This is a genomic window from Pseudomonas sp. E45-MNA-CIBAN-0222 (assembly GCF_040310405.1).
Taxonomy (GTDB): Bacteria; Pseudomonadota; Gammaproteobacteria; order Pseudomonadales; family Pseudomonadaceae; genus Stutzerimonas; species Stutzerimonas stutzeri_AC.
In genome coordinates this window covers 171,702-227,084 of sequence record NZ_JBEOPU010000004.1, presented here as the reverse complement: position 1 = coordinate 227,084, position 55,383 = coordinate 171,702, and the positions used below count along the sequence as shown (strand labels likewise).

Annotated in this window: 52 protein-coding genes, 1 tRNA gene and 1 pseudogene (2 of these 54 running past the window's edge); 25 read left to right on the top strand and 29 right to left on the bottom strand. The window is 65.0% G+C overall.

Annotated elements, in window-relative coordinates:
- From selA to AAEZ08_RS08190, 4 genes are all read left to right on the top strand, one after another.
- A protein-coding gene (gene selA / locus AAEZ08_RS08205) for an L-seryl-tRNA(Sec) selenium transferase (protein ID WP_500124065.1) crosses the window boundary here: on the top strand, positions 1-992 show its 3' portion. 418 nt of this gene lie to the left of the window's left edge; 992 of the gene's 1,410 nt are visible here — the last part of the coding sequence; its start codon lies off the left edge, out of view; the stop codon is at positions 990-992.
- Positions 989-2,905 carry a selenocysteine-specific translation elongation factor gene (gene selB, locus AAEZ08_RS08200; RefSeq protein WP_500124064.1) on the top strand — a complete coding sequence of 639 codons (1,917 nt, stop codon included), beginning with the start codon at positions 989-991 and terminating at the stop codon, positions 2,903-2,905. The genes selA and selB overlap by 4 nt, the downstream gene beginning before the upstream one ends.
- 39 nt (positions 2,906-2,944) lie before the next feature.
- Positions 2,945-3,040 (top strand) — tRNA-Sec (locus AAEZ08_RS08195).
- A 121-nt stretch (positions 3,041-3,161) separates the two neighbouring features.
- Positions 3,162-3,479 (top strand): hypothetical protein, encoded by a 318-nt coding sequence (locus tag AAEZ08_RS08190; protein ID WP_036991784.1) that lies wholly within the window; start codon positions 3,162-3,164, stop codon positions 3,477-3,479.
- 215 nt (positions 3,480-3,694) lie between these two features.
- Here AAEZ08_RS08190 and AAEZ08_RS08185 read toward each other — a convergent pair whose 3' ends face one another.
- Both AAEZ08_RS08185 and AAEZ08_RS08180 read right to left on the bottom strand, forming a co-directional pair.
- Complete coding sequence (locus tag AAEZ08_RS08185) at positions 3,695-4,159, bottom strand: glycine cleavage system protein H (RefSeq protein WP_500124062.1); 465 nt, start codon at positions 4,157-4,159, stop codon at positions 3,695-3,697.
- Entirely contained in the window at positions 4,156-4,530 is a 375-nt protein-coding gene (locus tag AAEZ08_RS08180; protein ID WP_003284098.1) for a DsrE family protein, read from the bottom strand. Before AAEZ08_RS08180 ends, AAEZ08_RS08185 begins: the two co-directional genes overlap by 4 nt.
- Before the next feature lie 154 nt (positions 4,531-4,684).
- Here AAEZ08_RS08180 and cfaB point away from each other — a divergent pair, with 154 nt between their 5' ends.
- Positions 4,685-5,866 carry a C17 cyclopropane fatty acid synthase CfaB gene (gene cfaB / locus AAEZ08_RS08175; protein ID WP_500124061.1) on the top strand — a complete coding sequence of 394 codons (1,182 nt, stop codon included), beginning with the start codon at positions 4,685-4,687 and terminating at the stop codon, positions 5,864-5,866.
- A gap of 214 nt (positions 5,867-6,080) precedes the next feature.
- Here cfaB and AAEZ08_RS08170 read toward each other — a convergent pair whose 3' ends face one another.
- The 3 genes from AAEZ08_RS08170 to AAEZ08_RS08160 all read right to left on the bottom strand — a co-directional run bounded on the left by AAEZ08_RS08170 (position 6,081) and on the right by AAEZ08_RS08160 (position 9,938).
- On the bottom strand, positions 6,081-6,932 hold the full coding sequence (locus AAEZ08_RS08170) for a universal stress protein (protein ID WP_181067391.1): 852 nt from the start codon (positions 6,930-6,932) through the stop codon (positions 6,081-6,083).
- Positions 6,933-6,946: 14 nt separating this feature from the next.
- Entirely contained in the window at positions 6,947-8,434 is a 1,488-nt protein-coding gene (locus AAEZ08_RS08165; RefSeq protein ID WP_500124060.1) for a SulP family inorganic anion transporter, read from the bottom strand.
- A gap of 289 nt (positions 8,435-8,723) precedes the next feature.
- On the bottom strand, positions 8,724-9,938 hold the full coding sequence (locus tag AAEZ08_RS08160; protein ID WP_500124059.1) for a cyclic di-GMP phosphodiesterase: 1,215 nt from the start codon (positions 9,936-9,938) through the stop codon (positions 8,724-8,726).
- Positions 9,939-10,144: 206 nt separating this feature from the next.
- Here AAEZ08_RS08160 and AAEZ08_RS08155 point away from each other — a divergent pair, with 206 nt between their 5' ends.
- Both AAEZ08_RS08155 and AAEZ08_RS08150 read left to right on the top strand, forming a co-directional pair.
- A complete protein-coding gene (locus AAEZ08_RS08155) occupies positions 10,145-11,908 on the top strand; it encodes a sensor histidine kinase (protein ID WP_500124058.1) in 1,764 nt (587 codons plus the stop codon).
- Between the two features lie 31 nt (positions 11,909-11,939).
- Positions 11,940-13,283: a sigma-54-dependent transcriptional regulator gene (locus AAEZ08_RS08150; RefSeq protein WP_500124057.1), complete on the top strand. Its 1,344-nt coding sequence runs from the start codon at positions 11,940-11,942 to the stop codon at positions 13,281-13,283.
- Between the two features lie 298 nt (positions 13,284-13,581).
- Here AAEZ08_RS08150 and AAEZ08_RS08145 read toward each other — a convergent pair whose 3' ends face one another.
- From AAEZ08_RS08145 to AAEZ08_RS08135, 3 genes are all read right to left on the bottom strand, one after another.
- Positions 13,582-14,823, bottom strand: coding sequence for an RNA polymerase sigma factor (locus tag AAEZ08_RS08145; RefSeq protein WP_500124056.1), 1,242 nt, complete (start codon positions 14,821-14,823; stop codon positions 13,582-13,584).
- Positions 14,824-14,825: 2 nt separating this feature from the next.
- On the bottom strand, positions 14,826-15,182 hold the full coding sequence (locus tag AAEZ08_RS08140; protein WP_500124054.1) for a YciI family protein: 357 nt from the start codon (positions 15,180-15,182) through the stop codon (positions 14,826-14,828).
- An 88-nt stretch (positions 15,183-15,270) separates the two neighbouring features.
- Complete coding sequence (locus AAEZ08_RS08135) at positions 15,271-15,729, bottom strand: YybH family protein (RefSeq protein WP_500124053.1); 459 nt, start codon at positions 15,727-15,729, stop codon at positions 15,271-15,273.
- A 288-nt stretch (positions 15,730-16,017) separates the two neighbouring features.
- On the opposite strand from AAEZ08_RS08135, the gene AAEZ08_RS08130 reads away from it, so the two are divergent.
- From AAEZ08_RS08130 to AAEZ08_RS08120, 3 genes are read left to right on the top strand one after another with little or no spacing between them, the layout of a single operon-like run.
- Positions 16,018-18,249 (top strand): TonB-dependent receptor, encoded by a 2,232-nt coding sequence (locus AAEZ08_RS08130; protein WP_500124052.1) that lies wholly within the window; start codon positions 16,018-16,020, stop codon positions 18,247-18,249.
- Positions 18,249-19,376, top strand: a complete 1,128-nt coding sequence (locus tag AAEZ08_RS08125; RefSeq protein WP_500124051.1) for a PepSY-associated TM helix domain-containing protein — start codon at positions 18,249-18,251, stop codon at positions 19,374-19,376. Before AAEZ08_RS08130 ends, AAEZ08_RS08125 begins: the two co-directional genes overlap by 1 nt.
- Positions 19,373-19,594: a hypothetical protein gene (locus tag AAEZ08_RS08120; RefSeq protein WP_500124050.1), complete on the top strand. Its 222-nt coding sequence runs from the start codon at positions 19,373-19,375 to the stop codon at positions 19,592-19,594. The genes AAEZ08_RS08125 and AAEZ08_RS08120 overlap by 4 nt, the downstream gene beginning before the upstream one ends.
- Here the strand turns inward: AAEZ08_RS08120 and AAEZ08_RS08115 are convergent.
- Positions 19,557-22,346, bottom strand: a complete 2,790-nt coding sequence (locus AAEZ08_RS08115; protein WP_500124049.1) for a response regulator — start codon at positions 22,344-22,346, stop codon at positions 19,557-19,559. The genes AAEZ08_RS08120 and AAEZ08_RS08115 overlap by 38 nt on opposite strands.
- Entirely contained in the window at positions 22,343-23,500 is a 1,158-nt protein-coding gene (locus AAEZ08_RS08110; protein ID WP_500124048.1) for an acyl-CoA dehydrogenase family protein, read from the bottom strand. The genes AAEZ08_RS08115 and AAEZ08_RS08110 overlap by 4 nt, the downstream gene beginning before the upstream one ends.
- Positions 23,501-23,652: 152 nt before the next feature.
- On the opposite strand from AAEZ08_RS08110, the gene AAEZ08_RS08105 reads away from it, so the two are divergent.
- Entirely contained in the window at positions 23,653-24,816 is a 1,164-nt protein-coding gene (locus AAEZ08_RS08105) for a lactonase family protein (protein ID WP_500124047.1), read from the top strand.
- A 115-nt stretch (positions 24,817-24,931) separates the two neighbouring features.
- Here AAEZ08_RS08105 and AAEZ08_RS08100 read toward each other — a convergent pair whose 3' ends face one another.
- Positions 24,932-25,147 (bottom strand): hypothetical protein, encoded by a 216-nt coding sequence (locus tag AAEZ08_RS08100; RefSeq protein WP_084902900.1) that lies wholly within the window; start codon positions 25,145-25,147, stop codon positions 24,932-24,934.
- 188 nt (positions 25,148-25,335) lie between these two features.
- On the opposite strand from AAEZ08_RS08100, the gene AAEZ08_RS08095 reads away from it, so the two are divergent.
- Together AAEZ08_RS08095 and AAEZ08_RS08090 are read left to right on the top strand one after the other, a co-directional pair.
- The gene (locus tag AAEZ08_RS08095; protein ID WP_500124045.1) at positions 25,336-26,757 is read left to right on the top strand and encodes an iron-containing redox enzyme family protein; all 1,422 of its coding nucleotides are present in this window, start codon (positions 25,336-25,338) and stop codon (positions 26,755-26,757) included.
- A 23-nt stretch (positions 26,758-26,780) separates the two neighbouring features.
- On the top strand, positions 26,781-27,728 hold the full coding sequence (locus AAEZ08_RS08090) for a methyltransferase (protein ID WP_200596639.1): 948 nt from the start codon (positions 26,781-26,783) through the stop codon (positions 27,726-27,728).
- Positions 27,729-27,845: 117 nt separating this feature from the next.
- Here AAEZ08_RS08090 and AAEZ08_RS08085 read toward each other — a convergent pair whose 3' ends face one another.
- The 4 genes from AAEZ08_RS08085 to AAEZ08_RS08070 all read right to left on the bottom strand — a co-directional run bounded on the left by AAEZ08_RS08085 (position 27,846) and on the right by AAEZ08_RS08070 (position 31,676).
- The gene (locus tag AAEZ08_RS08085) at positions 27,846-28,778 is read right to left on the bottom strand and encodes an AEC family transporter (RefSeq protein WP_500124044.1); all 933 of its coding nucleotides are present in this window, start codon (positions 28,776-28,778) and stop codon (positions 27,846-27,848) included.
- A 130-nt stretch (positions 28,779-28,908) separates the two neighbouring features.
- Positions 28,909-29,427: a transcriptional regulator gene (locus AAEZ08_RS08080; RefSeq protein WP_200596644.1), complete on the bottom strand. Its 519-nt coding sequence runs from the start codon at positions 29,425-29,427 to the stop codon at positions 28,909-28,911.
- A 66-nt stretch (positions 29,428-29,493) separates the two neighbouring features.
- Entirely contained in the window at positions 29,494-30,666 is a 1,173-nt protein-coding gene (locus AAEZ08_RS08075; protein ID WP_003284130.1) for a zinc-dependent alcohol dehydrogenase, read from the bottom strand.
- 149 nt (positions 30,667-30,815) lie between these two features.
- Positions 30,816-31,676 (bottom strand): SDR family oxidoreductase, encoded by an 861-nt coding sequence (locus tag AAEZ08_RS08070; RefSeq protein ID WP_500124042.1) that lies wholly within the window; start codon positions 31,674-31,676, stop codon positions 30,816-30,818.
- A 135-nt stretch (positions 31,677-31,811) separates the two neighbouring features.
- On the opposite strand from AAEZ08_RS08070, the gene AAEZ08_RS08065 reads away from it, so the two are divergent.
- The 3 genes from AAEZ08_RS08065 to AAEZ08_RS08055 all read left to right on the top strand — a co-directional run bounded on the left by AAEZ08_RS08065 (position 31,812) and on the right by AAEZ08_RS08055 (position 36,288).
- On the top strand, positions 31,812-32,732 hold the full coding sequence (locus AAEZ08_RS08065; RefSeq protein ID WP_003284133.1) for a hydrogen peroxide-inducible genes activator: 921 nt from the start codon (positions 31,812-31,814) through the stop codon (positions 32,730-32,732).
- A 4-nt stretch (positions 32,733-32,736) separates the two neighbouring features.
- Positions 32,737-34,809, top strand: coding sequence for an ATP-dependent DNA helicase RecG (gene recG, locus AAEZ08_RS08060; protein WP_058063356.1), 2,073 nt, complete (start codon positions 32,737-32,739; stop codon positions 34,807-34,809).
- A 75-nt stretch (positions 34,810-34,884) separates the two neighbouring features.
- The gene (locus AAEZ08_RS08055) at positions 34,885-36,288 is read left to right on the top strand and encodes an aminoacyl-tRNA deacylase and HDOD domain-containing protein (protein WP_500124041.1); all 1,404 of its coding nucleotides are present in this window, start codon (positions 34,885-34,887) and stop codon (positions 36,286-36,288) included.
- Between the two features lie 60 nt (positions 36,289-36,348).
- Here AAEZ08_RS08055 and AAEZ08_RS08050 read toward each other — a convergent pair whose 3' ends face one another.
- The 9 genes from AAEZ08_RS08050 to gspE all read right to left on the bottom strand — a co-directional run bounded on the left by AAEZ08_RS08050 (position 36,349) and on the right by gspE (position 44,011).
- Positions 36,349-36,864, bottom strand: coding sequence for a type II secretion system protein M (locus tag AAEZ08_RS08050; protein WP_003284136.1), 516 nt, complete (start codon positions 36,862-36,864; stop codon positions 36,349-36,351).
- Positions 36,864-37,997 (bottom strand): type II secretion system protein GspL, encoded by a 1,134-nt coding sequence (gene gspL, locus AAEZ08_RS08045; protein ID WP_500124040.1) that lies wholly within the window; start codon positions 37,995-37,997, stop codon positions 36,864-36,866. The genes AAEZ08_RS08050 and gspL overlap by 1 nt, the downstream gene beginning before the upstream one ends.
- A gap of 3 nt (positions 37,998-38,000) precedes the next feature.
- Positions 38,001-38,990 (bottom strand): type II secretion system minor pseudopilin GspK, encoded by a 990-nt coding sequence (gene gspK, locus AAEZ08_RS08040; RefSeq protein WP_003284139.1) that lies wholly within the window; start codon positions 38,988-38,990, stop codon positions 38,001-38,003.
- The gene (gene gspJ / locus AAEZ08_RS08035; RefSeq protein WP_500124038.1) at positions 38,987-39,700 is read right to left on the bottom strand and encodes a type II secretion system minor pseudopilin GspJ; all 714 of its coding nucleotides are present in this window, start codon (positions 39,698-39,700) and stop codon (positions 38,987-38,989) included. The genes gspK and gspJ overlap by 4 nt, the downstream gene beginning before the upstream one ends.
- Positions 39,697-40,116 carry a type II secretion system minor pseudopilin GspI gene (gspI, locus tag AAEZ08_RS08030; protein WP_500124036.1) on the bottom strand — a complete coding sequence of 140 codons (420 nt, stop codon included), beginning with the start codon at positions 40,114-40,116 and terminating at the stop codon, positions 39,697-39,699. The genes gspJ and gspI overlap by 4 nt, the downstream gene beginning before the upstream one ends.
- Positions 40,113-40,682: a type II secretion system minor pseudopilin GspH gene (gene gspH, locus AAEZ08_RS08025; RefSeq protein ID WP_500124034.1), complete on the bottom strand. Its 570-nt coding sequence runs from the start codon at positions 40,680-40,682 to the stop codon at positions 40,113-40,115. Before gspH ends, gspI begins: the two co-directional genes overlap by 4 nt.
- Positions 40,683-40,685: 3 nt before the next feature.
- Positions 40,686-41,120, bottom strand: a complete 435-nt coding sequence (gene gspG, locus AAEZ08_RS08020; RefSeq protein ID WP_003284145.1) for a type II secretion system major pseudopilin GspG — start codon at positions 41,118-41,120, stop codon at positions 40,686-40,688.
- Positions 41,121-41,125: 5 nt separating this feature from the next.
- Entirely contained in the window at positions 41,126-42,340 is a 1,215-nt protein-coding gene (gene xcpS / locus AAEZ08_RS08015; protein WP_058063350.1) for a GspF family T2SS innner membrane protein variant XcpS, read from the bottom strand.
- A gap of 156 nt (positions 42,341-42,496) precedes the next feature.
- The gene (gene gspE, locus AAEZ08_RS08010; protein ID WP_399867778.1) at positions 42,497-44,011 is read right to left on the bottom strand and encodes a type II secretion system ATPase GspE; all 1,515 of its coding nucleotides are present in this window, start codon (positions 44,009-44,011) and stop codon (positions 42,497-42,499) included.
- Between the two features lie 522 nt (positions 44,012-44,533).
- Between gspE and AAEZ08_RS08005 the strand changes: the two genes are divergently transcribed.
- From AAEZ08_RS08005 to AAEZ08_RS07995, 3 genes are read left to right on the top strand one after another with little or no spacing between them, the layout of a single operon-like run.
- On the top strand, positions 44,534-45,655 hold the full coding sequence (locus AAEZ08_RS08005) for a Re/Si-specific NAD(P)(+) transhydrogenase subunit alpha (protein ID WP_003284149.1): 1,122 nt from the start codon (positions 44,534-44,536) through the stop codon (positions 45,653-45,655).
- A 13-nt stretch (positions 45,656-45,668) separates the two neighbouring features.
- A complete protein-coding gene (locus AAEZ08_RS08000) occupies positions 45,669-45,986 on the top strand; it encodes an NAD(P) transhydrogenase subunit alpha part 2 (RefSeq protein WP_003284152.1) in 318 nt (105 codons plus the stop codon).
- Positions 45,987-45,989: 3 nt separating this feature from the next.
- Positions 45,990-47,426, top strand: coding sequence for an NAD(P)(+) transhydrogenase (Re/Si-specific) subunit beta (locus AAEZ08_RS07995; protein ID WP_058063347.1), 1,437 nt, complete (start codon positions 45,990-45,992; stop codon positions 47,424-47,426).
- A 181-nt stretch (positions 47,427-47,607) separates the two neighbouring features.
- Here AAEZ08_RS07995 and mdaB read toward each other — a convergent pair whose 3' ends face one another.
- On the bottom strand, positions 47,608-48,198 hold the full coding sequence (gene mdaB / locus AAEZ08_RS07990; protein ID WP_500124033.1) for an NADPH:quinone oxidoreductase MdaB: 591 nt from the start codon (positions 48,196-48,198) through the stop codon (positions 47,608-47,610).
- 119 nt (positions 48,199-48,317) lie between these two features.
- Complete coding sequence (locus AAEZ08_RS07985) at positions 48,318-49,307, bottom strand: bile acid:sodium symporter family protein (RefSeq protein ID WP_500124032.1); 990 nt, start codon at positions 49,305-49,307, stop codon at positions 48,318-48,320.
- A gap of 87 nt (positions 49,308-49,394) precedes the next feature.
- Between AAEZ08_RS07985 and AAEZ08_RS07980 the strand changes: the two genes are divergently transcribed.
- The 6 genes from AAEZ08_RS07980 (at position 49,395) to AAEZ08_RS07955 (ending at position 53,723) form a co-directional block, all read left to right on the top strand.
- Positions 49,395-50,195, top strand: coding sequence for an AraC family transcriptional regulator (locus AAEZ08_RS07980; protein WP_500124031.1), 801 nt, complete (start codon positions 49,395-49,397; stop codon positions 50,193-50,195).
- 165 nt (positions 50,196-50,360) lie between these two features.
- On the top strand, positions 50,361-50,570 hold the full coding sequence (locus tag AAEZ08_RS07975; RefSeq protein ID WP_003284160.1) for a DUF1127 domain-containing protein: 210 nt from the start codon (positions 50,361-50,363) through the stop codon (positions 50,568-50,570).
- 110 nt (positions 50,571-50,680) lie between these two features.
- Positions 50,681-50,998 (top strand): DUF2388 domain-containing protein, encoded by a 318-nt coding sequence (locus AAEZ08_RS07970; protein ID WP_003284162.1) that lies wholly within the window; start codon positions 50,681-50,683, stop codon positions 50,996-50,998.
- Positions 50,999-51,110: 112 nt separating this feature from the next.
- On the top strand, positions 51,111-51,407 hold the full coding sequence (locus AAEZ08_RS07965) for a DUF2388 domain-containing protein (RefSeq protein WP_003284163.1): 297 nt from the start codon (positions 51,111-51,113) through the stop codon (positions 51,405-51,407).
- A 43-nt stretch (positions 51,408-51,450) separates the two neighbouring features.
- On the top strand, positions 51,451-51,771 hold the full coding sequence (locus tag AAEZ08_RS07960) for a DUF2388 domain-containing protein (RefSeq protein WP_500124097.1): 321 nt from the start codon (positions 51,451-51,453) through the stop codon (positions 51,769-51,771).
- Positions 51,768-53,723 carry a DUF7844 domain-containing protein gene (locus AAEZ08_RS07955; protein WP_500124030.1) on the top strand — a complete coding sequence of 652 codons (1,956 nt, stop codon included), beginning with the start codon at positions 51,768-51,770 and terminating at the stop codon, positions 53,721-53,723. Before AAEZ08_RS07960 ends, AAEZ08_RS07955 begins: the two co-directional genes overlap by 4 nt.
- Before the next feature lie 251 nt (positions 53,724-53,974).
- On the opposite strand, the gene AAEZ08_RS07950 is transcribed toward AAEZ08_RS07955, so the two are convergent.
- From AAEZ08_RS07950 to AAEZ08_RS07940, 3 genes and pseudogenes are all read right to left on the bottom strand, one after another.
- Entirely contained in the window at positions 53,975-54,865 is an 891-nt protein-coding gene (locus AAEZ08_RS07950; protein WP_500124029.1) for a hypothetical protein, read from the bottom strand.
- Between the two features lie 238 nt (positions 54,866-55,103).
- Positions 55,104-55,289, bottom strand: a pseudogene (locus tag AAEZ08_RS07945) (hypothetical protein); the annotation flags it as partial.
- Positions 55,286-55,383 carry the end of a hypothetical protein gene (locus tag AAEZ08_RS07940; protein WP_500124028.1) on the bottom strand. Its footprint extends 841 nt past the window's final position, so the window shows 98 of its 939 coding nt (coding positions 842-939); the start codon falls outside the window, past its right edge; its stop codon occupies positions 55,286-55,288. The gene AAEZ08_RS07940 and the pseudogene AAEZ08_RS07945, both read right to left, overlap by 4 nt.

Genomic DNA, 55,383 nt, shown 5'->3' with positions numbered 1-55,383 from the left:
CCGAGGCGGTCACCGTGGTCAACAACAACGCCGCCGCCGTGCTGCTGGCCTTGAACAGCCTCGGCGCGCGCAAGGAAGGCATCATTTCCCGTGGCGAGCTGATCGAGATCGGCGGCGCCTTCCGCATCCCGGACATCATGGCCCGCGCCGGCGTGAAGCTGCATGAAGTCGGCACCACCAACCGCACCCACGCCAAGGACTACGAAGCGGCGATCAACCCGCGCTCGGGTCTGCTGATGCGCGTGCACACCAGCAACTACAGCGTGCAGGGCTTCACCGCCAGCGTCGCTACCGCCGAACTGGCGCGCATCGCCCATGCCCACGATCTGCCGTTGTTGGAAGATCTCGGCAGCGGCAGCCTGCTCGACCTCTCGCGCTGGGGCCTGCCCAAGGAGCCGACGGTGCAGGAAGCGCTGCGCGACGGCGCCGATATCGTCACCTTCAGCGGCGACAAGCTGCTCGGCGGCCCGCAGGCCGGGCTGATCGTCGGCAGCAAGGCGCTGATTCAGAAGATCAAGAAGAACCCGCTCAAGCGCGCCCTGCGCGTCGACAAGCTGACCCTTGCCGCGCTGGAAGCGGTGCTCAACCTCTATCGCGACCCCGACCGCCTCGCCGAACGCCTCACCAGCCTGCGCCTGCTCAGCCGCCCGCAGGCCGACATTCGTACCCAGGCTGAACGCATCGCCCCGGCGCTGACCGCCGTGCTCGGTGAAACCTGGCAAGTCGCAGTAGCCGATGCCCTGGGCATGATCGGCAGCGGCGCGCAGCCGGTGGCACGCCTGCCCAGTGCCGCCCTGTGCATCCGCCCGCAGCAACCCAAGCGTCTGCGCGGCCGCAGCCTGCGGCAGCTGGAAGAAGCCCTGCGCTGCCTGCCGATTCCGGTGCTCGGGCGCATCGATGACGACGCCCTCTGGCTCGACCTGCGCCAGCTCGACGACGAACCGGCATTCCTCCAGCAATTACCGCACCTGCAAGAGGAGCTGGCCCGTTGATCGTCGGTACCGCCGGCCATATCGACCATGGCAAGACCGCACTGCTGCAAGCCCTCACCGGGCAACAGGGCGACCGCCGCCGCGAAGAGCGCGAACGCGGCATCACAATCGACCTCGGCTACGTCTACGCCGACCTCGGTGAAGGCAGCCTCACCGGCTTTATCGACGTGCCGGGCCATGAACGCTTTGTGCGCAACATGCTGGCCGGCGCCAGCGGCATCGACTGCGTACTGCTGGTGGTGGCTGCCGATGACGGCGTGATGCCGCAGACCCGAGAACACCTGGCCATCGTCGAACTGCTTGGCATCCGCCGCGCTCTGGTAGCGCTGACCAAGATCGACCGCGTCGGGCCGGCGCGCATCGCCGAAGTTGAGCAGCAGATCGAGGCCCTGCTGGCCGCCGGGCCGTTGGCCGGCGCGCCGATCTTTCCGGTCTCCAGCATCCGCGGCGATGGCATCGACGCCCTGCGCACCGCGCTGATCGAAGAAGCCGCACGCACCGCAGCCCGCAGCGACAGCGGCCACTTCCGCCTGGCCATCGACCGCGCCTTCAGCGTCACTGGCGCCGGCGTGGTGGTCACCGGCACCGCCTTTGCCGGGCGCGTGCGGATCGGCGACGAACTGCTGCTCGGCCCCACCGGCAAACGCGTGCGCGTCCGTGGTCTCCACGCGCAGAACCGTGAAGCGGGCGAAGCCCATGCCGGCCAGCGGGTGGCACTGAATCTTGCCGGCGAGCGGCTGGCCGTCGAGCAAATCCATCGCGGCGATTGGCTGCTGCACCCATTGCTGCACGCACCAACCCAACGCATCGATATCGACGTCCAACTGCTGCCCGGCGAAGCCCACGAGCTCAAGCACTGGACGCCGGTGCACGTACACCTCGGCGCCCAGGACGTCACCGCCCGCGTCGCCCTGCTCGAAGGCACGAGCCTGGCGCCGGGCGAACGCGCCTTCGCCCAACTACTGCTGAATGCACCGAGCCACGCCGTGCACGGCGACCGTATCGTCCTTCGCGATCAGTCCGCCCAGCGCACCCTTGGCGGTGGTCGTGTGCTCGACCCCTATGCACCGCCACGTAACCGCCGCCGCGCCGCACGGCTGGAACAACTTCGCGCCCTCGACCAGCCGAGCCTGGAGAAGGCATTGCCGCCGCTGCTCGCCAGCGCCACCAACGGCATTGACCCGCATAGCCTGGAACGCCAATTCAACCGCCCGCGCGAAGGCTGGCAGCTGCCGCAAGGCGTACTGGAAGTCGGCACGCGATTGGGGCCACGGCTGTTCGACCAGGCCCGCTGGAACGAACTCGAAGCCACCCTGCTCGCCGCCCTGCAGCGTTTTCACGAAGAACAACCCGACGAACTCGGCCCCGACCGCGACCGCCTGCGCCGCTATGCCCTGACGCAACTGGAACGGCCGGTGTTCATCGCCCTGCTGGAACAGGCACTGGCCGCCGGCCACATCGAAACCAGCGGCCCCTGGCTGCACCGCCCCGATCATCGGGTACGCCTGAGCGATACGGAAGAAAGTTTGAAGGAACGCCTGTGGCCTCTGCTCGAAGCCGGCCAGTTCGACCCACCCTGGGTCCGCGACCTGGCCCGCGACCTCGGCGTCGATGAAACGCAGATGCGCAACTTGCTACGCAAGCTCGCCCGCCTCGGCCTGCTGCAACAGGTGGTGAAAGATTTGTTCTACCCCGAGTTCACCATTCGCCAACTCGCGGGGCATGTACTACAACTGGAAGCACAAAGCGGCGTGATCCGCGCCGCCGCTTTCCGCGACCGTATCCAGCTCGGCCGCAAACGCAGCATCCAGCTGCTCGAACACTTCGACCGCATTGGCTTCACCCGCCGCTTCGGCAACGAACGCAAAGTCCGCCAAGACAGCGCGTTGGCGATCCAGTCAGGCCTGGGGTAGGCTGGTCGCCGCTTCCTTTCTCACATCAAGACCAGATAAGGAAGGCAATCGCACCCGGTGGTGCGGCCGGGCTTCAAACCCGGTTGGGGGCGGCAGCCGCTCCCGGGTGAGTTCGACTCTCACTGCCTTCCGCCATCTACCCCTCGCCACCACCCTGCGACAGCCCGCCTCACTTCGCAATATCAAAAAGCCATCGCGCTCCAGCGCGAAGCGCGTCACAATCGCGGCTTTTCTTTCCAGGGATAGGAGAGGTGTCTTGGGTAACCCGCCAGATGAGCGTCGGGCGTTTCATGCGCTGCGTGACCACATCGAGTGTCTGCTAGCTGAAGGTGCATCCCTCGTGGGACGTGAGCCTGTTCGGCTGAGCTTTCAGGGACGGACGCTGACGGTGCAGCACGGGATGTTGGTCAACGAGAATGGCCATCAGGATCTGATCGAGACGCTGGCCGAGCTGGAGTGGAAGAACAAGCGTACGCGCGATATGGCGATCGATATCTGTATCCGGCAGCTGGACCATGCGATCAAGGCGAGTTGCGACAAGGTTCTCGAGGGGTCGACGCCGGATAAGTCTTGAGTGCGGTGCGGTGCAATCGCCAGGTGATCGATTGGTGTTGGCTCGGTGGGCTGAAGCCCACCCTACGTTGCATGGCCATGCGATCAGGGCGTTGCGACAAGGTTCTCGAGGATTCAACGCCGATAAGTCTTGAGCCCGGCGCGGTGCAATCGCTAGGGCTTTATCGATTGGTGTCGGCTTGGTGGGCTAAAGCCCACTCTACGTAGCGCCGGCGCCTATTTCCATTGCAACGCCTGCACATGGGCGTTGGCGGGGTCGAAGTTGTCGAGCCGCATGCGTTCGGCGATGGCCGCCGCTGCGGCCTCACCCAGCGGGAACTCTTCGCGCACGGCGGCCCAGTCCGCTGGCTGCAGGCGAACCATCCAGCCCTCCCCGTAGCAATCCTGGTTGATCAGCGCCGGGCGCTTGAGTAGCGCTTCGTTCACCTCCAGCAATTCTCCACTGACCGGGCTGCGTGCCGACGAGGCGGCCTTGGCGAACTCGACCACGCCGAAGCTGCGCTCGCGCTCGATGCGTGCGCCGACGCGCTTGGGCGTGAAAGCGAATATCTGGCCGTACAGGGCGCAACCGTAGGCGGTCAGGCCGATGGTCAGGCTGCCGTCGGCCTCCTCGCGCAGCCACAGGCTGTGCTCCGGGGCGTAGCGCAGCGGGTCGGGAAATTCCAGGCCGTGCACATTCATAGGGTCAGCACCCGTTCGTATTCGAGGATCATCTGCGCCAGTTCGCCGCCGCTGGAAATTTCATCCAGCTCGGCGATCAGCGTGGCGGGGTCAAGCTGCACCCCGGGCTGGCGGCACATCAGCAATCGTGCGCCGGCCTGCTTGGCGTTGCGGATAAAGTGCAGCAGCGGCTCGCCGCCCTCCATCGCGCGTAGCGATTCGGCCACCTCGCGACGCGCCAGCTGCGTGCCCTCGCCGGTGAGGTAAAGGGTTACCTCGGCATCCATACAAGCCAGCAGCGTGGCGATATGGAAAGGCGCGGCGCAGCGTGCCGGGGTGCTGGGGCCGCCGGCGACCAAAACGAGCACGCGTTGTGGACGGTTCTGCTGCATAAATCCTCGATCGGAAAAGTCATTCGGCGAGTTAAGCCGTCAAGCGCACGTTCGCAGGCGTTCGAACCATAGCGCGAAACTATCATCACCATAGCCTACCGTTTACGAATTGATGGTCTAGGATTTTCTGCGTGCACTGAAAAGGAGATCGAGCATGTTGGCAACATTGCTACCGGCCCTTAAAGAACTCGCCCTGCCGCTAAAGCTGCAGTTGTGGGATGGCAACGAGATCGACATCGGCCCTGCCCCTTGCGTCACGTTGGTGATCAAGGACCCCAATCTGGTCACTCGGCTGGCGCAACCGAGCCTGGATATGCTCGGCGCCGCCTATGTCGAGGGGCAGATCGACCTGCTCGGGCCGGTGGGCGAAGTTATCCGTATCGGCGATGTCATTAGCCGGGCGTTGGGCAAGGACCATTTCGCAGCGCCTGCGCGGGAGGCGCACGACAAGGCTACCGATGCCGAGGCGATCGCCTACCACTATGACCTTTCCAACGACTTCTATCGGCTCTGGTTGGACCGGGAGATGGTCTATTCCTGTGCCTATTTCGAAACCGGTGAGGAGGACATCGACCAGGCGCAGCAAGCCAAGCTGCGCCTGATCTGTCGCAAGCTGCGGCTCAAGCCAGGCGAGCGGTTGCTGGATGTGGGCTGCGGCTGGGGTGGGCTGGCGCGTTTCGCGGCGCGGGAATTCGGCGCGCAGGTGTTCGGCATCACCCTGAGCCGCGAGCAGCTGGCGCTGGCCCGCGAGCGCATTGCCGCCGAGGACCTACAAGGCAAGGTGCAGCTTGAGCTGATGGATTACCGCGACCTGCCGGCCGATGGCGGTTTCGACAAGGTGGTGAGCGTCGGCATGTTCGAGCATGTCGGGCACGCCAACCTGCCGCTGTACTGTCAGCAACTGTACGGTGCGGTTCGTCCAGGCGGGCTGGTGCTCAATCACGGCATCACTTCGCGCCACCTCGATGGACGGCCGGTCAGCCACGGGGCTGGTGCTTTCATCGACCGCTATGTATTCCCCCACGGCGAGCTGCCGCATCTGGTGAACATCAGCAGCTGCATCAGCGAGACGGGACTGGAAATCGTCGATGTGGAAAGCCTGCGCCTGCATTACGCGCGCACGCTGCAGCTGTGGAGCGAACGCCTGGAAGCACATATGCAGGAGGCGAAACAGCTGGTGCCCGAACGGGCGCTGCGGATCTGGCGGATGTATCTGGCGGGCTGCGCGTACGGTTTTCGCCGCGACTGGATCGACCTGCATCAGATTCTCGCCAGCAAGCCGCTACCGGACGGCTCCCATGAGCTGCCCTGGACGCGGGCCGATCTGTATCAGTAAGCATACGCAGCCGGCCGGAGTTAGCCGGCTGCGTCGCCAGGCGGATGCCTTGTTAGCGCAATCGATGTACTACGGGTTGGCCGGATCGAAGTTCAGCCGCCCTGCAGTGATCGCTCCGCCACATGAAGCGCAGTAAACCGTAGCCACCCCCCTCGATTTGCTTGAGCACCAGCCGACGCCTGCAACGCGCAGCGCCCGGCAAGGCGCTCATGGCTCAGCGCAGTAAAAGCAGCGGCGTGCGGGTGGTGCGGATCATGCTAGTGGTGGTGCTGCCGACGAAGAACTGGCGAATCCGCGAGTGGCCGTATGCGCCCATTACCAGCAGGTCAATACCGTGCTCGGTCTGATAGGCGTGCAGGGTCGGCTCTACGTCACCGGCGCGGATGGCGATTTCGACGCTGAACCCGGCAGCGGTCAGCACGTCACGGGCGCTTTCCAGCTGGGCACGGTTGTCCGCGGTGTCGGCTGCGACCATGACCAGATGGATCGGCATGCCCTTGAACAGCGGACTGCCGGCAAGCATTTCAACACCCTTGCGGCTGGTGGCGCTGCCGTCGAAGGCGAGCATCACGCTTTGCGGTTCGCTGAAGTCGCCGGGGGCGACCAAAATCGGCCGCTGCATGGTGCGGATGACGTTTTCCAGCTGGCTGCCGATGTGCTGGATGGCATCGCCACTGTCCTCGCCCTGACGACCAATGACCAGCAGGCGCGTTTCGTCCTGCAGGTCGCGCAGTGACTCGACCAGATCACCGTGGCGCTGGCGGCAATCGGGCAGGGTAACGCCGGCGGCTATTGCTCGCTGGCGCGCGGCGTCGAGCATCATGCGGCCTTCTTCGAGCGCCAGCTTGGCGCGCTTTTCGTCCAGTGTGGCCAGTTCCTGCAGGAGGAACTCACGGCTGCCCAGGCCGATGATGCCGCTCAGATCGCCGGACGCCGGATACTGCTGGCGATCGAGCACATGCAGCAGCGTCAGGGGTGCATCCAGGCGCTTGCTGGCCCAGGCCGAATAGTCGCAAACCGCCGCTGCCTGCGGTGATCCGTCGATACAAGCCATTACGTGGGTCATTGTTGTTCTCCTGGTCAGTGGCTCATGAGCTTGTCGATGGCCTCGGGTTTGTCATGCACACCGAAGCGGTCGACGATGGTGGCGCTGGCTTCGTTCAGGCCCAGCACTTCCACCTCGGTGCCTTCGCGGCGGAACTTGATGACCACCTTGTCCAGCGCCGCCACAGCGGTGATATCCCAGAAATGTGCGCGGGACAGGTCGATGGTGACCTTGCCGAGCGCTTCCTTGAAATCGAACGCACCGGTGAATTTGTCCGATGAGCTGAAGAATACCTGCCCGATCACCTTGTAGGTGCGCTGATTGCCGGCGGCATCCAACTCCGAACCGATGTGCAGGTAGTGGCCGACCTTGTTGGCAAAGAACATCGCCGCCAGCAGCACACCCGCCAGAACACCGTAGGCCAGGTTGTGGGTGAAGACCACCACCACCACGGTGACGACCATGACGATGTTGGTGGAAAGCGGATAGCGCTTGAGGTTGCGCAGCGAATCCCAGCTGAAGGTGCCGATCGACACCATGATCATCACCGCCACCAGCGCGGCCATGGGGATCTGCCCGACCCAATCGCTCAAGAACACCACCATCAGCAGCAGCACCACGCCGGCGATCAGCGTGGACAAACGGGTGCGGCCGCCGGATTTCACGTTGATTACCGACTGGCCGATCATCGCGCAGCCGGCCATGCCGCCGAACAGACCGGAGACGATGTTGGAAACACCCTGCCCTTTGCATTCGCGGTTCTTGTCACTGGAGGTGTCGGTGAGGTCGTCGACGATGGTTGCGGTCATCAGCGACTCCAGCAGGCCCACCACGGCCAGCGCGGCGGAGTACGGGAAGATGATTGCCAGCGTCTCGAAGGTCAGCGGCACTTCCGGCCAGAGGAACACCGGCAGCGTGTCCGGCAGGTCGCCCATGTCGGCGACGGTGCGGATGTCCAGGCCGAAGTACATGGCCACCGCCGTCATCGAGAGTATGCACACCAGCGGCGACGGGATGACCTTGCCGACCTTCGGCACATAAGGGAACAGGTAGATGATGCCCAGGCCCGCGGCGGTCATGGCGTAGACGTGCCAGGTGACGTCCGTCAGCTCCGGCAACTGCGCCATGAAGATCAGAATCGCCAGCGCGTTGACGAAACCGGTGACCACCGAGCGCGAGACGAAGCGCATCAGCGAGCCGAGACGTAGGTAGCCGGCGCCGATCTGCAGCACACCGCACAGCAGCGTTGCCGCCAGCAGGTACTGCAGGCCGTGCTCGCGTACCAGCGTCACCATCAGCAGCGCCATGGCGCCGGTGGCAGCAGAAATCATCCCCGGGCGGCCGCCGACAAAGGCGATCACCACGGCGATACAGAAAGAGGCATACAGGCCGACCCGCGGATCGACCCCAGCGATGATGGAGAAGGCGATGGCTTCGGGAATCAGTGCCAGCGCGACGACGAGGCCGGACAGCACGTCGCCACGGACGTTGGAGAACCAGTTTTGTTTGATCGATTGCAGCATCGGACTATCCAGGGCAAAAGCACCACCATGCAGACCACGGGCGGCCGGCAGCGATACAAGGCGAGTTTTTGGTGATTGATTCGGCTGTCAGTCGACGAAACGCACGGACAGCAGCGTACGACCGCCCCATGACAGGCCGTCGCAATTTGACGCGAGGGGGCGAAGCGCTATGGCGGACTAAGCAGCCAGGTCATGGGTAATACGTGCTCTTTTTCTGGGCGACTCGCCGGGCGAATCGCATTCGGGGGCGGCATTCTAGTCGTAACGCAGCATTTTTACGACCGCCAATCTAGCTCCAGAGGCCATCGAGGTTGCTGAAGCCCCAGGCGGCGGGGTCTTCGCGGCCGACGATGCGGTCGCTGCATTGCGGGCTGGAGAGATCCAGCTCGACCGGCACGATCGTCGCGCGGGCACGGGTGGAATAGAACAGTTTCAGGCGCGGCGCCGTCAGCTGCTGCGCATTGTGTTCGATGACCACACCAAGCCGCCCCGACTGCAGCCGTACCAGCGAGCCCAGCGGGTAGATGCCCACCGTGCGCACGAACGCATGCAGGATCTGGGTATCGAAATGGCCCTGCCACTGCGCCATGCGCGCCAGCGAGCCCGAAGCATCCCAGGCCGTTTTGTATGGGCGATCCGAGGTGATGGCGTCATACACGTCGCAGATCGCGCCCATGCGCGCCAGCCGGCTGATCTGCTCGCCGGCCAGCCGATGCGGATAGCCGGTGCCGTCCATCTTCTCGTGATGATGCAGGCAGACATCCAGCACCGCGTCGGACACGGACGCTCCCGCACCGAGCAGGATCGCGTGACCACGCTCGGGGTGGCTGCGCATGACGGCGTACTCGTCATCGCTGAGCTTGCCCGGCTTGTTCAGCACATCCAGCGGCATGGCCATCTTGCCGATGTCATGCAACAACCCGGCAAAGCCGGCTTCCTGGACTTCCTGTTCGCTCAGGCCCAGCTGCCGGCCCAGCGCAACCATCAGCGCGCAGACGGCCACCGAATGCATGTAGGTGTACTCGTCCTTGGTCTTCAGCCGCGCCAAGCTGAGCAATGCCGAGCCATTGCGCGCCAGGGAGGCGGAAATCTGCTCCACCAGTGGCAGGCACTGCTGCGGGTCGATGGCCTTGCCCAGCCGCGCCTCGTTGAACAGCGAGGTCACTTGCTGCTTTGAGCGCTTGAGCACCTGGGCGGCGCGCTGCATTTCTTCCTGAACGCTGCATTGCTGGGCCGATGGCGCGGCCGGCCGCGCCACTACCGGCACGGCTTCTGGGACCGGCTGCACGGTCTCGGCCGCCGGCGGCGTTGCCGTTTCGATATCGACGCCCTTGCCCACGTCGATCCACACCGCCTTTATTCCGCTGCCGCGCAACGCCTGCAGGTCGGCCGGATCGGTCAGCAGAAACTTGCTGCGCCAAAAGGAGTGATCGAACCAGCTGCCGTCCAGTGCATGGACGTACATGCCAAAGCGGAGTTGGCTGACAAGAATTTTTCTAAGCAAGGCGGACCTCGACTGGATGGAGCGGGCGTGGACGCTCCGTAATAGCGATCCCTGCTGAAGCTGAAGTAACTCCCCACAGTATACAAATGATGGCATATTGCCTCTACAGAGCCAGATCAAGACTTTGGTGCTACGTCGCGTCTCGGCAATGCGCCATCTGCACCGACTATCGCTTACCATCGGCGCGTCCCGTCGCGAGCGCCGTCATGCCTGCACTGTCCAACCGCCAGCGTGTAACCCTGATCGTGGCGCTGATTCTCATCGGCCTGCTGCTGAGCATGTATTGGGCCGGGCGTCTGGCCGAGCAGCGCGCCTGGGCCGAGCGCAGTCAAGAATCCCAGGGGCAACTTGAACTCTATGCCCAGGCGATCCATACCCAGGTCGAACGCTTCCGCTCGGTGCCGGCATTGCTGGCGCTGGATAGCGACATCCAGGGGCTGCTTGCCAACCCGGGCAACCGTGCCTTGCGCCGCGAACTGAACCAGCGCCTGGAACAGCAGAATCATGCGGCCGGCTCCTCGGTGCTGTACCTGCTCGACCGCAACGGCGAAACCATCGCCGCCAGCAACTGGCGCGACTGGAGCAGCTTCGTCGGCAACAACTACGCCTTCCGCCCGTATTTCCGCGATGCGGTGAGCAACGACAGCGGGCGTTATTTCGCTGTCGGCGTCACTACCGGGATTCCCGGCTACTTCCTCTCCAGCTCGGTGAGGAATGCCGCCGGCGAGGTGCTCGGCGTGCTGGTGGTCAAGCTGGAACTGGAAGACATGCAGCGCGACTGGGTCGGCCAGCCGGGCATCCTGCTGATCGCCGATTCGCTGGATATCGTCATTCTCACCAACCGCCCGGCCTGGCGCTTCCGCTACCTGCGCCCGCTGAGCGACGAGGTGCGCAGCCGCCTGGTCGATGCCCGACGATACGCCGAACAGACGCTGCAGCCGTTGCCGAGCAGCCGTGTGCAACAACTCGCCGAGGGCAGCGAACGGCGGCTGGTAGAAGGCCCAGATGGGCGCCGCGAATACCTCTGGCAACGCTTGGCGCTGCCAGAGGAGGACTGGACGCTGCACCTGCTGCACGACCCGCAGATGGTGGTGGCCAGCGTGCGCAGCTACCGCTTGGCCGCGGCCGGGGTGTGGATGACCCTCGCCTTCCTGCTGCTCTACCTGGCGCAACGCGGCAAGACCCGCCGCGTCGAACAGCGCAGCCGCAGCGAGCTGGAGCGCCTGGTGCACGAGCGCACCCGTGAGCTACACACCGCCCAGGACGAACTGGTGCATGCGGCGCGCATGGCCGCCCTGGGGCAGATGTCAGCCGCCCTCGCCCACGAGATCAACCAGCCGCTGACCGCATTGCGCATGCAGCTCGCCAGCCTGCGCCTGCTGCTCGACAGCGGCCGCGACGGCGAGGTGCGCGAAGGCCTCGGGCATGTCGAAGGCCTGCTCGAACGCATGGCGGCGCTGACCGGCCACCTGAAGACCTTCGCCCGCAAGAGCCCGGCCGGGCTGCGCCAGCGCCTGAGCCTGGCCGAAGTGCTGGAGCAGGCCCTGCAGCTGCTCTCGCCGCGCATTCGCAGCGAGCAGGTCGAGGTGTTCCGCCAGGTGCCGGCCGAGGCCATGGTCAGTGGCGATGCGATCCGCCTCGAGCAGGTACTGATCAATCTGCTGCACAACGCGCTGGACGCCATGAGCGGGCGTCCGCAGCGACGCCTGCGCATCCTTTGTCAGCTCGCCGGCGACAGCTGGCAGCTCAGCGTGGGCGACAACGGCGGCGGTATCCCCAGCGAGCACCTGGATCAGGTATTCGAACCCTTTTTCACTACCAAACCGGTCGGCCAGGGTCTTGGCCTTGGGCTGGCAGTGTCCTACGGCATCGTCCGTGACATGGGCGGCACGCTGGAAGTCAGCAATGACGAGCACGGCGCGGTGTTTACCCTGACGCTGCCGGCTGCCGAAGCGCACGCCGCCGAGTAAACTGCCGCGACGCGACCGCGAGGAGCAGGCAATGAGCGGGCAGGTAATCTTCATCGACGACGAGGCGGCGATCCGCCAGGCCGTGCAGCAGTGGCTGGAGCTGTCCGGCTTTCAGGTGCGCACCTTCTCTCGCGCCCGCGAGGCGCTGACGGCGCTGGATCGGGACTTTCCAGGGGTGCTGATCAGCGACGTGCGCATGCCCGACCTCGACGGCCTCGGCCTGCTCGAACAGCTGGTGGCGCTGGACGCCGACCTGCCGGTGATCATGGTCACCGGCCACGGCGACGTGCCCATGGCGGTGCAGGCGCTGCGCCAGGGCGCCTACGACTTCATCGAAAAACCCTTCACCCCGGAACGCCTGCTCGACAGCGTGCGCCGCGCCATGGACAAGCGCCGGCTGGTTTGCGAGAACCGCCAGCTGCGCGAGCAGTTCGCCCGCAAGGGCCGCATCGAATCGCAGCTGCTCGGCGTGTCCCGCGCCATGGATAACCTGCGACGCCAGGTGCTGGAGCTGGCCGGGACCGACGTCAACGTGCTGATCCGCGGCGAGACCGGCAGCGGCAAGGAACAGGTCGCGCGCTGCCTGCATGACTTCAGCCCGCGCGCCGGCGGGCCGTTCGTGGCGCTCAACTGCGCAGCGATCCCGGAGACCATCTTCGAAAGCGAGCTGTTTGGTCACGAGAGCGGCGCCTTCACCGGCGCCCAGGGCAAGCGCATCGGCCGCATCGAGCATGCCGCAGGTGGCACGCTGTTCCTCGACGAGATCGAAAGCATGCCGCTGGCCCAGCAGGTCAAGCTGCTGCGCGTGCTGCAGGAAAAGACCCTGGAACGGCTGGGCTCGAACCGCAGTATCGAAGTCGACTTGCGGGTGATCAGCGCGGCCAAGCCGGACCTGCTGGAAGAGGTGCGCGGCGGGCGCTTCCGCGAGGATCTGCTGTACCGGCTGAACGTCGCCGAACTGCATATCCCGCCACTGCGCGAGCGCCGTGAGGACATTCCGCTGCTGTTCGAACACTTCGCCAGCCAGGCCGCCCAGCGCCACGGCCGCGCCGCCCCGCCGGTGACACCCGGCGAACTGACGCAACTGCTCGCCCACGACTGGCCGGGCAACGTGCGCGAACTGATCAACGCCGCCGAACGCCACGCCCTCGGTCTCAGCGCCCCGGCCCCGGCGAGCAGCAGCGGCCAGTCGTTGGCCGAGCAGATGGAAGCCTTCGAGGCGCAATGCCTGCACAACGCCCTGCAGCAGTGCAAAGGCAACATCACCGAGGTCATGACCCAGCTGCAGCTGCCGCGCCGCACCCTCAACGAGAAGATGCAGCGCCATGGGCTGAGCCGCAGTGATTATTTGCCGGCCGGTAGTGGCGACTCCTGATCACGGCGTGCTCGCACCGCCTCACTGCCAGCCCCCCGTAACGCGGCGCCACCCTACGTCTGAGCGCTCTTACGGGGGTACGCAACTCGGAAGCGCGGGAACCATCTACTTTCAACCCACCAGCGTTCGGCGCGCCACCTTGTAGGGTGGGTTTTAGCCCACCAGCGCTCGGCGACGTGGCGTGACGAACGCCAACGAGCACGCTGCCGAAGCGTAATTGATGGGCTAAAGCCCATCCTACGTCTGAGCGCTCATGCTCCGCGCGGGAGCACTGCCGCGTGAGCGTGGAACCGTTGGATCAACTGTCCAGCTCATCCAGCCGCTGCTGCAAAAAGCGTCGCTCCGGTTCCAGTTGCGCCAGTTGCAATGCACGCCGGTAGGCTTCGCGCGCTTCATCCAGGCGCCCGAGACGGCGGCAAAAGTCAGCGCGGGCCGAGTGCAGCAGGTGGTAATCCTGCAGCACGCCACGATCGAGCAGCTCATCGGCCAACCTCAGCCCCGTTCCAGGCCCATCGCGCATGGCCACGGCCACCGCGCGGTTCAGCTCCACCACCGGCGACGGGCTCAACTGCAGCAGCACGTCGTAGAGCCGGACGATCTGCGGCCAATCGGTCTGCGCGGCGCTAGGCGCTTCGGCATGCACGGCGACGATAGCGGCCTGCAGCGCGTAGGCGCCGAACGCGCGACCGGTCAGCGCCAGCTGCACCAACTGCGATCCTTCGGCAATTTGCTGCCGGTTCCACAGGCTGCGATCCTGCTCGTCCAGCCGCACCAGCTCGCCGGCCGCATCGGTGCGCGCAGCCCGGCGGGCATCGTGCAAGAGCATCAGCGCCAGCAGGCCCATCACTTCGGCATTGGGCAACAGTTCGAGGAGCAGTCGGCCCAGGCGAATTGCCTCGGCACAAAGGTCGGCGCGGGTCAGCTCGACGCCGGCCGAAGCTGAGTAACCCTCGTTGAACACCAGATAGACCACCCGCAGCACGCTCTCCAGACGCGCCGGCAGCTCGGTGCGCTCGGGCACCCGATAGGGCAGCTGGGCGTCACGGATCTTCGCCTTGGCGCGCACGATGCGCTGGGCAATGGTGGCCGGCGGAGCCAGAAAGGCTCGGGCGATCTCCTCGGTGGTCAGGTCGCAGACTTCACGCAGGGTCAGCGCCACGCGACCATCGGCCGGCAGAGCCGGATGACAGCAGGTGAAGATCAGCCGCAGACGGTCGTCTTCCATCTCATCGACCTCCACTGCCTGCGCCGCGTCTTCCAGCTGTTCGGCCAGCAGCTGCAACGAGGCATCGAAGCGCGCCCGGCGGCGCAGAGCATCGATGGCCTTGAAGCGGCCGGCGGAAACCAGCCAGGCGCGCGGATTGTCCGGAACGCCATCGCGCGGCCACTGCTGCAAGGCCGCGGCGAACGCATCGTGCAAGGCCTCTTCGGCACGATCGAAGTCGCCCAGCAGACGAATCAGCGTGGCCAGCACGCGCCGCGATTCGCTGCGGTAGACCGCCTCTACCCGCGCCGCCGTGAAATGTCCGGTCAGCGGCATGCTCAGCGCTGCGGCAGCTGGCGCAACGGCCGGACCTCGACGCAGCCAAGACTGGCCGGCGGAATCTTCGCCGCGATGGCCTCGGCCTCCTGCTGATCCGCCGCCTCGATCAAGTAGAAGCCCGCCAGCTGCTCGCGGGTTTCGGCGAACGGGCCGTCGACAACCGAGGTGACGCCGTCACGCACGCGCACCGTGCGTGCGGTTCGCACCGACTGCAGCGGCTCGCCGGCGAGCATGTGGCCGCTGGCACGCAGCTCTTCGGCACAGCTCAGGCAACGCGCGACCAGCGCATGCCACTGCTCGTCGGTCATCGCATCCACAAGCTGTTCGTCGTAATAGATCAGGCACAGGTAGTTCATGGCGGGGCTCCGTCTGCCGGCAACGGAGCAAAGCTAGCAGCCATTGAGCGACCTCGCCCGATCACGCGACGAAGACCGCAGACCAGCCTCAACCGGTCTGTTGCTGCGACGGTGCCTGATCCATGCACACCTGGCCGGTCTGCATATCGAAGGGCATCGAGAAATGCTCGTGGATCACCTTCCACTCGCCATCGCGCCGCGCCCAGACCCGCGTGCCGCGCATCCAGGCGGTCTGCAGCTCGCCTTCGGCGTTGGGTCCGCCACAATGGGTAAGCATGCGGCTGCAGGCCAGCTCGCCGCCGACATCCACATGCAGTTCATGGGTCTCGAAGAAACCTTCGCCCTGACAGAACTCGAAGCAGCGCTGCCAGTGCGCCCGGTATTCCTCAACGCCCTTGAATTGCAGTGCGCCGACCGCATCGAAGGCGACTACGTCGTCGGCGTACTGCGCCATGATCCGGTCGAGATCTTTGGCCTTGGTGGCCTGTTCAAACGTTCTGTGCAGCTGGCGAATGGCGCTCTCGTCCTGGCTATTCTGGCTGTTCATATCCGTCTCCTCTGATCGGTTTGAACGGGGTTCACCAGCTAGTCGGTCGGCACACTGGCGAATCGACAAGCGCGCAGTCTTTTTTCGGAGATCACGGAGCACAGCTGACCTGTTGAGCTAGACCACCGCGTCAGGCGGCGGCACTTTTCAAAGGCGTACCGACTGCCGGAATGATGTTGCGAATTATTATTGTTGAAATATGATAGTGGCTCTCAGATGGCACGCGCTCGAAAGCCCTCACCGTGCCTTTATCCGCCACAGCCACGCTCAACACCCGGTCAGGTTCCCATGCCCACTCTCCGCTTCCCGCGCAAAACTGCACTGCTGCCCGTCTGCCTCGCCGCCAGCTTCGCTGGTTCGCCGCTCATTGCTCAGGAACGACTCGAGGACCAGCCCCAGAGCACAGCAGCCGAGCCGGTCGAGCTGCAATCAGTGGAGATCACGGCCAGCGCCGACGCCTCTGCAGACGGCCTGACCCAGCCTTATGCGGGCGAACAGGTCGCACGCGGTGGGCGCGTGGGTATTCTCGGCAACCGCGATTACATGGAAACGCCGTTCACCTCGACGTCCTATACCTCGCAGCTGATCCAGGATCAGCAGGCGCGCAGCGTGTCCGACGTGCTGCAGAACGACCCCTCGGTGCGCGTCGCCCGCGGCTTCGGCAACTTCCAGGAGCTGTACGTGGTACGCGGCTTCCCGGTGTACTCCGACGATATTTCCTACAACGGCCTCTACGGCCTGCTGCCGCGCCAGTACGTGGCCGCCGAGTTCATCGAGCGCGTGGAAGTGTTCCGCGGTGCCAACACCTTCCTCAACGGCGCGGCGCCAGGCGGCAGCGGCATCGGCGGGGCGATCAACATTCTGCCCAAGCGCGCGCCGAACGAGCCGCTGACGCGACTGACCGTCGGTGCCGAAAACGGTGGCCAAGCCATGACCCACGCCGATATCGCCCGTCGCTTCGGCGAAGAGGAGCGCTTCGGTGTGCGCCTGAACGCAGCCAAGCGCGCTGGCGAAACCACGGTTGAGGACGAGGATCGCACCCTCGACATGTTCGCCCTCGGCCTCGACTACCAGGGCGACAACTTCCGCCTCTCCGGCGACATCGGTCACCAGTATCACTTCATCGACAACCCGCGGCCGAGCGTCACCCCAAGCGGTGGTATTCCCAGCGCGCCGGATGCCGACGACAACTTCGCCCAGCCTTGGACCTATTCGAAGGAAAAGCAAACTTTCGGCACCTTCCGCGCCGAATATGACTTCTCCGATGCCGTAACCGGCTGGCTCGCAGCCGGCGTGCGTGAGGGCGAGGAAAAGAATCGGTTGGCAAGCATGACCGCAGGCAGTTCGGGCGCCGGCACCTTCTACCGCTTCGACAACGTGCGTGAGGAGGAGGTATTCACCAGCGAAGTGGGCCTGCGCGCCCGCGGCAGAACTGGCGACGTGTCCCACGAATGGGTGATGTCGGCAGCCATGTTCGATCTGGAAGCCCGCAACGCCTACGCCATGTCGGGCAACTATGCAGCAGATATCTATCGGCCATTCGCCGCCGCGATGCCGGATGCTGTCTGGCTGGGCGGCTCGATGTCCAACCCCAACGTCACAGAGCGAACCCACACCCAGAGTCTGGCCATCGCCGATACCCTGGGCTTCATGGATGACCGTCTGCTGGTCACCCTTGGCGCCCGCCGCCAGGGCATCGAAGCCAAGAGCTACGACTACAACAGCGGTGACCGTTTGCCTTCCTACAACCGCTACAAGAACAGCCCGGTCGCCGGCGTGGTGTATCAGCTGACCGACGAGGTTTCGGTCTATGCCAACTACATCGAAGGCTTGGTCAAAGGCGATATCGCACCGGCTACCAGCGGAGGCGTCACGATCAACAATGCTGGCGACGCCTTGGAGCCTTACGTTTCGAAGCAGACCGAAGTCGGTATCAAGTATGACGGCGGTAACCTCGGCGGCAGCCTGGCCGTGTTCACCACTGACCGGCCATTCAGCACCGTTGAAGGTATCGAAACCATTGGCGGCGTCACGAGGGGCGTCTATACCGACGGCGGCGAGCAGCGCAACCGCGGTATCGAGCTGTCGGTGTTCGGTGAACCGACCTACGGTGTGCGCCTGCTGGGCGGCCTGACATTGCTCGATGCAGAGCTGACCAGCACCCAGGACGGTCTCAACGAGGGCAACCGTGCCATCGGCGTGCCACGCACCCAGGCAAATATTGGCGGCGAATGGGACGTACCCGGCACCAATGGTCTGACCCTGACCAGTCGTCTCGTCTACACCGGCAGCCAGTACGCCGATACGGCAAATGACCTCGAAATCCCTTCCTGGACCCGCCTGGACCTTGGCGCCCGCTACCGTATGGTGATCGACGAGCGTGACGTGACCCTGCGCGCCCGCCTGGATAACGCCACCGGCCGTGATTACTGGGCCTCAGTGGGTGGCTATCCGAACGCCAATTACATGGTCCTCGGCGCCCCGCGCACGCTTTCCGTCAGCGCCACGGTCGACTTCTGATGCAGGCAGTCACCCTGCGGCGGTGGGGCTGGGTCCACAAGTGGTCCAGCCTCGTCTGCACGCTGTTCATCCTGATGCTATGCCTGACCGGCTTGCCGCTGATCTTCTCCCACGAGATCGATCACCTCACCGGCAACGAAATCGAAGCGCCGGAGATGCCGGATGGTACGCCGCGCGCTTCGGTCGACCGGGTTGCGGCCGAAGCGGTGAAAGCCTATCCGGGCCTGGTGCCGCTGTACTTCTTCGCCGAGGAGGACGATCCGGACGTCTGGTACGTCAAGCTCGACACGCGGGTCGACACTGATGAAAGCGGGTCCACGCTGATCCTCTCCGATGCCCGCAGCGCCGAGGTGCTCGGCGCGCCGAACTTCGACGAAGGCTTCATGAGCGTGATGTATCGGCTGCATGTCGACCTCTACGCGGGGCTGGCGGGCAAGCTGTTCCTCGGTTTCATGGGCCTGCTGCTGATGGTGGCGATCATCTCTGGCGTGGTGCTCTACGCGCCCTTCATGCGCAAGCTGCGCTTCGGCGAAGTGCGCCAAGAACGTACCACCCGCACCCGCTGGCTGGATCTGCACAACCTGCTCGGTATCGTCACCCTGGTATGGGCGCTGGCGGTTGGCTTTACCGGTGTGATCAATACCTGGGCGGACCTGATCTTCCAGGCCTGGCAGGCTGAGCAGGTCGCGGCGCTTCAAGCCGGCAAAACGCGAGTACTGCTGGCCGCCGATGCCGGTGATGCACCCGCTGCGGACGGCTCGCTGCAGACTGCAGTCGACCGTGTACTGGCCGCTGCTCCAGACATGGCGATAGCAATGATCGCTTACCCCGGCACGCTGCGCGCCACGCCGGACCACGTTGCGGTGATCCTGCGCGGCGACACGCCGCTGACCTCGCGCCTGACCCAGGCGCTGCTGGTCGACCCGGCCGACGGCGAGGTGCTCGAAGCCGGCGCCCGCCCCTGGTATGTCACCGCGCTGCAGTTGTCCGAACCGCTGCATTTCGGCGATTACGGCGGCCTGCCGCTGAAAATCCTCTGGGGGCTGTTGGACATCCTCACCATCGTCGTGCTCGGCAGCGGCCTGTACCTGTGGCTCAAACGCAGCGCGACGGAGGTGCGCTCATGATGCGCATCTGGTTGTGGCCGGTGCTGATCGGCGTGCTGTCCACGCTCGGGCTGATCGCCGGGCTGGTCTCCGAAGGCGCGGGCGACTGGCTGAGCTGGCTGGCTCTGGCGGTACCCGTCGCCATCGGCCTGCAGGGCTTGTCACGTAGCGGCGCCCGCCCACCGCAGCGCAACGGCGTTGTTACAGCTGCAGGATCTCGGCGAGCTGATCGAAGCTGAACGGCTTGGGCAACGAACGCGCCGGCAGGTTGCTGTCGATACAGCCTTCACCGGAGACGAATACCAGCCGCAGCCATGGTTGAGTTCTCAGGGCCTCGGCTGCGAAGTCGGGGCCGGATCGGCCTGGCAGATTGACGTCCAGTAACAGGTAATCGAAACGCTGCTCGTGCAGCCCCTGCGCGGCCGCTTCCGCGTTGGGATAGCCGCAAGTGCGGTAGCCCAGCTCCTCGACCATTTCGCAGGCCAGCGTGAGCAGCTGCGGCTGGTCCTCCACCACCATTACCCACTGCTGCTCGATGGGTTTGTCGTCGCTGTGCTGCGTACCCAACAACTGGCGCACCTTGCGCGCCAGGTCCTCCTGCCGATAGGGCTTGCTCAGCAACTCCACGCCCGGATCAAGGCGCCCACCATGCACGATGGCATTGCGCGTGTAGCCGGAGGTGAACAGCACGGCGATTTCCGGCAGCAGCAGACGCGCCTGACGCGCCAGTTCGGTGCTGCTCAACGGCCCGGGCATGACCACATCGGTGAATAGAAGATCAATGGGAAGGCCGCTCTGCAGGATGCTCAAGGCGCTCTGCGCATCGTTGGCGCGCAGCACCGAGTAGCCAAGGCCGGTCAGCAGCTCGATCACCGTGGCCTGCACCGGCAGATCATCTTCGACCACCAGAATGGTTTCACTACCACCCACCACCGGCCCGACGGTGGACTGCTGGACCTGCATTTCGGGCTGCTCGGTGCGCGGCAGGTAGAGCTTTACGCTCGTGCCGGCGCCCGGCTCGCTGTACAGGCGGATATGCCCGCCACTCTGCTTGGCGAAGCCGTACGCCATGCTCAGCCCCAGCCCGGTGCCGTGGCCTTCGGGCTTGGTGGTGAAGAATGGTTCGAAGGCCTGCTCGATGACTTCAGCGGGCATGCCAACGCCGGTGTCGGATACCGCCAGCAGCACGTACTGGCCGGGCGCAACGTCGATCTGAGTGCCGGTGTAGTACTCGTCGAGCATCGCGTTACCCAGCTCCAGGGTCAGCTTGCCGCCCTCGGGCATGGCATCGCGGGCGTTGATCGCCAGGTTGAGCACGACCTGTTCCAGCTGATTGGGGTCGACCATGGTGGTCCACAGCCCACCCGCTACCACGGTTTCGATCTCGATGCGCTCGCCCAGCGCCTGACGCAGCAACTCGTCGAGATCCCGCAGCAGCCTGCCGAGATTGGTCGGCTGCGGACGCAACGGCTGGCGGCGAGCAAAGGCCAGTAGTTGTCGCGCGAGCTTGGCGCCGCGTTCGACGGCCGAACCGGCAGCATCGACCCGTTTGGCAGCGGAGCGATTGTCTTCTACCAATGGCTGCAGCAATTGCAGGTTGCCGGCAATCACTTGCAGCACGTTGTTGAAGTCGTGGGCCACACCACCGGTGAGCTTGCCGATCGCTTCGAGTTTCTGCGACTGATACAGCGCCTGGCGGCTGAGTTCGAGTTCGCGGGTGCGCTCCTCGACCAGTTCCTGCAGGCGTTCGCTGGAGCGCTGCAGCGCCTGCTGTGCCAGTACCTGAGCGGTAACGTCATGGCCTTGGCAGAAAATGCCGCTGACCTGCTCGTCCTCGCTGAAAACTGGCTGAAAGACGAAATTCACATAGCGTCGCTCAGCCTTGCCGCCGGGCTGCGGACGCACGCGCACTGCGAGGTGGCGGCCGAGGTAGGGGCGCCCGGTGACATAGACCTGCTGCAGCAGGTCGGACAGCGCACGGCTCTCCAGCTGCGGAAAGGCCTTGTAGGCAGGCAGGCCGAGCAGCTCACGGGCGCCGACCAGCTCATGGAAGGCGCGATTGGCGATCTTCAACTCGTGCATCGGGCCTTCGGTGATCGCGATGAAGCCCGGCGCCTGGTCGAACAGCCGTTGCAGGTGGGCGCGCTCCTCGCTGAGCTGACGCCCGTGCAATTCACTGGCACGGCGCTCGGCAACCAGTGCCGAAACATCGCGCAGGGTCAGGGCTGCGCCGACCACCGCACCATCTGCGGAGCAGACCGCGGCCACGACGATTTCCAACGTCCGCCCGCGGGCCGTGTCGTCCTGCTGCAGGGTCAGCGTGGTGTCGCAATCCTGTACGCGGGCCAATGCTTGACCCAGTTCAGCACTCCAGAACGGCAGTGCGCTCGCAGATCGCCTCAATACCTCGGCACGGGCCAGGCCAAACAACTCGGCGGCACCGGCACTCCAGTAAAGCACCGCTCCCGCACGGTCGAGGCCGACGATGGCGTCGCGCGCCGCGTCGATGAAGTGATGCAGGTAAAGGTCCGCCGTGGCCGACGGACGCGTGGCCGCCTGGGTACCTTCGACGGCAGCATTGACTCGTGCCAGGGTGGTACGCAACCGCGCCCGACGGCGTACGCCAGCCAGCGCCTGATCGAGCTGCTGCTCCAGCGATATGCCGCCAACGGAAACGACGGACCAACAGGGGCCAAGCAAGGGCGCAGGGCCCAGCTCGCGGTGCAGCGCGCTTGACTGCCCTTCGTTGCATAGAAACAGCAACTGGGCCGTCTTCCAATGACTGCGCAGCTGGCGAGCCAATGCCACTGGACGCGGCAGATTGGGGCCGAGCAGCACCAGTGCCGGCTGGCTCTCATCGGCCAGCAGTGCATCAGACCCGAAGCAGCGCAGCTGCAGGCCCTGTGATACAGCCCAGCTACCGACCTGCTCACGCAGGGCAGCGTCGCCCGCCTCCAGCAGCACAACCTGGTCGAGCAGCAGCTCGCTCATAGCAGTGGCAGCCCCAGCAGGCTGCGGCCAGTCCAGAGTTTGAGCAGGCCCGTAGTGGGCGTCATGACATGCCCTGCTCGCGCATCGCGCAGCAGACGGGCAACGCGACTGTTTTCTCGATACGCCGCACCGCCGCAAAGGGACATTGCCTCGTTCGCCAGGCGCACGGCGGTTTCCGCCGCTTCGGTCTTGCACGCCAGAATGTATGGCAGCGCCTCGGGGTGCGCGGCATCGCCACGGCGTGCGGCCTCACGCACCAGCGCGCGGGTTTTCACCAGCTCGGTCCAGAGTTCGCCATAGCGCACCTGCAGCGTCTCCACGTCGCGCAGGGACTCGCCGGAATGGCTGTAGCGACGCGAGTGCAGGTGCAGGCCCGCCTCGTCCAGCGCAGCCTGAGCGATGCCCAGGTAGGTGCCGGCCATGGCCATGAGGAAGAACGGCGCCACCACTTCGAACACGTACCAGACCTGATCGCCCGGCTCGCCGAGCAGGTTGCGCGCCGGCACCCGCACCTGTTCCAGGCGCAGCGGCCGGGACGAGTTGCCGCGCATGCCGAAGCCGTCCCAGGCGTCGAGCCAGTGCATGCCGGCGCCGTCCTTGTCGACGATCAGGCAGCTGAAATCGCCGGCTTCGGCGTCCGCCGCCACGGTGGAAACCACGTAGGAATCGGCATGCCCGCCGTTGGTGACGAACTGCTTGGTGCCGTCGATGACGAACTCGTCGCCGTCGGCATCCAGGCGGGTTTCCGGCAGGTAGAAATGCGCGCCGGTGCCCTGCTCGGACAGTGCCAGGGTGGTGATGTGCCGCCCCGCGGCGATCTCCCGCAGATAGTGCTCGCGCTGATGCTCGGTGGCCTTGGCGGCGATCACTGCAGTGGCCACGCAATGCATGCCGTAGCACAGTGCCGACGATGGGCAGGCCCGCGCGATGCTTTCGGTGAGCACGCAAAGCCCCAGCAGCCCCTGCCCGCGGCCGCCCAGCTCGACCGGCACCTGCAGGCCGAGCAGGCCGGCTTCGGCGAGCGCCTGCATGGAGTCGGCGGGCCAGCGGCATTCGGCGTCGACCTCGGCCGCCAGCGGGGCGATGCGATTCTCGGCCAGATCGGTGGCGATGCTCTGCAATTCGACTAGCTGAACGGGGAGCAAATGGTCCATGAGACGTCCTGGATTCTGGAAAGGCCGGCATCCACCCGGGTGCATATCAGACCCTGGCGGTCAGGTATTGTTCGCGCCACCGCACGGCGGGAGCATCACGCCACGACGGCGGTCATAGTCGCATGACTTCATCGGCAAAAGGCAAACGGCCCATGCGCCTCCGACTCGCACTGGCTCTGCTGGCCGGCGCACTACTGACCCAGGGCGCCCATGCCGGGAACGACGACATGCATATTCTGATCGGCAGCTACACGCACGACAGCGACAGCCCCGGCGTGCTGCGCCTGCGCTTCGATCCCGCGCAGGGGCGGCTCGAACCCGAACCCCTGCAGACACTGGCCGGCGACAACCCGTCCTGGCTGATGCTGGACGAGCGACGCGGGCGGCTCTATGCCACCCACGAGAACGGCCCGGCCCATGCCGACCCGGTCGGCCGCGTCGGCGCCTGGCAGCGCGACGCCAAGGGCGACTACCATCCCATCGGCCAGACCATCACCCTCGGCGACGAGCCCACCCATGCCAGCCTCAGTCACGACGGTCGCTACCTGTTCGTCAGCAACTACGGTTCGCGCCCCAACCCCGGCGGCAGCCTGGCGGTCCTGCCGCTGGCCGAGGATGGCCGGCCCTTGCCGGTCACGCAGATCGCCGCGCACCAGGCCAGCGGTGTGCATCCCGAACGCCAGCGCTCGGCCCATGTACATTCGGCGGTGCCCAGCCCGGACGGCACGCGTCTGTTGGTCAGTGACCTGGGCGCCGACCGGGTGTTCGTCTACCGCTACGACCCGAGCCATACCGAACGCCCGCTGCGGCCGGACGAGCCCGCCAGCATCGAGCTGCCCGCGGGCAGCGGCCCGCGCCATCTGGTGTTCCACCCCAATGGCAAACACGCCTATCTCGCCCTGGAGCTGAGCGCCCAGGTGGCGGGCTTCGACTACACCGACGGCACCCTGACCCGCCGGCAGCTGCTGGACCTCAAAGAGGCCGATAGCGAAGTACGTCATTCACCCGGCGCGATCCACACATCGGCCGATGGCCGCTTCCTCTATGTCAGCGACCGCGGCGACTACAACCACATCATCGCCTTCGCCATCGAAGCCGACGGCACGCTGCGCGAAATCCAGCGCCGCCCGAGCGAAGGTCGCGAACCACGGGAATTCGCCATCACGCCGGACGGGCGTTTCATGCTGATCGCCAATCAGCTGAGCGACAGCCTGGTGCTGCTGCGCCGCGACCCGGACAGTGGCCTGCTGGGCGAAACGCTGCAAACCCTGACGCTCGGACGGCCGTCGGATATCAAGCTGCTCGCGCCGAACTGAAGCGCGACGTTTCAGGACAGCCAGCAGGCGACCCGATCGCGCCCTGAATTACGCCGATGGCGGCATCAACGCCCGGCAACCGCGTCGAGCGTGACGTCGATCACCCCGCGCGCGTTCAGCGCTCCGGCTGCTCGCCATCGGGCAGTGCCTCTTCGTCGCTCACCTCCTCGGCCAGCCCCGGCGGCACGTTGTAGGCGCCACCCGGGACGTCGCTCTCATCGCCGCCAGCAATCTCACCCTGGGTCGAGGTGGTTTCGGGGTTCTGTTCGTGGGCAGCACCGCTCTGATCGATGGACTCGATGCTCTCGCGGCCCGGTTCGTTCTCGCTCATACGCACTCCTCGTTCGCTGTCGAAACCCCGGCCGATCCGGGGTGCCTGGTAAGTGTAGAAAGAGCCGCGCGCTCGGAAGTTGCAGCGTTAGCCCGGCTTTCTGGACCAATGGCCACTCGGCGGGGCAGCTGAACTAAACCAGCAGCGCGGCAGCCAAAACTCAACTGGAACTGCCATAGAACAGAATCATGCAACTGACTTCCCGCAGCCTGCCGAGCACCCCTGCCATCAACCCGGAGCCGGAACAGCCGTCACGGGCGCTGTACTTCGCCCTCGTCCGCGAGGTCGACCAGCACGCGCGGGAGAATGCCGCCGATTACCTACGCACCCAGCTCGAAGCGGCCGCCGCCCTGCCCTGCGACCTGCCGGCGGACCCCGCCGGTCTGGACGCCTGGGTGCTGCAGCGCACCGAAGCAGTCGGCCTTCAGTACCAGGCCTATCTCGAGCAGCGCCGTGCCGGCGGTCCGCGCCGCTATTTCGCCAGCAAGGCCCATGCGTTGCACTTCCTGCGCGGCGTGGCGCCGACCAAGCTGGTCGATGGCGCCTGGCTCTATGGCCTGCTGCAGCGCTGGGACGATGCGCGCTTCACCGCGCTGATCCAGACCTATCTGGAAGAGCTCGGCGAAGGCCTGCCGGAAAAGAACCACGTGGTGCTCTACCGCAAGCTATTGGCCAGCCAAGGCTGCGACGACTGGCAGGATCTTGATGAAGACCACTTCGTCCAAGGCGCCATCCAGCTCGCACTGGCCGAACATGCCGAGCAGTTCCTGCCGGAAGTGATCGGCTTCAACCTGGGTTACGAACAGCTGCCGCTGCACCTGCTGATCACCTCCTACGAGCTGACCGAGCTGGGCATCGATCCCTATTACTTCACCCTGCACGTCACCGTCGACAACGCCGACAACGGCCATGCGAAAAAGGCCGTTCAGGGCCTACTGGACGCCCTGCCGCTCGTTGGCGACAGCGCGGAGTTTTATCGACGGGTGCGCACCGGCTACCGCCTCAACGACCTCGGCGCCAGCACCACCTCAGTGATCGGCGACTTCGACCTGCCTCGCGAAGTGCAGCGCATTCTCGAGAAGAAGGCCGCCGTAGGCCAGTTCGTGCATTCCGACTACTGCCGTTTCGAGGGCCGCACGGTCAATCAGTGGCTGGCCGAGGACGTCGAGCAGTTCCTCGCGGTGCTGGACAAGCGCGGCTGGATCAAACGCGGCCACGACCCGCAGGAAAGTCGCTTCTGGCAACTGATTGTCGGCGAACAGGCGCCAATGTTCGGGGTATTCAGCCTCTACGAACAGCAGATGATCCACGACTGGATCGCTGGGGATTGGCAGGCCGATGGCAAGCGCAGCCCGCGCGGAGCCCTGCTGCAAAGACAAGCGCTGTTCAACGCCCGACGCGCGCCGCAGGGGCCCAGCGCCCCGCAACCAGTGGAAGTCGCCAGCAGTAACGATTTCGACGAAGAACTGCAGCTGCTCGAACAACAGGTGGCGCGTCTGCCTGATCGCGCCGCTCGCATGCGCCTACTGCTACCGCTGCTGGCCCCGCAGCGTCACCACACCGCCGCCGGCCTGCTGGCCACGCGGCTGTTCAACGGACTGTTCAACTGAAGGCACTATCAAGGAAAGCGACGATGACCATGGAAAACGCGCAGGACCGCGCGCTGCTGCACTTGGGCCAGGCCCTGCGCGATCGCGGCTATCACTTCATCACCCCCACGCCCTTGACCCATGAACGGGTCAATCAGCGCCCGGAAAATGCACTCGCCGACGACCTGCCAGGGGTTTTCGGCTGGAGTCGTCCGTTCCAGCACGAACTGCTGCCACCGCCGCTGTTCAGCCTGATGGATCAGGCCGACGTACTGGAGCCCTATGGCTCGCGCTGGCGTTCCAAGGTGCGCCTGTCCAGCCTAGACGGACAGCTGTTCCTGCATTCGGCCTTTCCCACCGAAGCCAGCGATGCGGTGTTCTTCGGGCCGGACACCTACCGCTTCGCCAGCGCCATCTGCAGCCATCTAAATCAACATACCGGCGAGATCCGCCGCGTGGTGGACATCGGCTGCGGCTCAGGCGCCGGCGCCATTCTCACCGCACTGGCGCGGCCGCAAGCCGAAGTGCTGGCGGTGGACATCAACCCACAAGCGCTGCGTCTGACCCGCATCAATGCGGCATTGGCCGGTGTGGACAACGTACGTGCAGAACACAGTGACCTGCTGAGCAACGCGCAAGGCGAGTTCGATCTGGTCCTGGCTAATCCGCCCTATCTGGTCGATTCCGATCAGCGCGCCTACCGCCACGGCGGCGGCCCGCTGGGGGCTGGTCTGTCGCTGGCGATTCTCGACGCGGCACTGGGCCGGCTGGCGCCGGGCGGCACGCTGCTGCTGTACACCGGGGTCGCCATGATCGACAACCAGGACCCCTTCCTGGCCGAAGTGCGCCAGCGCCTCGAGCGTACCGACCTGCAATGGGGCTACCGCGAGATCGACCCGGACGTATTTGGCGAGGAGCTGCTTGGCGGGGCCTATACCCAGTGCGATCGCATCGCTGCCGTGGTGCTGGAAGTGACGCGGGCGGCGAGCTGAACGTTCCCGCGTGGAAACGCTTCGCGCTTTTCCACGGGGTGGCCATCCACCCTACGACCGGCCAGGCGTAGGGTGGATAACGCCGCAGGCTTATCCACGCGCAAGTGAGCGCGCATATCAGACCGGCAACAGCACCAGAATCAGTGACAGGGTGATCAGCGAACCCAGCGTCGACAGCAGCACCACCCGTGACACCCGCGAGCCCTCGCGCCCATAGAACTCGGCAAGCATGTACGGGCCGGTCCCGGTCGGCAGCGCGGCGAGCAGCAATGCCGAATAGGCCCACAGCGTCGGCAGCTCGAATACCTGAAAAGCCAGATACCAGGTGATCAACGGCTGCACCACCAGCTTCAGCCCCACCAGCGGCCACACGCCCTGCACCCTGCCTCCCGGCTGTGGCTGAGCGAGGAACAACCCCAGCGAAACCAGCGCGCAGGGCGCTGCCGCCGCGCCCAGCAGCTTGAGCAAGGTCGCCAGCGGCACGGGCAACTGCAGACCGCTCGCCGCCCAGAGTGCACCGAGCATGGGCGCTATAACCAGCGGATTGCGCGCCAGTGCACTGCTGACCTTCCCCAGCGTGCGCGACACGCCCTGCCCGGCATGCAGTCCGGTCTCGACGCAGGCCAGGGCGATGGCGAACAGCACGCAGACCACCACGATCGAGGCGACCATCGCCGGCTGCAGCGCCTCGTCGCCGAGCACCAGCATGCACAGCGGAATCCCGACATAGCCGGTGTTGGCGTAGGACGCACCCAGCGCGTCCAGGCTGGCGTCGACCAGCGGCTGCTTCTGCACCATGCGATACGCAAGCGTGAAGGCGAACACGCCGAGGCAGCCGATGGCGAACGCGGCGATAAAGCCCGGTTGCCAGAGCTGCTCCCAGGTCGAGGTCGCGACCACACTGAACAGCAGCGCCGGCAGGCCCAGCCAGACCACGAAACGGTTGAGTTCGGAAGCGCCGGCAGGCCCCATCCGCCCGCTACGACGGCACAGGTAACCGAGCAGGATCAGCGCAAAGACGGGCAGGACGACATTGACGACCGAAGACATGGACTCTCATCTGCAAACTGGCGGCGCGGCACAGGGCTGCGACCGAAACGGCCGGCCACCATAGCAAATGCGGCGGATCGTCGCGCTCGAGGTCGATCAGGCAATGGCCCGATCGACCTCGAGTTTCAGCTCAGTGAAGCGATGGCGAATAGCCGTTGGGTTCGGCCCGCGCGGCAGCGAACTCGGCCTCGACGCTGCCACGCATCTGCGCAGTACCGCCGGGGAATCCGCTGCGGTCGCTGTAGTCCCACTCCACCGACGGCACCTGCTCGGCATCCAGGCCCTTGGCGCAGCTCAGATCCAGCGCGGTGATACCGGCCACCGCTCCGGCGGCGATGGCGGCATTGGCTGGCTCGTTGCCGTGCTCGATGCTCCAGCCGAGGCCGGCCAGGTCCAGCGCATCGCCGCCGATACGACCGTAGATCCAGGGTCTCGGATCATCCGCCAGCAGGATGCCGACGCCGGTGGCAATCTCGCGCAGCCCGCAGACACGGACCAACCCCTCGCTGCCGGACATGCCGATAAAGCGTGCGACCTGCCGCGGTGCGACGAGCTGAACAACGCCCAGACCGATACTGAACCAGCCCAGCCCCCGCGCCAGCGTGCGCGCGGAATGGTTGGGCCGGGTGACTTGACGTGGAATGCTCATGAAGTCTCCTCGCTCGATAATGTGGCTCGGCCGATCCCTACTTTAGGGATTGGCGATCTGCAGGCTTCAGGGTTTGAGAACGACCTTGATGCAGCCGTCATGCTTGTCGCGGAAGGTCTTGTACATCTCCGGCCCCTGCTCGAGGCTGACGCTGTGGGTGATGACGAAGCTCGGATCGATCTCGCCTTCCTGGATGCGCCTAAGTAGGTCGTCGGTCCAGCGATTGACGTGGGTCTGGCCCATGCGGAAGGTCAGGCCCTTGTTCATCGCCGCGCCGAACGGGATCTTGTCGATCAGCCCGCCGTAGACGCCGGGAATCGAAATGATGCCGGCCGGGCGGCAGACGTAGATCATCTCGCGCAGCACGTGCGGCCGGTCGCTCTCGAGCATCAGCGCCTGCTTGGCGCGGTCGTACATGGAGTCGATCGATCGCGCGGCGTGCGCCTCCATGCCCACCGAGTCGATGCACTTCTCCGGGCCTTTGCCGCGGGTCAGTTCCTTGAGCCGTTCAAGCACGCTCTCTTCGTCGAAGTTGATGGTGATGGCGCCGCCTGCGCGGGCCATCGACAGCCGCTCGGGCACGTTGTCGATGCAGATGACCTGCTCGGCACCCATCATCACCGCGCTGCGGATGGCGAACTGGCCGACCGGCCCGGCGCCCCATACCGCCACCGTGTCGGTGGGCTGGATATCGCACTGCGCCGCGGCCTGCCAGCCGGTGGGCAGGATGTCGCCGAGAAACAGCACCTGCTCGTCCGTCAGGCCGTTGGGGATCACCACCGGGCCGACATCGGCATAGGGCACGCGCACGTACTCGGCCTGGCCGCCGGCATAGCCGCCGGTGAGGTGGGTGTAGCCGTAGAGACCAGCAGTGGTGTGGCCGAAGACCTTGTCGGCGATGTCCTTGTTGCGGTTGGTGCGCTCGCACACCGAGAAATTGCCGCGCCGGCACTGGTCACACTCGCCGCAGACGATGGTGAACGGCACCACCACGCGGTCGCCGACCTTGAGCTTCTTGTTCGCCGAGCCGACTTCCATCACCTCGCCCATGAACTCGTGGCCCATGATGTCGCCGTGCTGCATGCCGGGCATGAAGCCGTCATAGAGGTGCAGGTCGGAGCCGCAGATGGCGCAGGAACTGACCTTGATGATGGCGTCGCGCGGGTCTTCGATGGAGGGATCGGGGACGTGGTTGTCGCAGCGGATGTCGTGCTTGCCGTGCCAGCGGAGGGCTCTCATGGACAATCTCCTGTCGGGTTTCGGAAACGCCGTCTCGGTGATTCTCCTTTGCTGCCTCGCTGTTGCTCCTCTGTCGGTGCGGCGTGCTGTCAGGGTTTTAGTAAGCAGCGCCGCACGAGAGTTGCCCGATTACCGACGGGCTGCATTGCCTAGTGCCTATTGCGACCCAACGAGGCGTAGCCATCCCGGTAGCTGGGGAACCGGGGCTTCCAGCCCAGCGCACGGGCGCGGGCATTACTGCAGCGCTTGCTGCCGGCACGGCGGTTCATGCTCTGTTCGGCCCAGTGGGTGACGCCCAGACGGTCCCGCAGCCAGTCAACCACCTCATGCAGTGGCGCCGGGTCGTCATCGACGCCCAGGTAGCAATCCTCCAGCACAGCGCCACCGGCGTCGCTCTGCAGCAGAAACGCCAGCAGACCGGCGGCATCGTCGCGATGGATGCGGTTGCTGTACTGCGGCGGATCACGCTCGACACGCAGGCCGGCGCGCACCTGATTCTGCAGCCAGGGTCGCGACGGATCGTACAGCCCGCCCAGGCGCACACGCGTAACTGGCAGGCCGCTATCGAGCGCCAATTGCTCGGCTTCGAGCATCACCTGCCCCGTGAAACCGGTGGGCTCAGTGGCCGAATTCTCATCGATCCACTGGCCATCACGCTGGGCGTAGACGCCGGTACTGGAGACGAACACCAGCCGCCGCGGCTGCTGGCCATGCTGCTGCAACCAGCCAAGGACATTACGCAGCCCCTCCACATAGGCCTGCCGATAACCGGCTTCGTCGTGCTCGGTGGCCGACGACGCATAAACCAGATAGTCCAGCCCTCCCTTGGGCCAGCTACGCGGACAGGCAGGTTCGGAGAGATCTCCGTTGACCGGCAGGATCGGCACCGCGAGCTCCGCGGCGTTGCGCCGCAGACCGTACACCGTCCAGCCGTCCCGGCTAAGTTGCAGACCGAGACGACTGCCTAGGTCCCCGCAGCCTGCAATCAATACGCTAAGGCGCTTGCCCATGTTCTGCTCCCTCAGGTAGTACCCGCCACGCGGGCCGTATAAAACGGAGTGTACCCACTTTCGAAGCCTGGCCGACCGGTTGGTTCTACGCTGCGCAAAAGGCTATGCTTGCCGGCACATTGATGGATGCTGACTATGACTCTGACCGAACTGCGCTATATCGTCACCCTTGCCCAGGAACAGCACTTCGGCCGCGCGGCCGAACGCTGCCACGTCAGTCAGCCGACGCTATCGGTCGGGGTCAAGAAGCTCGAGGACGAGCTTGGTGTGCTGATCTTCGAGCGCACCAAGAGCGCGGTGCGCCTGACGCCAGTCGGCGAAGGCATCGTCACCCAGGCACAGAAGGTGCTGGAGCAGGCGCAAAGCATTCGCGAGCTGGCCCAGGTCGGCAAGAACCAGCTGGCCGCACCGCTCAAGGTCGGCGCCATCTACACCGTCGGCCCTTACATGTTTCCGCACCTGATTCCGCAGCTGCACCGCGTGGCGCCGGACATGCCGCTGTACATCGAAGAGAACTTCACCCACATCCTGCGCGACAAGCTGCGCACCGGCGAACTGGACGCGATCATCATCGCGCTGCCGTTCCAGGAGGCCGATGTGCTGACCAAGCCGCTCTACGACGAGCCGTTCTACGTGCTGATGCCAGCCGACCATCCGTGGACAGCGAAGGAAACCATCAACGCCGAGATGCTCAACGACAAGAGCCTGCTGCTGCTCGGAGAAGGCCACTGCTTCCGCGACCAGGTACTCGAAGCCTGCCCAACCACCCGCAAGGGCGAGGCGCCGAGCCACACCACCGTCGAATCCAGTTCGCTGGAAACCATCCGCCACATGGTCGCCTCGGGCCTGGGCGTATCGATCCTGCCGCTGTCGGCAGTAGAGAGCCACCATTACTCCCCCGGCGTGCTGGAAATCCGCCCGCTGACGCCGCCGGTACCGTTCCGTACCGTCGCAATCGCCTGGCGCGCCAGCTTCCCACGGCCGAAGGCCATCGAAATCCTCGCCGACTCGATTCGCCTGTGCTCGGTGGGCAAACCGACGGCGGCGAAATCCTGAGGCCATGAGCGAACTGGCGACCGTCCCGGTCACCGCACTCAAGGGCGTCGGGGCCGCACTGGCCGAGAAGCTCGCCAGGGTCGGCCTGGAAACCCTGCAGGACGTGCTCTTCCACCTGCCGCTGCGCTACCAGGACCGCACCCGCGTGGTGCCCATCGGTGCGTTGCGGCCGGGGCAGGATGCGGTGATCGAAGGCGTGGTGTCCGGCGCCGATATCGTCATGGGCCGCCGTCGTAGCCTGCTGGTGCGCCTGCAGGACGGCAGCGGCACCCTGAGCCTGCGCTTCTACCATTTCAGCCAGGCGCAGAAGGAGGCCATGAAACGTGGCACCCAGCTGCGCTGCTATGGCGAGGCACGTCCCGGTGCCTCGGGACTGGAGATCTACCACCCGGAATACCGTGCGCTGACCGGCGAGCCGGCGCCGGTGGAGCAGACCCTCACGCCGATCTACCCGACCACAGAAGGCTTGACCCAACAGCGCCTGCGCAACCTCAGCGAGCAGGCGCTAAGCCGTCTCGGCCCGCACAGCCTGCCAGATTGGCTGCCCGCCGAACTGGCCCGTGATTATCGCCTCGGCCCGCTGGACCAAGCGTTGCGTTACCTGCACCGGCCACCGGCCGACGCCAATCTGGAAGAACTCGCCGAAGGCCGTCACTGGGCACAGCATCGCCTGGCCTTCGAAGAGCTGCTGACCCATCAGCTGTCGCTGCAGCGCCTGCGCGAGCGGGTACGCGCCCAGCAGGCACCGGCGCTGCCACCGGCGAAAGCCTTGCCGCAGCGCTTTCTCGCCAACCTAGGTTTCAGCCCCACCGGCGCGCAGCAACGCGTCGGCGCCGAGATCGCCTATGACCTGACCCAGGACGAGCCCATGCTGCGCCTGGTGCAGGGTGACGTTGGTGCCGGCAAGACGGTGGTCGCCGCCCTCGCCGCCTTGCAGGCGCTGGAAGCCGGCTACCAGGTGGCGCTGATGGCGCCCACCGAGATTCTCGCCGAGCAGCACTTCCTCAACTTCAGCAAGTGGCTCGAACCACTCGGCATCGAGGTCGCCTGGCTTGCCGGCAAGCTCAAGGGCAAGGCCCGCGCCGTGTCGCTGGAACAGATCGCCGGCGGCGCACCGATGGTGGTCGGCACCCATGCGCTATTCCAGGACGAAGTGGTGTTCAAGCGCCTGGCGCTGGTGATCATCGACGAGCAGCACCGCTTCGGCGTACAGCAGCGCTTGGCCCTGCGTCAGAAGGGGATCGACGGCAGGCTCTGCCCGCACCAGCTGATCATGACCGCCACGCCCATCCCCCGCACTCTGGCGATGAGCGCCTACGCCGATCTCGACACCTCGATCCTCGACGAACTGCCGCCGGGCCGCACGCCGGTCAACACCCTGGTGATTGCCGACAGCCGCCGCCTGGAGGTGATCGAGCGGGTACGCATCGCCTGCAACGAGGGGCGCCAGGCGTACTGGGTGTGCACCCTGATCGAGGAATCCGAGGAGCTGACCTGTCAGGCCGCGGAAACCACCTTCGAGGACCTTTCGGCAGCACTCGTCGGGCTACGTGTCGGGCTGATCCACGGGCGCATGAAGCCGGCCGAGAAGGCCGCGGTGATGGAGCAGTTCAAGCGCGGCGAGCTGCAGCTGTTGGTTGCCACCACGGTGATCGAGGTAGGCGTCGACGTGCCCAACGCCAGCCTGATGATCATCGAAAACCCGGAACGCCTCGGCCTCGCCCAGCTGCACCAGCTGCGCGGGCGGGTCGGCCGCGGCAGTGCGGCAAGTCATTGCGTGCTGCTGTACCATCCGCCGCTGTCACAACTGGGCCGCGAGCGGCTGGCGATCATGCGCGAGACCTGCGACGGCTTCCTGATTGCCGAAAAGGACCTGGAGCTGCGAGGCCCCGGCGAGATGCTCGGCACCCGCCAGACCGGCCTCTTGCAGTTCAAGGTCGCCGACCTGATGCGCGATGCAGAGCTGCTCCCGGCGGTACGCGATGCCGCGCAGGAGCTGTTGGCGCGCTGGCCGCAGCATGTCAGCCCGCTGCTCGAGCGTTGGCTGCGTCATGGCCAGGAATACGGCCAGGTATGACAACCATTCGTCGCCACAACGTCCGTGCCTGACGGCTTCGCTATACTCGGGCAGGTCACTATAACGGGTCCGCATATGAATTCTGCTGTCGACACCGAAAGCTGCTCCGAACTGCCCCTGCTGATCACCAAGCTGTTGAAAGACCTCGGTGTGAGTTATCAGATCCAGCGCGATCGCCCCAATTTTCCCGCAGCCCAACGGGTTCAGGCAGTGCTGCTGGACGACAGCATCGGCGCCATGCTGGTGCTCTTCCCCCAGAACCATCTGCTCGATCTCGCGCGCCTGGCCGAGCTTACCGGCCGCGAGCTGGCAGCTGTAAAGCCGGAGCGACTGGCCCGGATGCTGGGCAAGCACCAACTGAGCCGCCTGCCTGGCCTGCCGCCGCTGACCAGCTCGCCCTGCCTGTATGAAGAGAGCCTGATGCAACAGCCACGGCTGCTGGTGGAGTCCGGCCAGCCTGGGCTGCTGGTAGAGGTCGCCAGTGGCGACTTCAAACGCATGCTGAGCAAGGCTACAGCAGGTAGCTTCGCCGTGCCGCTGAGCAGCATCCAGCCGAACCTGGACCGTCCGGACGACGACCGCGCAGAGATCAGCCAGGCGGTGCAGAGCTTCACCGCACGACGTATCCAGAAGCGCCTGGAAGAGACCATCGAGATTCCTCCGCTACCGCACACGGCGCAGAAGATCATCAAGCTGCGGGTCAATCCCGATGCCACCGTCGACGACATCACCGGCGTGGTGGAAACCGACCCGGCACTGGCGGCGCAGGTGATCAGTTGGGCGGCCTCACCCTATTACGCAGCGCCCGGGCGCATTCGCTCAGTGGAAGACGCCATCGTTCGCGTGTTGGGCTTCGACCTGGTAATCAACCTTGCCCTAGGCCTCGCGCTGGGCAAAACGCTGAGCCTACCCAAGGACAAGCCACAGGACGCCACACCTTATTGGCAACAGGCGATCTATACCGCCGCCGTGATAGAGGGGCTGACCCGCGCCATTCCCCGTGAACAACGCCCAGAGCCCGGCCTGAGTTACCTCGCCGGACTGCTGCACAGTTTCGGCTACCTGGTGCTGGCCCACGTCTTCCCACCGCATTTCTCGCTGATCTGTCGACATCTGGAAGCCAACCCGCACCTGTCGCATAGCCACGTCGAGCAGCACCTGCTGGGTATCACCCGCGAACAGATCGGCGCCTGGTTGATGCGTCTGTGGGGCATGCCTGAAGAACTCGCGGTCGCCCTGCGCTTTCAGAGCGATCCGAACTACGCAGGCGAACACTCGGCTTATCCGAACCTGGTCTGTCTGGCCGTGCGCCTGCTGCGCAGCCGTGGCATCGGCGGGGAGCCGGTCAGCGATGTGCCGCAGCAGCTGTTCGATCGTCTCGGCATCAGCCGTGAAAAGGCCGATGATGCGATATCCAAGGTACTTGCCGCAGAGGCCGCATTGCGTGCATTGGCCATGCAGTTCAACCCGCCGCACTGATAGCCCTCACCGCCGGGTCTGCACCAGAACGTGCCGACCCGGTGACGGCTACCAAGCCTCTCACCCTCCCGCTCGAAAGCTCACCCGCGCATTGACCAGCCCCTCCCCTGCACGCTCCAGGCTGACGTCGGCGACACTCACCCCTTGACCCTGCAACGTGTCGAACCAACGCAGCAGCAGCGCATAAGACGCCGCCGGCAGACTCACCTGGAGGCTACCGTCGCTGCCATTGTCGAAGCTCTCGATCAGTAGATTGCCCTGCTGCGCGCTTTCGGTGATCACCCCTTGCAGCTGCTCCGGCGCCAGTTCGACCTGATTGCTACGCTCCATCTGCCGCGCCAGCTCGGTGTTCTGCTCCATGTAGGCATGCATCTCGCGCTGCGCCTGGTAGTACTCGCGGGCGTCGGCGGCCTGGCGTTGCGCCGGCAGCCACAGCCAGAGGTAGAACAGCACCGCGAGCAGGAAAGCGCCGAGCAGGCTCAGCGAGGTGCGCTCGCGGGGCGCCAGCCGTTGCCAGCGCTGCCACAGCGGCGAATCGGCGAGACGCACAGCCAATTGTTGCTTGAGATTCATCATCAGCCTCCGATCACCACGCGGGCACTCACGCCGTCACCTTCGCGACTGGCCGATCCCAACTGCACACTCTGGCCGGCCTCACCCAGCCGCCGACGCAGGGTTTCCAGGGTGGCGAAATCCATCGCCTGCACCTGAAGCGCCAGATCGCCACGATCCTGGTTGTAGTCGAGCTGACCGATGGTGACCGGAATGCCGTCCTCCAGCGCTGCGGCAGCGTGGTCGAGCAGGCGCAGGAAGCCCGCCTGCCCGCCGCTGCCGCGCGCCAGGTGATCATCGAATTGTGCGCGCATGTTGACGATCCGGATGTCCTCCGGGAACAACTCTCGATACAGCGCCAGACTGGCCTCGGCATAGGCATCGCCTTGGCGCTGGAAGTACCAGGCCTGGCTTAGATTGAAACCCAGCTGCACCAGCAGGATCAGCCCGGCGACGGCAAACAGCGGTTTCCAGTAGCCGAGGCCGGTGTTGCCGACCTCGACGGCGAAGTCGCCCTGAGCCAGATTGACTGCCACCGCGCGCTGGGCGACGAGAAAGGCATACGGATCATCCACTTGCCGATAGCCGTCGAGCGCCAGCGGCGGCTCGCTTTCGCTGCCCTGGGCGTGCCAGGGCGCTGGGCAAAGGCCGGAAAGCTGCGGCCAATCCTGAGTGGCGAAAGCCAGCCGCGTCTCGCCGACACCGCCGAGCAAACCACGCTCGCCGATGAACAGCAGCTGTGCGTCTTCCCGCGGCAGCAGATCGGCATCGACGTGGATCGCCACGATCAGCAGCCCCAGCTCGCGCAGCTGCTCCAACCAGCCGGCCAGCAGCTGGCGACGGATCGCCACGACGCGCTGGCGGCCATCGGGCAGCGTTTCACCAAGCGCCAGATGCAGATCGTCGACGTTTTCGGCAAGCAACTCCTCGGCGGCGTAGGCCAGCGCCTGCTGCATCCAGCGCGCCTTGCGGGTCGGCAGAGTGACGGCGAAAAAGCTGCAGACTTCGGCCGGCAGAATCAGGCTGATCGCGCCACTGCCACCGCTGCAGTCGGCCAGGGGCTGCCAGCGGCCAGGGCCGTCCTTGGGCAGCCAATAGACACGCGTATCGCCATCGAGCCTGGCAGGGCTGTCGGCGGGCAGAAACAGGCAATCCATGATCTAGCGTTCTCCATCGGATGAGCGAGCCAACCGGGCAGGCTGGCCAAGATTTCGCGCGAGCACGCGCACGCTGCCGTCCTGCTCGCGTTGCAACAGGCTGACCAGCGCCAGCCGGCGATCGCCCAGGCGCACTTCGCTGGTGGCCTGAAAGAATTGACTGCCAACCGCCAGCGCAGTGCCCTGCAACGTAGTCCCGGCCATGGCCGGCTGCGCGAGAAACGCTGCGCTGTTGCGAAACGGTGCGACGCGGCGCAGCTCGACCAGCGACTCGGCAGCGCCGAGGCTGAGGTTGTCGCTCAGGCTGGAGAGCACCATCGGGCTTGCCGTGTTGACGTTAAGCGGCACGTTGGGCGGCAGCGCGGCGACATAGGGTGCCAGGCGCTGGAAGTCCTCTTCGCGCATGTCCAGCAGCAGGCGCAGTTCGGACAAGTCATGCAGCCGGCGTCCGGCGTTGCGATATGGCGGATCGAGCGCGAGATAGGCGTTGTCTTCGGCGCCATATTCGCCGCTCGGTTGCTGGTCCGGGTCGAGCCAGTCCAGCAGGCGTTCAGCGTAGGGCGCGCTGATCTGCAGGCGCAGCAGCAGGCGGCGGAACTGCTCGACCGCTGCGGGGTTAGGCTGTTGATCACGCAGCAGGTCATTGAGGTTGAAGCGCCCGGCCAGATCTTCGATGCGTACCAGAATCTCGCCCTGATCGATCTCGAACGCTGGCAGCGGCTGCGCCCAGGGCTCGAGCAGATGATCGACGGCCGCTGCCTCACCACTTGCGCCCGGCTCGCCACCGGCGGCGGACCGCAGGTCACGGGCCAGCATGGCCTGCGCCAGCGCCTCACCGCCCAGGGCGTAGTGCCAAGCCTGGCGCGCCTGCAGCTGGTTGCTGCTGGCACGGATGCTGAGCTGCTGGCGCGCCACCATCGCCGCGCTGACCACGGTGACGATGGCCACCACCAGCAGCACGGTAATCAAGGCCACTCCGCGCTCACGCCTCACTGCGGCATCTCCCCTTCGAACGGCTCGGGTACACCCTCAGCGCCGGGCAGTGCTTGCTGCGCGGCCTGCGTTGCCGCATCAGGCAGTCGCAGCACACGCGTAACGCGCCCATAGCGCGCGTGTTCCAGACTCAGTTCGAGCCCGACCGGCAGGCGCTCGGCTGCGTCCTCCGGGCTGCCGCGACCGAAGTCGAACGGTGGCCACTCCTCGTGCCACACGGCCTCCTCGTCCAGATAGCGCAACTGCAGGCCCTGCACGTTCTCCAGCACCCGCTGCACGCGCGGCTCGCTGTCGACGTCGCGGTCCAGCACGACCCAATAGACGCGCTCCAGATTCTGCCCGGCCAGGCGCCAGCGCACCCGCTGCAGATTGGCGCGCCGCAAGCCGGTGGGATTGCGCCAGCCGGCGCGGGTCAGCTCCAGCACCGGCGCGCCATCCTCGCCACCCAGCTGGCCGATAAATGCGTTGCGCTCGTCACCGAAGCCATCGCGTATCGGGCGTCCGATCACCTGTTGCAGGTCGCGTTCGAAGGCCCACACCGCACGGCTCAGTTCGCGCAACTGCAGCTCCTGGGCGCGCACAGCCTCATCGCTCTGCAGCACCGCTTCGAGCATGCGGTAAGTGCCGAGGCCAAGCAGCGCGAACAGGGCGATGGCAATCAGCAGTTCGAGCAGGGTGAAACCGGCGCAGTCGCGCGGGCGAGCGTTCATTGGCGCGCCACTCCCGGGCCGACCGCAATGAAGCCGGTGAGGCTGGTCACCGCTCGCTCAGACACCGAGCCGCTGCGCCCGCGCGGCGTCTGCAGCGCGACCCAGACGGTGACACGGAGCAGGCCAGGGTCGGCGCTGGTCTCGATTTCGCTGAGCGTTTGCCACTTGCGGCTGCCGTAATCCACCTCCTGGGTCTCACGGCCAATGGAGGGAGGAATCTGCTGCAACTGCAGTTCGCTGATGCGGTTGTCGGCGATCCAGCCGGCCAGAGTCAGTTCCTCCAGCCGCCCAGCATTGGTAAGGCTGCGGCCGGCAGCGGTGAGCACCACGGCCGACACGCTGGCGAAGATCGCCAGTGCCACCAGCACTTCGAGCAGGGTGAAGCCACGGCCGGCCCTGGCCAGGCGTCTGCTCATCGCCTGTCCTCGATGACTTTCGCCTCAGGCAGACGGAAGCCGTCACTGGTGACCAGCCAGCCACCGCCGCGCTGCTGGCGTTCGGACAGGCGCAGGCTGAACGGCGAAAGCTCGCCACTGGAAAGGATCAGCAACTGCGGCTCCAGCCGTGGTGCGCGGCGTGCCGTTCGCTCGCTGTCTCGGGACAGCCCGGCGCGGTCGTCCTGGCGCTGGGTAGGGGCCACCAGTTCCAGCGGCGTACCGTCCAGCTCCAGATCCAGGCGCATCCATTCCGGCACCTTGTGCACCTTGCGCCGCTCGACTTCCAGCCAGCGCGTTGCTACTTCATCGTAGCGCAGCACGCGATAACCCTCGCTGTTGACCAGCAGGCCGTATTCGCGGCTGTCGAGCACCGCCTCGTCGCTGAGCACGCCGATCAGCGCAGCCAGTCGCCGTGCCTCGTCACGCAGCTCGCGCGAGCCACTCGAGCCGCCAACGCTGAGCACCGCCACGCTGACCAGAATGCCCAGCAGGACGATGACCACCAGCAGTTCGATCAGCGTGAAAGCGCGGGCGCGCTGCCGCATCGATTAGAGGTCCCAGTTACCGATGTCGGCATTGAGGTCGCTGCCTCCGGGCTTGCCGTCGGCACCAAAGGAGTAGAGGTCGAACTGACCCTGGGTGCCCGGCGAGAGGTACTGGTAGTCGTTGCCCCATGGGTCCTTGGGCAGACGCTTGAGATAGCCATCGCGGTTCCAGTTCTTCGGCTGCGGGTTGCCGGAAGGCTTCTTCACCAGCGCATCCAGCCCCTGCTGGGTGCTCGGGTAGGCGAAATTGTCCAGCTTGTACATGTCCAGCGCGGCGGCTATGGCCTTGATATCGCCCTTGGCCACGGTAACCTTGGCCTGGTCCGGCCGGCTCATCACCTGCGGCACCACCAGCGCGGCGAGGATGCCGAGGATGACCACCACCACCATGATTTCGATGAGGGTGAAGCCCCCTTGCGTACGTCGTTGCAACTTCATTGTCGTTACCCCACCAGTTGGTTGAGAGAGAGGATCGGCATCAGGATCGCCAGCACGATGACCAGCACCACAGCCCCCATGAACACCAGCATGAACGGTTCGAACAGGCCGACCAGCAAAGACACCTGGGCGGCGAGGTCGTTCTCCTGATTGCGCGCGGTTCGCGCCAGCATCTGATCCAGTTCACCGGATTTCTCGCCGCTGGCGATCATGTGCAGCATCATCGGCGGGAATTCGCCGGTGGCGTCCAGCGCGCGGGTCAGGCTGCTGCCCTCGCGCACCTTCTGCGCCGCCTCCACCACCCGCTCGCGGATGCGCAGGTTGGCGATCACCGCGGCAGCGATGGACAGCGCCTCCACCAGCGGCACGCCGCTCTTGGTGAGGATCGCCAGGGTCGAGGCGAAGCGCGCGGTATTGGTCGCCCGGCTCAGCCGACCAATCAGCGGTATCCGCAGAATGAACGCATGCCAGCGCAGGCGCAGCGCCGGGTCGCGCAATGCCGCACGCATGGCCATCAAGGCGGCGATGATGCCGAGCACGATCAGCCAGCCCCAGTTCTTCACCACGTCGCTGGTGGCGATCAGCCCGCGGGTCAGCGCCGGCAGTTCCTGCCCGGTGTTGACGAACACCTTGACCACGTCCGGCACCACGTAGCCGAGCAGCAGCACGACGATGGCCAGCGAGGCGACCATCAGGATCACCGGATAGAGCAGCGCCAGCTGGATCTTCTGCCGCGATTGCTGACGCTGGTCGGTGTAGTCGGCCAGCTGGTCGAGCACCAGCCCGAGATGGCCGGCATGTTCGCCGGCCGCCACGGTGGCGCGGTAGAGCTCGGGAAAGGCCGACGGATATTCGCGCAGCGCCGCGGCCAGGCTGTGGCCTTCCATCACTCGCGCACGCACGGCCAGCAGCATCGACTTGATCTTCGCCGAGGTGGATTGCGCCGCCGCCGCGCGCAGGGCTTCCTCGATCGGCAGCGCAGCCTGCACCAGTGTCGCCAGCTGCCGGGTGACCAACGCCAGATCCCGCGCCGACAGGCCACGACCGAAACTAAGGCCGCCGCGGCTGACGTCTTCCTTGGACTTGGCCTGCTTCACCTCCAGCGGCGCCCACTGCTTTTCGCGCAGCAACTGCCGTGCCTGGCGCGGGCTGTCGGCTTCGATCAGGCCCTTCTGCTCGCGGCCACGCGGGTCGAGGGCAAGGTATTCGAAGGCAGCCATCAGGCGATTCCCAACACTGGCGATTCGCGGTCAAGAGCGCTCCCACGCAGGCACCGCACAGCCATGGGAGCCGCCTTGGCCGCGAATGGCGCCATGACGCACCAGCAGCCGGGCCGCAGATGCCTCTCCAGGCGAGCCGAAAACAACCTCATCCCTTCACTCCTCACGCGTCACCCGTAGCACTTCCTCAATGGTGGTCACGCCTTCGCGCACCTTGCGCAGGCCGTCGTCGCGGATGCTGGGGCCCAGCACCCGGGCATGACGCAGCATGTCCTGCTCACTCGCACGGGTGTGCACCATCGTGCGCAGGGCATCGTCGAACAACACCAGCTCGTAGATGCCGGTACGCCCACGATAGCCAAGCCCGCGACACTGCTCGCAGCCTTCGGCGTGATACAGCGTCGGCGCATCGTCGGGACTCACACCCAGCAGCGCACACTCGGCGGTATCGGCGACATAGGCGCGCTTGCAGTCATTGCACAACACCCGCACGAGGCGCTGGGCCAGCACGCCAAGCAGCGACGAGGAAATCAGAAACGGTTCGACGCCCATGTCCACCAGGCGCGTGACGGCGCCGATGGCGCTGTTGGTGTGCAGCGTGGAAAGCACCAGGTGGCCGGTCAGCGAGGCCTGCACCGCCATGTCGGCGGTTTCCTGATCTCGGATCTCGCCGACCATCACCACGTCCGGGTCCTGACGCAGGATGGCGCGCAGCCCGCGGGCGAAGGTCATGTCGACCTTGGTGTTGACCTGGGTCTGGCCAATGCCTTCAAGGTGGTACTCGATGGGGTCCTCGACGGTGAGGATGTTGCGGGTGCGGTCGTTGAGGGTGGTCAGCGCGGCGTAGAGCGTGGTGGTCTTACCCGACCCGGTGGGGCCGGTGACCAGAATGATCCCGTGCGGTTTCTTCACCGCCTGCTCCAGGTGGTCGCGGTCCTGCTCGTTCATGCCCAAATGACGCAAGGTCAGGCGCCCGGCCTGCTTGTCGAGCAGACGCAACACCACCCGCTCGCCATTGGCCGAGGGCAGCGTGGAGACGCGGATGTCGACTTCCCGACCGCCAACCCGCAGCGAGATACGCCCGTCCTGCGGGATGCGCTTCTCGGCGATGTCCAGCTTGGCCATCACCTTGATCCGCGATACCAGCAATGCCGCCAGCTCGCGCTTGGGCTGCACCACTTCACGGAGGATGCCGTCGACGCGAAAGCGGATCACCAGGCGCTTCTCGAAGGTTTCGATATGGATATCCGAGGCGTTCTCGTTGATCGCCTCGCCGAGGATGGCGTTGATCAGGCGAATGATCGGCGCGTCGTCCTCCTGCTCCAACAGATCCTCGGTTTCCTGGATCTGATCGGCCAGGCTGGCCAAGTCCAGGTCGTTGCCCAGCCCCTCGACCATCAACATCGCCGCGGAAGAGTCGTGCTGATAGGCCGCACCTAGCGCCTGATCGAAATCCGCCTGCGGCAGCCACTGCATCGCCAGGCGCATGCCGACCACCCGCTGCGCCTCCTGCACCGCCGTCAGCGCGGCGCCCTCGCGCAGGCCCAGGCGCATCTCGCCGCCACGCTCCAGCAGGATCACGCCATGTCGCCGCGCGAAGGCGAACGGCAGGCGCCGCTGGGCCGGCTGTTCGAGCAGCGTGGTGACTTCGTTTACATCGAGTTCGGGCATCGTGCAGCTCCACCAGCGATACGCAGCGACCCGACGTCACCGCGTTCGAAACACTCCAATCGGGTCCAACCAGCCTAGTTGGACTACAAGGATTGGATGACATTTCAACGGGTGCGTGTTTTTCCCGCACAACTCGACTTAATTCGGCACCAAGGTCGCAGGCGCATGGCACCGCGGACGAATACCCCGTCAATGGCGCGTCATTCATGATGCGGCGCGTCGTGTGCCCGGCGAGGACATTTTGGTCGTACGCAGAGCCAAACAGGACGCAATCTGCAGCGAAGCGCGGAAAACAGGCAGTCATCCTGCGACTGATGCGTCAAATACAATCGTTTGATTGAAACAGTTGTTTGATTTTTTTAAGACTTGCAGAATGCCGCGCCGGGCGATCGGTTTTTGCGCATCGCTTAGCGGGCTTCACCTGTTCCAAACCCCGCCCGCCAGAGCAGCGGACGGGTGAAAAGCACGTCGGTGCGCGGTTCGCCGCAGCACTGGTCATGATCACGCAGGAGAACAACAACAATGCACATCGGTGTTCCTCTCGAAACCCACTCTGGGGAGACGCGCGTCGCCGCAACCCCGGAAACCGTCAAGAAACTGATCGGCCAAGGGCACCGGGTGACGCTGCAAAGCGGCGCCGGGTTGCTTTCCAGCGTGCCGGACAGCGCCTATGAAGCGGTCGGCGCAACCATCGGCGATGCCGCCGCGGCCTTCGCCGCCGAGCTGGTGCTGAAGGTCAATGCGCCGGACGATGCGGAACTGGCGCAGATGCAGTCCGGCAGCGTGCTGCTGGGCATGCTCAACCCCTTCGATAACGAATGCATCGCGCGCATGGCCGCCCGCGGCATCACTGCGTTCGCCATGGAAGCCGCGCCGCGTACGTCCCGGGCGCAGAGCCTGGACGTGCTGTCGTCGCAGGCCAACATCGCCGGTTACAAGGCGGTGCTGGTCGGCGCCCATCACTACCCGCGCTTCATGCCGATGCTGATGACTGCTGCCGGTACGGTGAAGGCCGCACGCGTGCTGATCCTCGGTGCCGGTGTCGCCGGGCTGCAGGCCATCGCCACGGCCAAACGCCTGGGTGCAGTGGTCGAGGCTTCGGACGTGCGTCCGGCGGTGAAGGAGCAGATCGAATCGCTCGGCGCCAAGTTCGTCGACGTGCCGCTGGAGACCGACGAGGAACGCGAATGCGCCGAAGGCGTTGGCGGCTATGCGCGGCCGATGCCGGCTTCGTGGATGGCGCGTCAGGCCCAGGCGGTGCACCAGCGTGCGCTGCAGTCGGACATCGTCATCACCACCGCGCTGATTCCGGGCCGCAAGGCGCCGACGCTGCTGCAGGAAGCCACTGTCGAGCAGATGAAGCCCGGCTCGGTGATCGTCGATCTGGCAGCCGGCCACGGCGGCAACTGCCCACTGACCGAGATCGATCAGGTGGTGGTGCGCCACGGTGTGACCATCGTCGGCCACGCCAACCTGGCGACGCTGGTCGCGGCCGACGCCTCGGCGCTGTACGCCCGCAACCTGCTGGATTTCCTCAAGCTGGTCATCGACAAGGACGGCCAGTTCCAGCTCAACCTCGAAGACGACATCGTCGCCGCGTGCCTGATGTGCCGCGACGGCCAGGTCGTGCGGACCAACGGTTAAGGGAGACGCGAACATGGATCTGATTTCAGACGGCATCTACAACCTGATCATCTTCGTGCTGGCGATCTACGTCGGCTACCACGTGGTCTGGAACGTCACCCCGGCCCTGCACACCCCGCTGATGGCGGTCACCAACGCGATCTCGGCGATCGTTATCGTCGGCGCCATGCTGGCCGCCGCGCTCACCGTCACCCCGCTGGGCAAGGCCATGGGCACCCTGGCCGTGGCGCTGGCCGCGGTCAACGTGTTCGGGGGCTTCCTGGTCACCCGCCGCATGCTGGAAATGTTCAAGAAGAAGGACCGCAGTGCGGCCAAGGCGGAGGGCAAGTAAGCCATGAGCATGAACCTGATCACCCTGCTCTATCTGGTCGCCTCGGTGTGCTTCATCCAGGCACTGAAGGGGCTGTCCCACCCCACCACCTCACGACGCGGCAACCTATTCGGCATGATCGGCATGGGGCTGGCGATGCTCACCACGGTCGGCCTGATCTTCAAGCTCGGCAGCGAGCTGGCCACCGCCGGCATCGGCTACGTGCTCGTCGGCCTGCTGATCGGCGGTAGCGTCGGCACCATCATGGCCAAGCGCGTCGAGATGACCAAGATGCCCGAGCTGGTCGCCTTCATGCACAGCATGATCGGCCTGGCCGCGGTGTTCATCGCCATCGCCGCGGTGGTCGAGCCGCAGTCGTTGGGTATCGTCGAGCAGATGGGTTACGCGATTCCGGTGGGCAACCGCCTGGAACTGTTCCTCGGCGCGGCCATCGGTGCCATCACCTTCTCCGGTTCGGTGATCGCCTTCGGCAAGCTGTCCGGCAAGTACAAGTTCCGCCTGTTCCAGGGTGCCCCGGTGGTATTCAAGGGCCAGCACATGGTCAACCTGGCCGTCGGCCTGGCGATCCTCGGCCTGGGCCTGGTCTACACCTTCACCGGCAACCTGACCGCCTTTGCCATCCTGGTGGCACTGGCGTTCGTCATCGGCGTGCTGATCATCATCCCCATCGGCGGTGCGGACATGCCGGTGGTGGTGTCGATGCTCAACAGCTACTCGGGCTGGGCAGCCGCCGGCATCGGCTTCTCGCTGAACAACTCGATGCTGATCATCGCCGGCTCGCTGGTAGGCTCGAGCGGCGCAATCCTCTCGTACATCATGTGCAAGGCGATGAACCGCTCGTTCTTCAACGTGATCCTCGGCGGCTTCGGTGCCGACGCCGATGCCGGCGGCCCGGCGGGCGCGCAGCTTGAGCGCAACGTGAAGTCCGGTTCGGCCGACGACGCCGCCTTCCTGCTGACCAACGCCGACACCGTGATCATCGTTCCCGGCTACGGCCTGGCGGTGGCCCGCGCGCAGCACGCGCTGATGGAACTGGCCGAGAAGCTGACGCACATGGGCGTGACCGTGAAGTACGCGATCCACCCGGTCGCCGGGCGCATGCCGGGCCATATGAACGTGCTGCTGGCGGAGGCCGAGGTGCCTTACGAGCAGGTGTTCGAGATGGACGACATCAACTCCGAGTTCGGCCAGGCCGACGTGGTGCTGGTGCTCGGCGCCAACGACGTGGTCAACCCGGCGGCGAAGACCGATCCGAAGTCGGCGATCGCTGGCATGCCGATTCTCGAGGCCTACAAAGCCAAGACGGTCATCGTCAACAAGCGCTCCATGGCCAGCGGCTATGCGGGCCTGGACAACGAGCTGTTCTACATGGACAAGACCATGATGGTCTTCGGCGACGCGAAGAAGGTCGTCGAGGACATGGTCAAGGCCGTGGAATGATCGCCTCGCGCTGAAACGAAAAACCCCTCCCGGCCCGTGCCGCGAGGGGTTTTTTCTTTACGTAGGGTGGGCTTCAGCCCGCCAATGCCGGTCGCCTTGGCCTGGGCCTAATCGCAGAACTTTCCACATCGGCAGGCAACTCCAGGCACGGAGTCAGCCTTCGGACAGCTGAAGCAAAGCGTCATACCGCAAAGGCGAACACCTCACCCAGGTGCCGGCGATAGCGCTCGACATCCGCCTCGACCTGCGGCCGCTTCATCACGTCGACACAGAGGAAGGTCGGCAGGCCCTGCATGCCGAGAAACTCATGGGCCTTGTGGAACGGAAGGTAGACCGCATCCACGCCCTTGCCGGCAAAGAAATCGCTGGGGTCGTCGAAGGCCTGCTGCGGCGCGTTCCACGTCGCGGAAAGCATGTAGCGTTTGTCTTGCAGCAGGCCGCCGCTGCCGTACTTCTGCGACGCGTCGGAGCGGGTGCGGCCATCGTTGGCGTAGAGACTGCCGTGGCCGGCGGTGAACACCTCGTCGAGGTATTTCTTCACCGTCCAGGGTGCGCCCATCCACCAGCCGGGCATCTGATAGATCAGCGCATCGGCCCAGAGGATCTTCTCGACCTCCTGCTGCACGTCGTAGCCGGCATCGATCTCGGTGGTGCGCACCTCGAAACCTGCCGCCGTCAGGGCTTCGATGGCGGCCTGGTGCAAGGTGGCGTTGTAGCGACCGGCAGAATGCGCGAAGGCCTTGCCGCCGTTAAGTAGCAGAATCTTGTTCATGGAACACCTCAGCAACAGAATGGCGCGCAGCTTAGCCACCCGTGCACACCGCTCCCAGACCGTAACGGGCAAATGATCTTTGCGCTGCAGTCACGAATCCGTCGCTGATTGGCTTCAAGTCAGCCCGCTTTTGCGACCGGGGTTGTTTCTGGTCGCGACGCATAGCGCTGCGCAAGCACCGCGCAGACCATCAACTGAATCTGGTGGAACAGCATCAGCGGCAGGATCAACGTCCCCAATGCACCACCGGCGAACAGCACCTGCGCCATGGGAATCCCTGTGGCCAGGCTTTTCTTCGAGCCAGCGAAGAGGATGGTGATGCGGTCTTCCAGATCGAAGCCCAGCCAGCGCGCGATCAGCCAGGTGATGAACAGTACCAACGCCAGCAGCAGACAGCAGGCCAGTACCAGGCCGAGCAATTGTGGCAGTGGTACCTCATGCCAGATACCCTCGACCACCGCATGGCTGAACGCGGTGTAGACCACCAGCAGAATCGAACTCTGGTCGACGTTCTTCAGCCAGCCCTTGTTGCGCGCCACCCAGTCGCCGATCCAGCGCCGCGCGATCTGCCCAGCAACGAACGGCAGCAGCAGCTGCACGACGATCTTGCCAATGGCGTCTAGCGTCGAGCCACCCTCGCCCTGCGCGCCCATCAGCAGCAGCACCAGCAACGGCGTGAGGAAGATGCCGATCAGGCTTGAAGCCGCCGCACTGCACACCGCAGCGGGAATATTGCCGCGCGCCAGGGACGTGAAGGCGATGGCCGACTGTACCGTCGCCGGCAATGCGCAGAGGTAGAGCATGCCCAGGTACAGCTCTGGGCCGATCATCGGCGTCAGCAGCGGGCGCAGCGCCAGCCCGAGCAGCGGAAACAGCACGAAGGTGCAGCCGAAAACCAGGAGATGCAGACGCCAATGCCCCATGCCGGCCAGGATCGCGCTGCCCGAGAGCTTGGCGCCGTGCATGAAGAACAGCAGGGCGATCGCCAAATTGGTGATCCACTCGAACACCACCACGCCCTGCCCACGCGCTGGCAGCAGCGTGGCGATGGCTACAGCGCCCAGCAGCGCGAGTGTGAAGTTGTCCGGTAGCAGGCGAGGTCTGGTCATATGCGCTCCTGATTGCGTGGCTTGCGGCAAGTTGCCAGCGAGTCTACTGTCGACTCGAATAACCGACTAACGCCATTGGCCAGACAAATGTCGCGAAAAGGACAAAACGGTCTTGCGCGACGCAGCATTCCCGCAATGCAAGCGCTGCCACGCCCAGTGTTCGCTCGCAGCGAATCCCTGCCCGAGCGGACCACCACCCCAAGGCACAGCCACCCCTGGGCGCAGCTGTCCTACGCCATCAACGGCGTGCTGCGGGTGCACACCGACCGCGGGCGCTTCCTAGCTCCGCCGCAACGCGCCATTCTGATCCCCCCGGGTTTGCTCCATGAGGTAATCAGCTCGCCGCACACCGAGATGCGCAGCCTGTACATCGACTATCGCGCCGTGGCGTGGGCGCCCTCCCATTGCCAGGTGCTGGCCGTCAGCCCATTGCTGCGCGAGCTGATCCGCGCCTTTGATGCGCTGCCGGTGGAGTACGACGAGCAGGGTGCCGACGGCCGACTGGCCGCGGTGCTGCTCGATCAGCTGCGCGCAGCGCCAGCGATCGGCTATTCCCTGCCCTGGCCCAGCGACGCCCGTCTTCGCCAGGTCTGCGAGGCGCTCTATGAGCAACCCGATCTTTCACTCAGCCTGGTGCAATGGAGCGAACGCCTACAGGTTTCCGAGAAGACCCTGACCCGCCAATTTCAACGCGACACTGGTCTCAGCTTCCGCGCCTGGCGTCAGCGCCTGCGCCTGCTCAGCGCCCTTCCCCTGCTGGAGCAGGGCGAGCCGGTTACCGACGTCGCGCTGGCGTGCGGTTACGAATCCACCTCGGCCTTCATTGCCGCTTTCGGCCAACAATTCGGCACCACACCGGGTGCTCTGGCACGCGCTACAAGCCGATAGACGCAGCGGCACAACAGTTGGCGCACACGCAACCGATACAGTTGCGCTGATAGATCGACTGTACCGACACAATCGGGAATCCCTGTGACTGTTTCGCTCTGGCTGCACACGCGATCCTGTGTAGCCATAACCCGCCCCCGGTTACACCGGGAAGGAACGCGTACCATGGACCGCACGCTACCCCGCCCTTACGTTGTCACCCGCGCCAGACACCGCTGGCAGCAAATGCTGCGATCCTTGCAAGTGCTGCAACACTGGCGCCGCAACATCCGCACCCGCCAGCAGTTGGCGCTGCTCGATGATCGCCAGCTTGCCGATGTCGGCATCAGCCACAGCGAACGCGCGGCGGAGCTGAACAAGCCGTTCTGGCGCTGAGGCGACCTCCATCGCCTACGATTCGGGCCTATGCTGCGTGCTGCATGGCCGCAGCATCGGGAACGCCATTCCCGCGACGCGGTCTAGTAGCTCACTACTGGAGATCTGCCATGCCCCGAATCCTGCTCCCCCTCTTCGCTGCCGGTGTTCTGCTTAGCGGCGGCGTCTCCGCTGCCAGCTTCACCGCCACCACCGATATGGTGGTCGGCGGCCTGATCAATACCGTGGATGCCACGTCGGACCTGACCTCGTCCCTGCGCGACGACAAGCTGGTGCTCGATGCCCGCGACGATGCCGCCCGCTTCGTCGCTAGCCAAGGCGATCTGCGCGGTGCTCATCTCGAGGCGGCACTGCGGCACATTCGCAGCGAGCAGCCGCAGCTGGGCGCAAGCGATCTGCAGTTGGCCCAGGCCATCCTCGCCCTCTGATACATGCGACAGCGCGAGAGCGCTGTCGAAACCTGCGGATGCAACCGGACGCTGGCTCTGCAGCGGGCGTTTCGCTAGCCTTGGCGCCGTTTTTCTCGGCAACAGGTTCAGCATGCGTTCGTTTTCTACTGCACTTCTGGTTCTCGCTTGCACCGCCACCCAGGCTCATGCCATCGATGTCACTATCGCTAGTGTCGTGCAGAGCAGCTATGTCAGTAGCCAGCTGACCAGCGCCCCCTTCGACAACAAGCTGATCGCCGAAGCCCGCGACGATGCCGCCGGTTTCGTCGCCAGCGGGGGGCAATTCGTCGCTGCACGTTTGCAGGCAGCCATGTCACGCCTGCGCCAGGAGCATCCGGAGCTCGCCACCAGCGATCTGGAGCTGGCCGAAGCGATCCTCGTCCAATAACCGCACCGGCTTGCCAGTGCCCCGACCCATGAGAGATTCATCCATGTACAAGCTATTGCTCGCCGCCCCGCTGGCGTTGGCCGTCATCGCGGGCACTGCCCAGGCGCAAACCTTGGTCGCCACCAGCAACATCGTCGTACGTGCCCTGGACCGCAGCATCAACTTCACCTCCGACGTGACGAGCCGCATCAGCGACATGAAAGTCGTCGTCGGAGCCCGTGAAGACGCCGCCAGCTTCGTCGCCAGTGCTGGCGAAATCCGCGGAGCCCATCTGGAGGCAGCGATTGGCACGCTGCGCAGCGAATTCCCCGCAGCGCGTGGCGCCAGCGACCTGCAACTGGCCGAAGCCATCCTCGCGCTGTGACCCGCCTCGGCGCCTGGCTGCTGGCGAGCTGCCTGAGCCTGGCCAGCATCGCAGCTCATGGCGAGCTGCGACTGGCCCTCGATTCACGCACGCTGGACGCCGAGCAACGCGCAGCCAGCCAGGCGCTGCTGGACGAAGCCATGGCCGCACTGCCGCCGCGCCTGGTGCAGAGCCTCGACCGCGAAGTTCGAGTGCAGTGGCGCGATGATCTGCCGGAGCAGGCCTATGGCCGCGCCGGCGGCAATCGCCTTCAGCTCAATCGGCGCCTGCTACCGGCACTTACCGACGGCAGCGCTGCCAGCGAGAAGACCAATCGTCCCCACGGTACGGTACGCCGCGAGCTACTCGCCACGGTCGTTCACGAAGTAGCGCATCTATACGACCGCGCCCGCCTATGGTCGCCCGAGCAGCACCTGCTACAGGGCCAATGCCGCCAGCGTGCCGGCAACCTAGGGCTGATCGGCCTGCCCGACCACTGCCGGGGGCAGACCGGCCGGCGCTTCACCCTCAGTGATGACCCCCGCCTGCTCGATCTGGCCGGCTGGCCGCAAAGGGTCGGCAAGCGCGGCCTGCGTGAACACGACAACGCTCAACTGGTACGCAGTCCCGACCCGTACGAGCTAACCAGCCCGCTGGAATTCGTAGCCGTTAACCTCGAGTATTTCCTGCTCGACCCCAGCTACGCCTGTCGCCGCCCCTCCCTGCAACGCTACCTGCGCGACCACTTCAGTTGGGCACCAGAAAACGCTGCCGATTGCGCCGACGACTATCCGTTTCTGAACGCCGGTCGCGAGTTCGGCCGCACGCCGCTGCTGAGCCTCGATCCCGCGCGGGTCTATGAGGTCGACTACCTGTTTGCCGAAGCCAACGATGCCTGGGTCAGCCGCTGGGGCCACAGCATGCTGCGCCTGGTGATCTGCGCCCCCGGTCGCGAGCCAGGTCCCGATTGCCGACTGGATCTGGATCATCACCTAGTGCTGTCCTTCCGTGCCTTCGTCGACGACGTTCAGCTGTCCAGCTGGGACGGCCTTACCGGGGTCTATCCCTCTCGCCTGTTCATCCTGCCCCTGGGCCAGGTAATCGACGAATACACCAAGGTGGAGTTGCGCAGCCTGGCCTCGGTGCCGCTGAAGCTGCAGCGCGACGAGATTCGCCAGCTGGTCGAGCGCAGTGCCGAACTGCACTGGAGCTACGATGGCGACTACTACTTCCTGTCCAACAACTGCGCGGTGGAAACCCTAAAGCTGCTACGCAGCGGAACGACCCGCGACGAGCTGGTCGCACTGGACAGCATCATGCCTAATGGGCTGCTTGAAGTTCTTATTCACCGTGGCCTGGCCGACGCCGGAGTGCTCGACGATACCCGTGAGGCGCTGCGTCTCGGCTATCGATTCGACTCCTACCGGGACCGCTACCAGGCCATGTTCACCATCCTCAAGGAACGCCTTGGCCTGCCGCAGGACAGCGTCGAACAATGGCTCGAACTCGACGCCGCCGACCGTCAGCAATGGATTGATCGCGCGGACCTACGTGCTACCGCCGCCCTGCTGCTGGTCGAACAGGCGGCCCTGCGCCGCCAGCTACTCCTCGCCCAGGATGAACTGAAAAACCGCTACCTCGGCGGCCGCGGCCGCGACGCCACACTGAACAAGGCCGACGGCGCCTTGCAGGAGATCCTCGCCAACAGCGGTTACCTCAGCCGCCCGGCCGAACTGCTCGACGGCCCAGGCTACGGCCTGCCGCAGCCCAACGAATGGACCCGCCTGGAACGCGAGAGCGAACAACGCCAACTGCGCCTGAATCAACTGAGCGAAGAGCTGGATCAGGAAGTCCGGGTGCTGTTGGGGGATGAGCGGCGGAAGGAGCTCGAAGCGATCGAATTGAACCTGGCCCAGATCGGCGAGCATCTGCGTGGGTTGCACAAGGCTGGGGGTGGGTTGGAGTTGCCGTGAGAGTGTTCCATCGCCGCAACCTCGCTCTATCGAGCTGCGACATTTAGCGCCCACTGGCAGATAGTTATTACTTAGCCAGTAACTCATTTACCGGCCTGACCGTTACCGCGACCGATCAGCGGGCAGCCGCTCTGTGGCGAGCGATGGAGAGTTTTGCTCGGCGACGTCGTAGGTGGAGGACTCCTGTGTCCAGCTAGACGGGTAGAACAACAGGCCGACAGACAGCATTAGCCTGTCGACCTTGTAGGGCTTCACTGCAACCGCATTAGATGCACCTCCGAATCAACACGGCTAGTGAAAATAATGTCTCCTACACTTTTGTGGTAGCTCTTGCTGCTCTTGGTCTGCGTTAGCTGCAACTTCCCCATTTCCAGCCATTTATTCAGGACGCCCCGGTAGGTCAGTTGATTGCTGGACTCATCTCTCGGATAGCTCATCTGTAAGCCATACGTAATGCCCTGATCACTGATCTTGTCTATGGAAAAGACCGTAGGCTGATCGGCACATATAGCCGCCCACCGGGTATCAGATCTAGCCAGCTGCGGCGTGCGCGGCGGGAAAGCAAGGCACAGCAATTGGGCAAGCTTCTCTGGCTCCAGAGTATTGAGTCCTTGCAGGTCTTCGACATCCAGTTCGTACGCTTGCAACTGTTGAAAGCCACCATTGGCGTCAAGGCGTACTCGGAACGGTCTCTCGGTGATGGCTTTTAACAGCTTCCAGCTTTGATTAAGCGAATGCTCAGGATCCTTAAGCCCTGGATGAATCACGGCGAACTCGCCCTCATGCATGTCATCCATTTCAGTGTTGGCGTTGCGCGTGTCGATCGTGAATAGCAGGGACGCCAGTCGCTCACGAACAACTATGTAAGGTATGCGGCCCTCAAGCTCGATCTGACCCCCGTCGGACACTAGCACCTCAAAGTTCAGTTCGAACTCCAGATGGCTGGGTGGGCGGGAAGAGTTGCTCATCACAGGACGCGCGGTAACGCTACGGCTGGTGATCGATGAAATCTGGTAGCGCTGCTGCTCGCCAACCTCGGGAATGAAAGGGACTTCTTTCTCTACGGAGACCGACGGACGTGGGAACGGCTGCTCGGATGCTTCGTCCTGGCCACATGCCGTAAGCAAGACGACGATCGCCAATATAGGAAATCGCCTGGGAATTCGAAGTGATTTATGGTTTGAAAGGATCATCGTAATTACTTTAATGATTGGCTGGTGTGTAATTAGGTGCTACTGAGTTCTTTTTATCACTGACTGGGTCAGACTATGGAGAACGATAAGAATCGGGATGCCAAGCATGATGGAAAAAATTATCGTCAGCCCCAAGTTTCGGCCACCAAAGCATCTGTATTCAAAAGAATCGGAACTGCCAGCATTAATTATGGCCAAATCACCATAGCCGACGAACCAAAGCTGTACCTCCTATATCCAGAAAGACATCGTTCTTACGCCAGATAATGTTGAGCACATCCTTAGGCGGCTGGCCGGTGGGGATATGTGGCGGGGCAAGATAGTCGTCTTGTGAGAGCAAACCTTTACGGCTGCTGCCGACGGGCTGAGTCATGCGGCGATTTGCTCCACGGCCAGTGTTGCCTCGCGCTCGGCGATTGCTTGTTCCAGCTCAGGTGAGCGTCTGGCCCATTGCTCGGGAGGCAAGG

Excerpts from the sequence above, each read along its gene's own strand:
- AAEZ08_RS08090 (WP_200596639.1), top strand. The coding sequence starts at position 26,781 with ATGACCATGGAAAACGCGCAGGACCGCGCGCTGCTGCACTTGGGCCAG.
- cfaB (WP_500124061.1), top strand. The coding sequence starts at position 4,685 with ATGTTGGCAACATTGCTACCGGCCCTTAAAGAACTCGCCCTGCCGCTA.
- AAEZ08_RS08155 (WP_500124058.1), top strand. The coding sequence starts at position 10,145 with ATGCCTGCACTGTCCAACCGCCAGCGTGTAACCCTGATCGTGGCGCTG.
- gspI (WP_500124036.1), bottom strand. The coding sequence starts at position 40,116 with ATGAGCAGACGCCTGGCCAGGGCCGGCCGTGGCTTCACCCTGCTCGAA.
- AAEZ08_RS07985 (WP_500124032.1), bottom strand. The coding sequence starts at position 49,307 with ATGACCAGACCTCGCCTGCTACCGGACAACTTCACACTCGCGCTGCTG.
- AAEZ08_RS08070 (WP_500124042.1), bottom strand. The coding sequence starts at position 31,676 with ATGGGCAAGCGCCTTAGCGTATTGATTGCAGGCTGCGGGGACCTAGGC.
- AAEZ08_RS08100 (WP_084902900.1), bottom strand. The coding sequence starts at position 25,147 with ATGAGCGAGAACGAACCGGGCCGCGAGAGCATCGAGTCCATCGATCAG.
- AAEZ08_RS07960 (WP_500124097.1), top strand. The coding sequence starts at position 51,451 with ATGTACAAGCTATTGCTCGCCGCCCCGCTGGCGTTGGCCGTCATCGCG.
- AAEZ08_RS08110 (WP_500124048.1), bottom strand. The coding sequence starts at position 23,500 with ATGGACCATTTGCTCCCCGTTCAGCTAGTCGAATTGCAGAGCATCGCC.
- AAEZ08_RS08125 (WP_500124051.1), top strand. The coding sequence starts at position 18,249 with ATGCAGGCAGTCACCCTGCGGCGGTGGGGCTGGGTCCACAAGTGGTCC.
- AAEZ08_RS08105 (WP_500124047.1), top strand. The coding sequence starts at position 23,653 with ATGCGCCTCCGACTCGCACTGGCTCTGCTGGCCGGCGCACTACTGACC.
- AAEZ08_RS08080 (WP_200596644.1), bottom strand. The coding sequence starts at position 29,427 with ATGAGCATTCCACGTCAAGTCACCCGGCCCAACCATTCCGCGCGCACG.
- recG (WP_058063356.1), top strand. The coding sequence starts at position 32,737 with ATGAGCGAACTGGCGACCGTCCCGGTCACCGCACTCAAGGGCGTCGGG.
- AAEZ08_RS08005 (WP_003284149.1), top strand. The coding sequence starts at position 44,534 with ATGCACATCGGTGTTCCTCTCGAAACCCACTCTGGGGAGACGCGCGTC.
- AAEZ08_RS08165 (WP_500124060.1), bottom strand. The coding sequence starts at position 8,434 with ATGCTGCAATCGATCAAACAAAACTGGTTCTCCAACGTCCGTGGCGAC.
- AAEZ08_RS08150 (WP_500124057.1), top strand. The coding sequence starts at position 11,940 with ATGAGCGGGCAGGTAATCTTCATCGACGACGAGGCGGCGATCCGCCAG.
- AAEZ08_RS08085 (WP_500124044.1), bottom strand. The coding sequence starts at position 28,778 with ATGTCTTCGGTCGTCAATGTCGTCCTGCCCGTCTTTGCGCTGATCCTG.
- AAEZ08_RS08050 (WP_003284136.1), bottom strand. The coding sequence starts at position 36,864 with ATGATGAATCTCAAGCAACAATTGGCTGTGCGTCTCGCCGATTCGCCG.
- AAEZ08_RS07975 (WP_003284160.1), top strand. The coding sequence starts at position 50,361 with ATGGACCGCACGCTACCCCGCCCTTACGTTGTCACCCGCGCCAGACAC.
- AAEZ08_RS08120 (WP_500124050.1), top strand. The coding sequence starts at position 19,373 with ATGATGCGCATCTGGTTGTGGCCGGTGCTGATCGGCGTGCTGTCCACG.
- mdaB (WP_500124033.1), bottom strand. The coding sequence starts at position 48,198 with ATGAACAAGATTCTGCTACTTAACGGCGGCAAGGCCTTCGCGCATTCT.
- AAEZ08_RS08140 (WP_500124054.1), bottom strand. The coding sequence starts at position 15,182 with ATGAACTACCTGTGCCTGATCTATTACGACGAACAGCTTGTGGATGCG.
- AAEZ08_RS08180 (WP_003284098.1), bottom strand. The coding sequence starts at position 4,530 with ATGCAGCAGAACCGTCCACAACGCGTGCTCGTTTTGGTCGCCGGCGGC.
- AAEZ08_RS08095 (WP_500124045.1), top strand. The coding sequence starts at position 25,336 with ATGCAACTGACTTCCCGCAGCCTGCCGAGCACCCCTGCCATCAACCCG.
- AAEZ08_RS07995 (WP_058063347.1), top strand. The coding sequence starts at position 45,990 with ATGAGCATGAACCTGATCACCCTGCTCTATCTGGTCGCCTCGGTGTGC.
- AAEZ08_RS08185 (WP_500124062.1), bottom strand. The coding sequence starts at position 4,159 with ATGAATGTGCACGGCCTGGAATTTCCCGACCCGCTGCGCTACGCCCCG.
- xcpS (WP_058063350.1), bottom strand. The coding sequence starts at position 42,340 with ATGGCTGCCTTCGAATACCTTGCCCTCGACCCGCGTGGCCGCGAGCAG.
- gspG (WP_003284145.1), bottom strand. The coding sequence starts at position 41,120 with ATGAAGTTGCAACGACGTACGCAAGGGGGCTTCACCCTCATCGAAATC.
- gspH (WP_500124034.1), bottom strand. The coding sequence starts at position 40,682 with ATGCGGCAGCGCGCCCGCGCTTTCACGCTGATCGAACTGCTGGTGGTC.
- AAEZ08_RS08115 (WP_500124049.1), bottom strand. The coding sequence starts at position 22,346 with ATGAGCGAGCTGCTGCTCGACCAGGTTGTGCTGCTGGAGGCGGGCGAC.
- AAEZ08_RS08170 (WP_181067391.1), bottom strand. The coding sequence starts at position 6,932 with ATGACCCACGTAATGGCTTGTATCGACGGATCACCGCAGGCAGCGGCG.
- gspL (WP_500124040.1), bottom strand. The coding sequence starts at position 37,997 with ATGGATTGCCTGTTTCTGCCCGCCGACAGCCCTGCCAGGCTCGATGGC.
- AAEZ08_RS08000 (WP_003284152.1), top strand. The coding sequence starts at position 45,669 with ATGGATCTGATTTCAGACGGCATCTACAACCTGATCATCTTCGTGCTG.
- AAEZ08_RS07965 (WP_003284163.1), top strand. The coding sequence starts at position 51,111 with ATGCGTTCGTTTTCTACTGCACTTCTGGTTCTCGCTTGCACCGCCACC.
- AAEZ08_RS08055 (WP_500124041.1), top strand. The coding sequence starts at position 34,885 with ATGAATTCTGCTGTCGACACCGAAAGCTGCTCCGAACTGCCCCTGCTG.
- AAEZ08_RS08065 (WP_003284133.1), top strand. The coding sequence starts at position 31,812 with ATGACTCTGACCGAACTGCGCTATATCGTCACCCTTGCCCAGGAACAG.
- AAEZ08_RS07980 (WP_500124031.1), top strand. The coding sequence starts at position 49,395 with ATGTCGCGAAAAGGACAAAACGGTCTTGCGCGACGCAGCATTCCCGCA.
- AAEZ08_RS07970 (WP_003284162.1), top strand. The coding sequence starts at position 50,681 with ATGCCCCGAATCCTGCTCCCCCTCTTCGCTGCCGGTGTTCTGCTTAGC.
- gspE (WP_399867778.1), bottom strand. The coding sequence starts at position 44,011 with ATGCCCGAACTCGATGTAAACGAAGTCACCACGCTGCTCGAACAGCCG.
- AAEZ08_RS08145 (WP_500124056.1), bottom strand. The coding sequence starts at position 14,823 with ATGCCGCTGACCGGACATTTCACGGCGGCGCGGGTAGAGGCGGTCTAC.
- gspJ (WP_500124038.1), bottom strand. The coding sequence starts at position 39,700 with ATGAACGCTCGCCCGCGCGACTGCGCCGGTTTCACCCTGCTCGAACTG.
- AAEZ08_RS08075 (WP_003284130.1), bottom strand. The coding sequence starts at position 30,666 with ATGAGAGCCCTCCGCTGGCACGGCAAGCACGACATCCGCTGCGACAAC.
- AAEZ08_RS08135 (WP_500124053.1), bottom strand. The coding sequence starts at position 15,729 with ATGAACAGCCAGAATAGCCAGGACGAGAGCGCCATTCGCCAGCTGCAC.
- AAEZ08_RS08130 (WP_500124052.1), top strand. The coding sequence starts at position 16,018 with ATGCCCACTCTCCGCTTCCCGCGCAAAACTGCACTGCTGCCCGTCTGC.